The sequence below is a fragment of the Niallia sp. genome (assembly GCF_031978665.1).
GTDB lineage: Bacteria > Bacillota > Bacilli > Bacillales > Cytobacillaceae > Niallia.
Map to the genome: position 1 here is coordinate 44,521 of NZ_DALZDK010000017.1, position 42,340 is coordinate 86,860.

36 protein-coding genes are annotated in these 42,340 nt (G+C 36.4%); 30 read left to right on the forward strand and 6 right to left on the reverse strand.

What is annotated here, in order from left to right:
- Nucleotides 1–129: 129 nt before the first annotated feature.
- The 5 genes from RTL21_RS11050 (at nucleotide 130) to RTL21_RS11070 (ending at nucleotide 4,748) form a co-directional block, all read left to right on the forward strand.
- A complete protein-coding gene (locus RTL21_RS11050) occupies nucleotides 130–1,293 on the forward strand; it encodes a Gfo/Idh/MocA family protein (RefSeq protein WP_312095940.1) in 1,164 nt (387 codons plus the stop codon).
- A 68-nt stretch (nucleotides 1,294–1,361) separates the two neighbouring features.
- Nucleotides 1,362–2,180: a sugar phosphate isomerase/epimerase family protein gene (locus RTL21_RS11055; protein WP_312095941.1), complete on the forward strand. Its 819-nt coding sequence runs from the start codon at nucleotides 1,362–1,364 to the stop codon at nucleotides 2,178–2,180.
- Between the two features lie 14 nt (nucleotides 2,181–2,194).
- The gene (locus RTL21_RS11060; protein WP_312095942.1) at nucleotides 2,195–2,965 is read left to right on the forward strand and encodes a sugar phosphate isomerase/epimerase family protein; all 771 of its coding nucleotides are present in this window, start codon (nucleotides 2,195–2,197) and stop codon (nucleotides 2,963–2,965) included.
- Between the two features lie 301 nt (nucleotides 2,966–3,266).
- Complete coding sequence (locus RTL21_RS11065) at nucleotides 3,267–3,860, forward strand: cell wall hydrolase (RefSeq protein ID WP_312095943.1); 594 nt, start codon at nucleotides 3,267–3,269, stop codon at nucleotides 3,858–3,860.
- Nucleotides 3,861–3,965: 105 nt separating this feature from the next.
- A complete protein-coding gene (locus RTL21_RS11070; protein ID WP_312095944.1) occupies nucleotides 3,966–4,748 on the forward strand; it encodes a serine/threonine protein kinase in 783 nt (260 codons plus the stop codon).
- A 51-nt stretch (nucleotides 4,749–4,799) separates the two neighbouring features.
- On the opposite strand, the gene RTL21_RS11075 is transcribed toward RTL21_RS11070, so the two are convergent.
- Nucleotides 4,800–4,988 (reverse strand): hypothetical protein, encoded by a 189-nt coding sequence (locus tag RTL21_RS11075; RefSeq protein ID WP_312095995.1) that lies wholly within the window; start codon nucleotides 4,986–4,988, stop codon nucleotides 4,800–4,802.
- A 281-nt stretch (nucleotides 4,989–5,269) separates the two neighbouring features.
- On the opposite strand from RTL21_RS11075, the gene RTL21_RS11080 reads away from it, so the two are divergent.
- The 3 genes from RTL21_RS11080 (at nucleotide 5,270) to RTL21_RS11090 (ending at nucleotide 8,965) form a co-directional block, all read left to right on the forward strand.
- Nucleotides 5,270–6,325, forward strand: coding sequence for an LLM class flavin-dependent oxidoreductase (locus tag RTL21_RS11080; RefSeq protein ID WP_312095945.1), 1,056 nt, complete (start codon nucleotides 5,270–5,272; stop codon nucleotides 6,323–6,325).
- A complete protein-coding gene (locus RTL21_RS11085) occupies nucleotides 6,325–7,275 on the forward strand; it encodes an ATP-grasp domain-containing protein (RefSeq protein ID WP_312095946.1) in 951 nt (316 codons plus the stop codon). Before RTL21_RS11080 ends, RTL21_RS11085 begins: the two co-directional genes overlap by 1 nt.
- A gap of 319 nt (nucleotides 7,276–7,594) precedes the next feature.
- Complete coding sequence (locus RTL21_RS11090) at nucleotides 7,595–8,965, forward strand: M20/M25/M40 family metallo-hydrolase (RefSeq protein ID WP_312095947.1); 1,371 nt, start codon at nucleotides 7,595–7,597, stop codon at nucleotides 8,963–8,965.
- 622 nt (nucleotides 8,966–9,587) lie between these two features.
- Here RTL21_RS11090 and RTL21_RS11095 read toward each other — a convergent pair.
- Together RTL21_RS11095 and RTL21_RS11100 are read right to left on the reverse strand one after the other, a co-directional pair.
- Nucleotides 9,588–11,087 (reverse strand): glycine betaine ABC transporter substrate-binding protein, encoded by a 1,500-nt coding sequence (locus RTL21_RS11095; protein ID WP_312095948.1) that lies wholly within the window; start codon nucleotides 11,085–11,087, stop codon nucleotides 9,588–9,590.
- Between the two features lie 96 nt (nucleotides 11,088–11,183).
- Nucleotides 11,184–12,299, reverse strand: coding sequence for an ABC transporter ATP-binding protein (locus tag RTL21_RS11100; protein ID WP_312095949.1), 1,116 nt, complete (start codon nucleotides 12,297–12,299; stop codon nucleotides 11,184–11,186).
- A 169-nt stretch (nucleotides 12,300–12,468) separates the two neighbouring features.
- On the opposite strand from RTL21_RS11100, the gene RTL21_RS11105 reads away from it, so the two are divergent.
- Nucleotides 12,469–12,648 (forward strand): hypothetical protein, encoded by a 180-nt coding sequence (locus RTL21_RS11105; RefSeq protein ID WP_312095950.1) that lies wholly within the window; start codon nucleotides 12,469–12,471, stop codon nucleotides 12,646–12,648.
- 237 nt (nucleotides 12,649–12,885) lie between these two features.
- Here the strand turns inward: RTL21_RS11105 and RTL21_RS11110 are convergent, their stop codons facing one another.
- Complete coding sequence (locus tag RTL21_RS11110) at nucleotides 12,886–14,118, reverse strand: helix-turn-helix domain-containing protein (RefSeq protein WP_312095951.1); 1,233 nt, start codon at nucleotides 14,116–14,118, stop codon at nucleotides 12,886–12,888.
- Between the two features lie 237 nt (nucleotides 14,119–14,355).
- Here RTL21_RS11110 and RTL21_RS11115 point away from each other — a divergent pair, with 237 nt between their 5' ends.
- The 7 genes from RTL21_RS11115 to RTL21_RS11145 all read left to right on the forward strand — a co-directional run bounded on the left by RTL21_RS11115 (nucleotide 14,356) and on the right by RTL21_RS11145 (nucleotide 22,794).
- Entirely contained in the window at nucleotides 14,356–15,669 is a 1,314-nt protein-coding gene (locus tag RTL21_RS11115; protein ID WP_312095952.1) for an ABC transporter substrate-binding protein, read from the forward strand.
- Nucleotides 15,670–15,742: 73 nt separating this feature from the next.
- On the forward strand, nucleotides 15,743–16,660 hold the full coding sequence (locus RTL21_RS11120; RefSeq protein WP_312095953.1) for a carbohydrate ABC transporter permease: 918 nt from the start codon (nucleotides 15,743–15,745) through the stop codon (nucleotides 16,658–16,660).
- Nucleotides 16,660–17,487: a carbohydrate ABC transporter permease gene (locus RTL21_RS11125; protein WP_312095954.1), complete on the forward strand. Its 828-nt coding sequence runs from the start codon at nucleotides 16,660–16,662 to the stop codon at nucleotides 17,485–17,487. Before RTL21_RS11120 ends, RTL21_RS11125 begins: the two co-directional genes overlap by 1 nt.
- A gap of 22 nt (nucleotides 17,488–17,509) precedes the next feature.
- Complete coding sequence (locus RTL21_RS11130; protein WP_312095955.1) at nucleotides 17,510–19,549, forward strand: beta-galactosidase; 2,040 nt, start codon at nucleotides 17,510–17,512, stop codon at nucleotides 19,547–19,549.
- A gap of 251 nt (nucleotides 19,550–19,800) precedes the next feature.
- Nucleotides 19,801–21,171, forward strand: a complete 1,371-nt coding sequence (gene rlmD, locus RTL21_RS11135; RefSeq protein WP_396954440.1) for a 23S rRNA (uracil(1939)-C(5))-methyltransferase RlmD — start codon at nucleotides 19,801–19,803, stop codon at nucleotides 21,169–21,171.
- Nucleotides 21,172–21,541: 370 nt separating this feature from the next.
- On the forward strand, nucleotides 21,542–22,075 hold the full coding sequence (locus RTL21_RS11140; protein ID WP_312095957.1) for a cell wall hydrolase: 534 nt from the start codon (nucleotides 21,542–21,544) through the stop codon (nucleotides 22,073–22,075).
- A 188-nt stretch (nucleotides 22,076–22,263) separates the two neighbouring features.
- Nucleotides 22,264–22,794 (forward strand): hypothetical protein, encoded by a 531-nt coding sequence (locus RTL21_RS11145; RefSeq protein ID WP_312095958.1) that lies wholly within the window; start codon nucleotides 22,264–22,266, stop codon nucleotides 22,792–22,794.
- Nucleotides 22,795–23,332: 538 nt separating this feature from the next.
- Here RTL21_RS11145 and RTL21_RS11150 read toward each other — a convergent pair.
- Nucleotides 23,333–24,100: an IclR family transcriptional regulator gene (locus RTL21_RS11150; protein ID WP_312095959.1), complete on the reverse strand. Its 768-nt coding sequence runs from the start codon at nucleotides 24,098–24,100 to the stop codon at nucleotides 23,333–23,335.
- A 279-nt stretch (nucleotides 24,101–24,379) separates the two neighbouring features.
- Between RTL21_RS11150 and RTL21_RS11155 the strand changes: the two genes are divergently transcribed.
- The 12 genes from RTL21_RS11155 to RTL21_RS11210 all read left to right on the forward strand — a co-directional run bounded on the left by RTL21_RS11155 (nucleotide 24,380) and on the right by RTL21_RS11210 (nucleotide 37,479).
- Nucleotides 24,380–25,288 carry a dihydrodipicolinate synthase family protein gene (locus RTL21_RS11155; protein WP_312095960.1) on the forward strand — a complete coding sequence of 303 codons (909 nt, stop codon included), beginning with the start codon at nucleotides 24,380–24,382 and terminating at the stop codon, nucleotides 25,286–25,288.
- 85 nt (nucleotides 25,289–25,373) lie between these two features.
- Nucleotides 25,374–27,362, forward strand: a complete 1,989-nt coding sequence (locus tag RTL21_RS11160) for a YjhG/YagF family D-xylonate dehydratase (protein WP_312095961.1) — start codon at nucleotides 25,374–25,376, stop codon at nucleotides 27,360–27,362.
- Nucleotides 27,363–27,495: 133 nt separating this feature from the next.
- Nucleotides 27,496–29,067: a glycoside hydrolase family 43 protein gene (locus RTL21_RS11165; protein ID WP_312095962.1), complete on the forward strand. Its 1,572-nt coding sequence runs from the start codon at nucleotides 27,496–27,498 to the stop codon at nucleotides 29,065–29,067.
- A gap of 302 nt (nucleotides 29,068–29,369) precedes the next feature.
- A complete protein-coding gene (locus RTL21_RS11170) occupies nucleotides 29,370–29,885 on the forward strand; it encodes a DoxX family protein (RefSeq protein ID WP_312095963.1) in 516 nt (171 codons plus the stop codon).
- A gap of 220 nt (nucleotides 29,886–30,105) precedes the next feature.
- A complete protein-coding gene (locus tag RTL21_RS11175; protein WP_312095964.1) occupies nucleotides 30,106–30,783 on the forward strand; it encodes a DUF554 domain-containing protein in 678 nt (225 codons plus the stop codon).
- 69 nt (nucleotides 30,784–30,852) lie between these two features.
- Entirely contained in the window at nucleotides 30,853–31,326 is a 474-nt protein-coding gene (locus tag RTL21_RS11180; protein ID WP_312095965.1) for a pyridoxamine 5'-phosphate oxidase family protein, read from the forward strand.
- A 216-nt stretch (nucleotides 31,327–31,542) separates the two neighbouring features.
- Nucleotides 31,543–32,655 (forward strand): ABC transporter ATP-binding protein, encoded by a 1,113-nt coding sequence (locus tag RTL21_RS11185; protein ID WP_312095966.1) that lies wholly within the window; start codon nucleotides 31,543–31,545, stop codon nucleotides 32,653–32,655.
- A complete protein-coding gene (locus RTL21_RS11190) occupies nucleotides 32,652–33,590 on the forward strand; it encodes a carbohydrate ABC transporter permease (protein WP_312095967.1) in 939 nt (312 codons plus the stop codon). Before RTL21_RS11185 ends, RTL21_RS11190 begins: the two co-directional genes overlap by 4 nt.
- Nucleotides 33,587–34,405: a carbohydrate ABC transporter permease gene (locus RTL21_RS11195; RefSeq protein WP_312095968.1), complete on the forward strand. Its 819-nt coding sequence runs from the start codon at nucleotides 33,587–33,589 to the stop codon at nucleotides 34,403–34,405. The genes RTL21_RS11190 and RTL21_RS11195 overlap by 4 nt, the downstream gene beginning before the upstream one ends.
- A 54-nt stretch (nucleotides 34,406–34,459) precedes the next feature.
- Entirely contained in the window at nucleotides 34,460–35,800 is a 1,341-nt protein-coding gene (locus tag RTL21_RS11200) for an ABC transporter substrate-binding protein (RefSeq protein ID WP_312095969.1), read from the forward strand.
- An 82-nt stretch (nucleotides 35,801–35,882) separates the two neighbouring features.
- Nucleotides 35,883–36,644 (forward strand): glycerophosphodiester phosphodiesterase, encoded by a 762-nt coding sequence (locus RTL21_RS11205; protein WP_312095970.1) that lies wholly within the window; start codon nucleotides 35,883–35,885, stop codon nucleotides 36,642–36,644.
- Complete coding sequence (locus RTL21_RS11210) at nucleotides 36,637–37,479, forward strand: glycerophosphodiester phosphodiesterase (RefSeq protein ID WP_312095971.1); 843 nt, start codon at nucleotides 36,637–36,639, stop codon at nucleotides 37,477–37,479. Before RTL21_RS11205 ends, RTL21_RS11210 begins: the two co-directional genes overlap by 8 nt.
- Before the next feature lie 86 nt (nucleotides 37,480–37,565).
- Here RTL21_RS11210 and RTL21_RS11215 read toward each other — a convergent pair whose 3' ends face one another.
- Complete coding sequence (locus tag RTL21_RS11215; RefSeq protein WP_312095972.1) at nucleotides 37,566–38,804, reverse strand: helix-turn-helix domain-containing protein; 1,239 nt, start codon at nucleotides 38,802–38,804, stop codon at nucleotides 37,566–37,568.
- Nucleotides 38,805–38,924: 120 nt separating this feature from the next.
- Here RTL21_RS11215 and RTL21_RS11220 point away from each other — a divergent pair, with 120 nt between their 5' ends.
- Both RTL21_RS11220 and RTL21_RS11225 read left to right on the forward strand, forming a co-directional pair.
- Nucleotides 38,925–40,217 (forward strand): MFS transporter, encoded by a 1,293-nt coding sequence (locus tag RTL21_RS11220; protein ID WP_312095973.1) that lies wholly within the window; start codon nucleotides 38,925–38,927, stop codon nucleotides 40,215–40,217.
- Between the two features lie 308 nt (nucleotides 40,218–40,525).
- On the forward strand, nucleotides 40,526–42,340 hold a 1,815-nt coding region (locus RTL21_RS11225; RefSeq protein ID WP_312095974.1), incomplete at its 3' end, for a polyprenyl synthetase family protein.

Sequence of the window (42,340 nt, forward strand, 5' to 3'; positions counted from 1 at the left end):
AATAAGTTTAGGAAATCTTAACCGATTAACAAGGGAAATACAGGCGTAAAAATAGGACTTTTCACTTCCATTTTTTTAAAAGAAAATAGCGTATAAAGATAAGGATGAAAATGAAGGAGATGGAGTAGGTTGGGGAATATTAAAATCGGAATTATCGGTATTGGCAATATGGGAAGTTCCCACGCAATATATTTAAATAATGGAGAGATTAAAGGTGCAGAATTAGCTGCTGTATGTGACAGCAATCCAGAAAGATTACAATGGGCAAAGGAAACGTTAGGAGAGCATATTCAAAGATTTGATAATGTGGATCATTTTTTTGAATTTGGCGATATGGACGGCGTCATTATTGCAACTCCTCATTATGATCATCCGCCTTTAGCAATTAAGGCACTAGAAAAAGGGTACCATGTATTAGTAGAAAAGCCAGTTGGCGTCTATACAAAAAATGTACGTGAATTAAATGAGATTGCTAGAAATAGTGATAAGGTATTTGGAATTATGTTTAATCAACGAACGAATCCTTTATATCAAAAGCTTAGAGATCTTGTGCAAAGTGGAGAAGTGGGTGAAATTAAACGAACGAATTGGATTATCACTGATTGGTATCGATCACAGAGCTATTATGATTCAGGTGGATGGAGAGCGACATGGGCTGGAGAAGGAGGAGGAGTTCTCTTAAATCAAGATCCCCATCAGCTTGATTTATGGCAATGGACGAGTGGATTGATGCCTAAACGAGTGCGGGCATTTTGTGGCTTTGGAAAGTTCCACGATATTGAGGTGGAAGATGATGTAACCGCTTATGTGGAATATGAAAATGGAGCAACAGGGGTGTTTGTTACATCAACAGGTGACTCTCCTGGCACCAATCGCTACGAAATTTCGGGAGATCGCGGAAAAGTAGTGGTCGAGGATGGAAAACTAACCTTTTGGAGACTAAGACAATCGGAAAGGGAATTCAATAAAGAATATAAAGGTGGATTCGGCGAACCGGAATGCTGGAAAATCGATATCCCGATTAATGGGGAAGCAACACAGCATAAAGGGATTACAGCAAACTGGGTAAATGCCATTCGCAATGGAACAGCATTACTTGGACCTGGTGAAGAAGGCATAAAAGGATTAGAAATCTCTAACGCGATGCATTTATCTGCATGGCTGGATGATTGGGTAGAGCTACCAATCAATGAAGATCTTTTCTATTCTAAATTACAAGAAAGAATTAAGGCGTCTACTTTTAAAAAGAAAGATAATGCAAATATCACGTTAAATGTGGAGGGGTCACATTAGTTAGTAGGGTGGATTAATTCTACCCTTTTTTGTAAGAATACTAATTTGATAGTAGCTGAGGTGAAAGAATGAAATTAGCATTTACAACATTAGGCTGTCCCAATTGGGATTTAGAGAGGGTTATTAACAATGCAGTCGAAAACGACTACGATGGTGTTGATTTTCGCGGACTTTTAGGAGAACTTGATATTTACAAGCTCCCAGAATTTTCGTCAAATATAAAAGAAACGGTTCGCCGATTTAAGGAAGCTTCCTTAGAAGTCCCTTGTTTTTCAAGCTCGGTAAAACTGGTTACTCATTCACAGGAGGAATATGAAACGTTTGTAGAAGAATTAAGACAGTATGCATGGCTATGCAAAGAATTCAATACCTCATATATTCGTGTATTTGGTGGAGCAATTGGTGAGTTAAAGAGAGAAAAGGCAATGGAAATTGCAGAGAAAAATGCTCGCCAATATCTTGCTATTGCAGAAGAAGCTAATGTCAAACTTCTATTAGAAACACATGATGATTGGACAGATAGTAGATATGTAAAAGAACTGGTTCATCGAATTTCATCTGATCAATTCCAAGTATTATGGGATGTCCATCATCCTTATCGAACAATTGGAGAAGAACCTGAGTCCACATGGGAAACTCTAGGTGAAAGAATTAAATATACACATTGGAAGGATTCCTATGTAAAGAAAGAGACGAAAAGAGGCTATCAACTTTGTCTTTTAGGGGAAGGGGATATACCTCTACAAGAAATATTAAGCCTATTAAAGAAAAATGGCTATGATGGCTACTGTACACTAGAATGGGAAAAAAAGTGGTGTCCTGAATTGGAAGAGCCAGAAATTGCATTTAAGCAGTATAGTAAGTATATGAAAAATATTCTTCGATAAAGGTGTTGATTCGAATGAAGTTTGGCTGTTGTGCTGCTATTGATAAGGCAGAGGTACTCTATAAAGCGGGTTATGATTTTATTGAATGTACCGTTGTTTCTCTCATGCCAGAAGAAAGCGAAGGTGTATTTAAAAACATCTTAAAGCAATATAAAGATTCCCCCATACCGATTGAAGCGTGTAATATTCTCCTTCCAAGCGATTTGAAAATTGTTGGAGAAAATGTGAATAATCAGCGAGTGGAAAGTTATCTGTCAACGGCATTAGAACGTGTACACCGAATTGGCGCAGATACTATTGTATTCGGGAGTGGTGGTGCTAGAAGTTTGCCTGAAGGCTTTCCGATAGAAAAAGGGGAAGAACAAATAGCAGCCTTTTTATCGAAGGCAACGGATATTGCCGAACAGTTCAACCTAACAATTGTTATTGAACCGCTAAACAAAAAGGAATCGAATGTGATTAATAGTGTTCCTGAGGCGGTTGAATGGACAAAGAAGCTAAATCGAAAATCATTAAAAGCTTTAGCGGATTTCTATCATATGGAAGAAGAAAATGAACCACTTACTAACTTATATGAACATAAAGACTTTATTTCTCATATACATGTTGCCGATTCTAATAGGTTTTCTCCAGGTACTGGCACGTATCCATATTCAGAGTTTGCTAGCTACATACAAAAAGCAAACTATGATGGCAGAATTTCCATCGAGTGTAATTGGCGAAACTTCGAAGAAGAAATTGGGCATTCCCTTGATTATTTAAAACAGCAGTTTTCTTCATTGTAAGGAAGGTAAAACATACATTATCTTTTTAGCGCCCTTTAATCTGGATGTCAGGGCGCTAAATTTCTCCCTTCTAATGTTACAAATAAATATCGTATCGTAACAAACCTACCTAAATTCCCCACATAAGGATATTCTTAGCTAACTAACTCAATTGGTTAACAATTCCACAAAAATTTTTATGCCTTTCCTAGCAAGGCAGAGGCCTAGTAATCTCCTACTTACCACTTTTTGGACGATGAATAGAAATATTACATCTGCTAGCCTAGTAATAGACACAGAGACTACTAGGAGGTAATAAAATTTGAAAAATTTAAAGAAGCTAATAGTAGCCGCTGGATTAGTGTTATCTATTTCAGCATTTACATTTATAGATCAAGCAGAGGCAGCAACGAATCGTACAGTCCAGTCTGGAGACACTTATTGGAAAGTGGCAAAAGGATTTGGGATTCCTGTCAGTGATTTAATGAAGGCAAACAAAAGTAAAGCATTAATTACAGGTCAAAATATGGTTCTTCCATATGCAACGGTTTCTCCAGCAGATAAAGATTTATTGGCGCGCTTAGTTCGAGCGGAGGCGGTTGGTGAACCTTATGCTGGGAAGGTTGCGGTGGCAGTTGTTGTACTGAATCGTGTGAAAAGCAACCAATTTCCTAATAGCATTCGCAATGTAATCTATGAAAAAGTAAATGGATATTATGCATTTACACCAGTTCAAAATGGAGAAATTAATGAGGCTGCTGATACAGAGTCAAAAAGAGCGGTTAATGAAGCAATCGCTTTAGGTGGACAAGGAAATGGTTCGCTTTATTTCTTCAATCCAAGAACATCCACAAGTGACTGGGTTTTTTCACGTGAAGTAACCGTTACAATTGGAAATCATCGTTTCGCTAGATAAATAGTTAATGAGCGCCAGTCTTAGTAGATTGGTGCTTTTTTAATTAGTTCACTATTTTTGATACAATATAATGAAAGAAACTTAGTATAGAAGGAGCAAAATGGATTGAAATGGAGTTATGTAACTCGTTGGATTTTTGATAAGCCCTTAAAGATTAGAACCATCTTACATACATATGAAGTCGAAAAATGCCTTGGCTTAGGTGCATATGGAATGATTTATCTGTGCTCAGATACTTGGTCAGGAAAAAAATACGTGGTTAAACAATTGAGACCAAGCAAAGGGAAAAAACAAAGGGAGCGCGAACGATTTAAGGAGGAAATTCAGTTATTGAGACAACTAGATAATCGTTCGATTCCGGCACTAATAGATGAGTTTATTTTCGAAAAACAACCTTATTACGTGATGGAATATATACCTGGAGATAATATTGAAGATTTATTATTTTTTCAAAATCAAAGGTTTACGGAATTAGATGCATTAAAAAGGATGGGACAACTTCTTTCCATTATAAAATATCTCCATCAACACCATATCTTTCACACTGATATTAGACCACCCAATGTTATTGTCAGTGAAGGAAAAGTGCACTTAATAGACTTTGGTCTTGCAAAGAAAGTACCGGAGGACAATGACAAAGCAGTAAGCAATTATCGTCAAGATGATTACTATGACTTTGGTCAGATGATTTTGTTTTTACTGTATTCTAACTTTAAAGGGAAGAAAAGCAAGAAACGTACATGGTTAGAAGAATTAACATTGCATCCTGAAACAGTAAAGCTACTCAAAAAATTGTTAGGGATTTCTGATCCTTATAAAAAGGTGGACGAGATTGAAAATGATTTATTAGTTGCGATGGATGCTCTAAAAGAAAACGAAAATGTATAGACGAAAAAATCTTGTACCCAGTTGTACAAGATTTTTTCATAATAACATTTTTTAACTACTACTATGTTTGCGGCGTTTATAATAATGACTGCCTCCGTATGGATTACGTTTTCGGTAATCGGAACTACTGTAGCTTTTAGATTTTCGATAACCCCTTCGGTCACTGCTACTATATCTTTTATAGCTTTTATGACGACGGCTATTACTGTAACTGCCTGAAATTTGCTGTATTTTCTTCATGATTTTTCTAAACATTTTATCACCTCTTTTGAGATTCGATTAAACATAATTTTAGCAAACACCCCATAAATATAACGGAAATTTACAAAAAAATTACATGATTGTAATATAAATGATTGATTAGAAGGAAATCTTTGCTTACAAAAATTCCGGGTGGTTAATCACACTAAGTTTATCGGCTTTAAATATTGCCTTCTAGTATAAAATGTTGTAACATTATTAATATTCTAAACAATTCGTTTTATTCAAAAGATAGCTTCTTGAGAAAAGGGGTAAGGAAGATGAAATATGGATTTTGGCTACCTATTTTTGGGGGATGGCTAAGAAATGTAGAAAATGAACAGATGCCACCGACGTTTGAATATGCAAAAGAAGTGATTCAAAGTGGGGAGAAATGGGGTTATGACACCACTTTAATTGCGGAATTATATTTAAACGATATTAAAGGACCTGAAAAAGATTCTCTAGAAGCATGGTCAACAGCGGCCGCTTTAGCTGCTGTTACAGAAAAAATAGAAATTATGACAGCGATTAGACCAGGTTTTCATAATCCTGCTGTGGCAGCAAAAATGGCTGCAAACATCGATCATATAAGCAATGGTAGATTTACTCTAAATGTTGTTTCCGCATGGTGGGAGCAAGAAGCTAAACAATATGGTGGAATATTCACAGAGCATGATGATCGCTATGAAAGAACACAAGAATTTATTGATATATTAAAAGGCTTATGGTCAGAAGATACCTTTAGCTATAAAGGGAAATACTATGAGATTTCCAATACAAAACTATCACCAAAACCTGTTCAAAAACCAAATCCAATCCTATATGCAGGTGGAGAAAGTCCAAAAGGGAAAGAGATTATTGCCAAAAACTGCGATGCCTATGTCATGCATGGTGGAACAGTGGAAGAAATCGCCGTAAAAATTAAAGGAATGCAGGAAGAAAGACAGAAATATGGAAATGAACCATTCTCTTCTTTTGGAATGGCTGCCTATGTTATTTGCCGGGATACAGAAGTGGAAGCACAAGAAGAGTTAGACAGAATTACAGATGTTAAAGAGTCATCAGCATATGCAGGCTTTGATGATTTTGTTAATAAGTCACAATTAGAACAGAAAATTAAATTATATGATTACTCTGTTTCTAATCGTGGCTTGCGTCCTAATCTAATCGGAACACCAGAACAAATTGCGAAAAAAATCCTAGCATATGAGGAAGCTGGAGTCGATTTATTGTTATTACAATTTTCCCCTCAGCTTGAGGAAATGAAAAACTTTTCCGAAAAAGTTATGCCATTAGTAGAAACATTACGTAAAGAAAGAGAAGTGACTGGCTGATGAGTAAGATTTATGTTATTCATGAAAATAATGAGTGGACAGTCCATTTAACGAAAAGATTAGATGAATTAAATTTGCCCTATGAAGAATGGGATTTATCAGAAGGAAGCTTTGATTTACTTCAGGAGCCACCGGAAGGAATCTTTTATAGCAGAATGAGCGCTTCTTCCCATACACGTAATCACCGTTATGCTGCTGAATATACGGCTGCGGTATTGGAATGGCTAGAATCGAATGGAAGAACGGTAGTAAATGGCAGTAGTGCCTTAAAGTTAGAGGTGAGTAAAGCGGCTCAATATGCAGCATTGCAAAAGCATGGCATTACTACGCCAAGAACATTGGTGGCAACTGGTAAAGACCATATTATTGCAGCTGCAAAACAGCTTGGCGATCCATCCTTTATAACAAAGCATAATCGTGCAGGAAAAGGATTGGGCGTTCGTTTATTCCATTCTATTAAAGAATTGGAAGCATACGTCGAGGGACCAGAATTTGAAGAACCTGTCGATGGCATTACCTTAATCCAACAATATATCGAAACACCCGATCAATCGATTACAAGATGTGAATTTGTTGGCGGAAAATTTGTTTACGCGGTTAAGGTAGATACAGCAGGTGGCTTTGAGCTTTGTCCAGCAGATGCGTGCCAAATAAACGATTTATTCTGCCCAGTCGGCGAACAAGTGGAGGAAAAGCCAAGCTTTACGATCCAGCAAGGCTTCAATGAACCAATTATTGAAAAATACGAGCAATTCTTAGCTTCACAAGGAATCTTAGTTGCCGGGATTGAATTCATGAAAGATCAAAATGGTACAATCTATACGTATGATATCAATACAAATACAAACTACAATGCTGATGCTGAAAAAGAAGCTGGCATATTTGGAATGCTTCAACTCGCTACCTATTTAGGGAATGAATTGAATAGTAGATATGGAGTTTCGAAGTAAATAGGAACAAAGGGATTATGTACTTGTATGTCCCTTTGTTTTTTAGCATTTATTATTATAAAAACCCCCTCACGATATTCACAAGTACTCCTTGCAACAGTTCCTAATTCTATTAATCTTCCATCAGGCTGCAGATTTCATCCAAGATGTAATTATGTAAAACAGTTGACCCAAAACTAAATAATGTTAATGGTAGGCTAGCTGTGTGTCATTTAACTAAAAATATAGCACTTTTAACTTTTATAACAGAAGCTAGTGATATATGTAAATAGCATTTTTTAAATGCATAACATTATAAAAAAATAGGAGAGTGAAGTAGATGAGTTTAGCAGAAATGAAAGCAATGGTAGAGAAAAATAAAGGGGCATATTTAGAGTGTTTGTTCAGAATATTGAGACAGAAGAGTATTAGTGCACAAAACATAGGAATAGAAGAATGCTGTCTTTTAGTAAAAAATTTCATGGAAGAAATAGGTGCTAAAACTACAGTAATCCCTACTGATGGACATCCAGTTGTTTACGGAGAAATAATAAATAACCCTGATAATTTTACTCTATTAATTTATGGACATTATGATGTTCAGCCAGCTGAACTTTCTGATGGCTGGAATACGCCACCGTTTGAGCCAACCATCATAGACGGGAAAATCTACTGCCGCGGAGCAGGAGATAATAAAGGTCAATTTATGGCACAATTGTTGGCATTGAAGACTTATCAAGAAGTAGTAGGAGAACTACCTATCAATGTAAAAATCGTGATTGAAGGGGAAGAAGAAAGCGGAAGTCCTAACTTAGCAAAATTTGTAGAAGAACATAGAGACTTACTAAAAGCAGATTTAGTCTATACTTCCGATGGTCCGATGCATGAAAGTGGAGCACCAGTTGTCTTATTAGGTGTTAGAGGAATGCTTTATGTAGAACTTACTGCCAAGGGTGCTGAATGGGATAATCATTCTGGAAATAAAGGGAATATTGTACCCAATCCAGCCTGGAAATTAGTGGAGCTATTAAATACAATGAAAGATAAAGATGGAAAGGTATTGATAGAAGGATTTTATGACGATCTACGTAAACCTACTGAAAAGGAATTAGAGTTAATCGCAACTCTACCATTTGATGCAGCTGATTTAAAGAATCAAATTGGTTATAAAGGTTTTGATATGACTGGAGATGAATATTATCGAAAATTAACACTGGAGCCAACCTTTAATATTGCTGGATTCCATAGCGGGTATGGCGGTGAAGGGTCTAAAACCATTATTCCTGCTACAGCCACGGTCAAGATGGATACTCGCCTTGTTGTAGATCAAGATCCAGATGATATCTATGAAAAAATTAAATTGCATGTAGCAAAACATGCTCCAGATGTGGAAGTAAAAAGACATGGTTCCATGAAACCATCCCGTACTTCTCCAGAATTAAAAGTAGTTCAAATCGTGAAACAAGCTGTAGAGAAATCCTATCAACAAAGCCCAGTGTTACAGCCGAGTCTTGGAGGAAGTCTTCCAGATTATGTTTGGACACAAATATTAGGTGTTCCATCTGTTGTAGTACCTTATGCTAATTACGATGAAGCAAACCATTCTCCAAATGAAAATATGGGGGTGGGAAATTTCTTTAACGGAATATTGTGTACATGTCAGGTTATTGATGAACTATCAAAGGTATATGTGAGCACACTTGCTGAATAAATAATAGTTGATTTTTGTTTTGTTGTTGATATTCAATGAATTTATAGAGCTAACATAACATGGACAGAGTAAAAAAGAGGCTGGGGCAAAACTAAATAGCCAATCTGTAAAGACGAACAATCTATTTTTCATACTAGTTATTTATGATTTTAAATATACTCAAGTGTAAAAAAACAATTCGTTCCATTGCGCTACAGACACACGATGCGTCGGGGAGGAACCTGAGCCTCCTCGCTGCGCTGCGGGGTCTCAGCCTTTCCTCTACTTCCCGCAGGAGTCGAGTGTCTTCCGCTCCATTTCACTCCGTTTTTAAAGCCTATTTCCTAAAAAAACATTGTTTTTCCAAGAAAAAATGAATTAGTAGGAAATATGGAGCAGCCTGAATACACGGAGACTCCTGTGGGATTAGCGAGACAGCCTGAGACCCTGCAGGCCAAGGGCCGAAGCGGCTCAGCGCGAGCCCCACGGAAAGCGGAGTGTATTCAGGCTGCGGAAAATACAACTAAAACTGCTTTTTACAAGCTAATTAAAAAGCCAAACAATCATACGAAATATTCGTAAAATTGTTTGGCTTTAACTTGGGCTGGAATACTTATGTCCCAGCCTTTTTTTAGCTTGCAAATTATTCAATTAGCCCTTCCTCTTTCAGAAAATCTACCGCAACATCTTCATATTGTTCTTTATCAATATCTACACGTGCATTTAGTTCTTGCATTTTTTCGTTATCAATTTTTCCAACAAGCATGGCTAATACTTCTTCTAATTCTGGATGCTCTTCTAATGTTTCTGCTCTAATTACAGGTGTGGCGTAGTAAGGAGGGAAGAAGTTTTGATCATCTTCTAGAACCTGTAGATCAAATGCAGGGATGCGTCCATCTGTTGAAAATGCATCAATAACATCGACATCTCCGTTTTTAATCGCACTATACATAATGCCAGAGTCCATTGCTTGCGTATTTTTAAATTCGATTCCATAAGTATCAATGAGACCAGGATAACCATCCTCTCTTTCAAGGAATTCTGGTTCAGATCCTAAGGTAAGTTCTGGTGCCATCTTTTTCAAGTCAGAAATCGTTTTTATGTTATACTTTTCGGCATCTTCTTTGCGTAGCGTCAAGGTGTATGTGTTGTTAAAACCGAATGGTTCTAGCCAAACTAAATTGTAATCTTCTTTAAATTTCTTCTTTACAATGTCATAGGCTTCGTCAGGATCACTAACCATATCTTCCTTTAAAATGCTGAGTAGCCCTGTTCCTGTATATTCCATGTACATATCATAATTGCCGGTGTTTACTCCTTCAAATGCTGGAGCTGTCCCGCCAAGAAAAGATTCATAGTTTACTTGTAAATCTGTATGCTCTTCTATCAGATGCCCCATGATGTAAACCATAATTTCTTGTTCAGTGAAATTTTTACCAGTGATGGTGATGGTGTCTTTTCCACTTTTTCCGTCGCTGAAATTTGCAATGACTGTTGATAGAGGGACTAGGACAATTATTCCTGCGATAATCCATATTCGAATGCGACTTTTATTTTTATTGCCTTTCTTATTATGATGAAGACCCTGAGGCGTTACATCAGCTTCTAAAAGCTTCAATAAATAATCAAATATAATCGCCAAGAGTGCAGAAGGAATAGCACCAGCAAGTATAAGACCAGTATTATATGTTTGTAAACCACGGAAGATCAAATCTCCTAGTCCGCCTGCTCCAATTAGTCCAGCTATTGTTGCCACACCAATAATTAAGACAGTTGCGGTCCGGATTCCTCCCATGATTACCCTTAAGGATAATGGTAATTCAACCATCCAAAGCACTTGGCGATTGGTCATACCCATGCCAACACCAGCTTCTATTGCGGAGCGTTCTACCCCTACAATCCCTAAATATGTATTGCGTAAAATCGGCAATAAACCATAAACCGTTAAAGCAATAATTGCTGGAAGCTTACCAGTGCCTATGAATGGGACTAAAAACACCAGTAACGCAAGACTTGGTATGGTTTGGAATACACCTGCTATTCCAATGATGGAATCAGCTATTTTGCGATGGCGAGTTAAATAAATTCCGAGGGGAACAGATATTAATATTGCAATTGCAATGGATAGAAGAGAAAGATACATATGCTCTAAGATTAAATTCCATATTGTTGGCCAACGGTTGATAAAAACATCTAATGTCTCTGTGATGATATTAGGAATGGGTCATACCTCCTTTTTTTATTCGCCGATTTTATCGGCAATGTACTCAACAAGGCTTGCACGGTTGACAATCCCAATAATTTTGGATTGCTCATCTGTTACTGGAACAAAGCCGTAAGTGGATTCACTAACAAGCTGAAAAGCCATTTCTGTTGGATCCTCCATTTTAAGTGTTGGTACATTGGTATCGATTATATCTTTTAAGGTTAATTCTTCTTCATTGTAATGCTTTTGCACATCCCAAACGGATGCTATTCCAAGAAAGGTATTAGCATTGTCTAACACGACAAGACTATCTACCCGTTTTCTTCTCATTAATTTTAATGATTCCGCAAGACCACGGGATTGGCTTGCAGTAACAGGTGAAATCATTAACTTTTTTAATGATGGTAAGGAAATATTTTCTTGTAATCGGTCTTCGCCAATAAAACTTCGAACAAATTCATTAGCCGGTCTCCGTAAAATGTTTTCTGGACTATCGATTTGTACGATTTCTCCGTCTTTCATGATACAAATGCGGTCCGCTATTTTGAGCGCTTCATCCATATCATGTGTAACAAATACAATCGTTTTTTTGATATCCTGTTGTAATCGAACTAATTCATCTTGAAGCTGCTCTCGACTGATAGGATCCAAGGCGCTGAATGGTTCATCCATCAGAATTATTTTCGGTTCAGCAGCAAGTGCCCTGATAACACCAATTCTTTGTTGCTGCCCGCCGCTTAATTCAGAAGGATAACGGTCACCGAAGATTTCTGGATCTAATCCAACCATTTTCATTAATTCATTGATTTTGTCCACGTATTGTTCTTTTTTCCATTTTTGAAGTCGCGGAACGAGTGAGACGTTTTCTTTAATCGTCATATGGGGCAACAAACCTATTTGCTGGATGACATAGCCAATAGTTCTGCGGAGCTTTACTGGATCCTCAGTGGAGATATCTTTTTCTTCGATGGTAATTGTACCACTCGAAGGTTCTATGAGCCGATTGATCATCCTCATAGTAGTTGTTTTACCAGAACCACTTGGTCCAATGAGAACAAGCAATTCCCCTTCGTTCACCTGAAATGAAATGTTTTTAAGTGCTTTAAATCCATCTTGAAACGTTTTAGTTACTTCATTAAATTGAATCAATTTCTACGAACACCTCCAGACCTTTCTATAAAACTTATTACCCGATTTTGCTAACTAACTAACCTCCTATTTTTTATGAGTATATTACTGTCATTAACTATTATATCATTATTTTCGGAAAAATGGGTCCAAAAAGGGAAAGTTATGGGAAGGGGAGTGTTCGTATAAGGTGGTACTCCGTGTTATTAATAATTGGAGGGAATTATTATTAAAAATAGATGAGCGATATATCATTTACATTAGTAGTTATTTATATGGGACGATTCCTACTGGTGATAAACAGATTTACGATACCGAAACAGAACAGACAGAACCACTTGAGATGCGGTCTTACAGCTTACACGTGTAAGTAATGTAGAAAATCCATACATTGTTATAAGTGGTATTAAGTTTACAGATGAAATGTTAAATGATAGTGAAGCATATGTGGAGAATCATGATATAGAAATGATTCTTGAGATAATTGAATAGTTGGAACCGAAAGAAGAGACGTTTAAATAAGTGCTTTTTTGGACCATTTTAATCTGCTGGGCTTGTCCAAACACAGTAACCTACTAGTAACCTACTGTTGGATAAGCCCTATTTTCTATAAAAAACTAACAGGTTTCTTCATAAATTGTTTAGGTGTAATCCCTGTATATTTTTTAAATACCTTTGTGAAATAACTTTGATCGGTAAAATTTAAGAGGGCATGAATTTCAGATAATGAGTGTTCGGCGAAAGTCATTAGCTTTTTTGCTTCTTCAATTTTGGTTTGTTGTATATATTCACTAATCGGTATTCCTACTTCTTTTTTAAATAGATTGGACAAATATTTTGGACTAATGGACAAATGCTCTGCGATTGATTGTAAGGTTAGATGTTCATAGATATGTTTGTAAATATAATTTCTACATTGAAAGATAGGTCTAGAGTAATTTTCCCTTTTTGTTTTTTCTACTTTATCTGCAAACTCATATAAAATATTTTCTGTGAAAAGATGAATGTCCTTTATCTCTTGTAATTCTTCCAAATCTTGAATAAACCGGTCTCCTAACGTATAAGCAATCTCAGGATGTAGTCCACCTGTAATGGCTGCGCGAGTTGCAAGGGTAATGATTGCAATCGTTAAGTTTTTTTGATTTCTCACCTCATTTTTTTTAGACAGCTTTCCAAAATCAAAAGAGGTATTTTCTTTAAAGGCTTTCCAATATGTAAGAAGATTTTCCTTTTGGCCATCTATAATAAATTGATAGATTTTTTTCTCAGCAATAGGATCATGGTGGAAAGAGGAGTTTTGGTGTGCTTCTAGGATATATTGGGTCGAGATTTTTACTTCTTTTAAATGATTGTAAGGTTGTATATTTTGGATAAGAATGTCTCTATCCTCCAATTTCTTTTGAAAAATAAAGTAAAATAGCTTGCAAGTTTTTACTAATTTCGTGGCGCTAACGACAGGAAGAGAATAATAATATTCGTTTAATGTCTCTTCCATCTCTTTTTTCCCATAGGTAGTAGCCAATTCATCTAGTAACATTCTTGTTGGATTAGAAGATAGAACAGGACCTATAATAACCGTTCCAATATTATTAATGGGAATCACTATGACATTTTCATAGTAAGATGTACTTTTAATAAGAGGGAAATGAAGCTTTTTTGCACTAATTACCTCCTTGAAAAATGCCTGTTTAGAGGTATAAAGTGGATTGAATAAATCATTTGGTGACATTTCATTGGTTAGGTTACCCTCATTATCTATTATATAGGTAGGGACATTTAATAAATCCTTTATTAAGCTACATCCGTACTCCAAATTCTCCATATTTGGACTAAATTCCACTAGATTCCCTCCGTTAAATAAAATGTTGTCAAAATTTAGAGAGTAATTAGGTAGTTAAATTACCAAAATTATAGTAATTTTACCATAACCAAGCTTGATATCGTTATATACTTTTATCACGTAAGTAAGCGCTTACTATCAATCTAGCTAAATTTCATTAAATTCATCATTCAGTATACAAAAAACATGGATGGTCCTGCTAGATTGTAAAAAAATTTTTATGGGGAGTGGGCTTTTATGAGGAAAAAATTTGGTTTCATTTTATTATTTATACTTACGATTGTGTTAGGGGCTTGTAGTAATAGTTCTTCATCGAGTACAGAGGATTTAACTATTCCAGAGAATCCAGAAGATATAAAAGGGGATGTGACTGTTTGGGCATGGGCATTGGAAGCCAACTATTTAGAAAAGGATGTATTACCAGCATTTAATGAGAAATATCCTAATGTAAATGTAAAGGTGGAGCACATCGGAGTTGATCAAGTATATCAAAAAGTTAGTGCAGGTCTGTCAGCAGGCGGGAGTGGCTTACCAGATGTAGTACAAGTGGAAAATAACCGGATTCATTCGTTTACAGATGATTTTCCTGATGCATTTACGAATTTAAGCTCTCTTGGCTTTGATAAACATGAAAATGAATTCTCTAAATCAAAAATAGATGGGCTAAAGGATAAGGATGGAAATATTATTGCAGCACCAAGGGATTTAGGACCAGTTGGTGTTATTTACCGGACAGATATTTTTGAGGAGGCTGGAGTGGATCCAGCGAGCATTCAGACATGGGATGATTATATAGAAGCAGGGAAAAAGGTTGTTGCACAAACTGGCAAAGCGTTTTTAGGAACAGATAGTGATGGACTGCTTAGAATCATGCTTCAACAGCAAGGAAGCTATTATTTTACAGAAGATGATAAATTAGATCTTACTTCTGATGCAGCTAAAAAGGCTGTTGATATTTTACAAAAGATGAAAGAAGCAGGGTTAATTATCTATACGAATAACTGGGATGGGCAAGTAGCTGCAATGAAAAACGGAGAGGTTGCGACACAGCCTGGTGCTGTTTGGTGGAGTGGAACGATGATTGAACAAATGCCTGAATTGTCCGGGAAGTGGGGCATGTTCCAATTGCCTGCTTTTGAAGAAGGTGGAGGAAGAGCTTCCAATGACGGAGGATCTGCATTAGCGATTCCAAGCAAGTCTGATAATAAAGTTGCAGCATATGTGTTTGCAGAATTTGCATCAACAGATGTAGATTCACAAATTAAAGCACTAACGAATAGAGGGTTATTCCCAGCGTTATTATCGGCATATGAAGAGCCTGTTTTCAACGAAGAACAAGAATACTTTAGTAACCAAACATTCTTTAAAGATTTTGCTGATACCGTAACAGATATCCCTTCCGTTAACCACAGCAGTGCCGAGTTAGAGCTTCGATCCATCATGACAAGTCAAATGGAAGCTTTCTTACTTGAAGGTAAACCAGCAGCGCAAATATTGGAAGATGGGAAAAAACAAGCAGAGCAGCAAACTGGATTAGAATCGTCTAATTAAAAACCAATAGAGGCTAGCTCAGAAAATAGAACCTATTTTTTGAGACAGCCTCTAAAGAAGGAGGGGAAGAAGTATGGCGGATAATAAAATGCTGGAAACAGGAACGAATCCTATAACCATAAAAAAGAAAAAACAATTCATTACTCCTAAGACGGTTCCATATATTTTTGTTGGTCCTGCCCTTTTGTTGTTTATTGCTTTTACTGTTTATCCTATTATTGCTTCTTTTCTATTAAGCTTTCAAACAAAGGTTGCAGGTGTTTATACTTTCTCAGGATTTGCAAATTATACGCGGCTTTTCAGTGACCCGCTCTTTTACAAGGCACTGGGCAACACATTTATTATTTTAATAGTGCAGGTTCCTATTATGTTATTTCTGGCCGTTATTTTAGCTAGTGTATTGAATTCTGGATTATTAAGAATGAAAGGTTTTTACCGCGTAGCGTTTTTTACACCTGCTGTTACTTCATTAGTTGCAGCTTCTATTATCTTTGTACTATTACTAAATACAGATTACGGATTAATCAATTACTTATTAACCTCAATCGGTCTAGAGAAGGTTCGCTGGCTAACAGATCCTTTCTGGGCGAAGGTGTCTCTTATTCTTGTAACAACATGGAGATGGACTGGCTATAATATGGTTATCTTATTAGCTGGTCTACAAAACATCCCAAATAGTTTGTATGAAGCAGCTAGTATTGATGGTGCGAGTACGATAAAGAAATTCTTTTATATCACGATTCCACAGCTAAAGCCTGTACTTTTATTTACTTTTGTTATGTCAACGATTGGGTCCTTTCAATTATTTGATGAGCCGTATAATTTAACAAATGGAGGTCCAAATAATGCGACAATAACGATTACGTATTATCTCTATAATCAAGGCTTCAGTTTCTTTAATTTTGGCTATGCATCTGCCATTGCTTATGTAATTGTACTCTTTATCGCAGTTCTATCATGGCTTCAATTTAAGGTGGTGAGGAATGACTAATGGCTAAACAGAAACGTATTCAAAAAATATTTATGCATCTATTTTTACTAATTGGTGTTGTCATTTCGATTGGTCCTTTTTATTGGATGGTTGTAGGTGCAACCAATCCTTCAGGCGATGTGTTGTCCTTTCCTCCTAAGTTGATTCCAGGTGATTATTTCATGGAGAACTTACGGAACTTAAGTAATTCGATTGATATTGTCAAAGCAGTAACTAATTCATCTGTGATTGCGATTGTGTTTGTCGTAGTAAGTTTATTCATATGCTCCGCAGCAGGTTATGCTTTTGCGAAATTTAAATTTAAAGGTAGCAATCTGATCTTTGCATCCTTTTTATTGGCGATGATGATTCCATATCAGGCTACAATTATACCGCTATTTCAAATTTTTGGAGCAATAGACTGGATTAATACGTATCAGGCGATTATATTGCCGCAAATATGCTATCCATTTGCTATCTTTCTGATTAGGCAAAATATGCAAGGGATACCGGATTCCTTAATTGAAGCAGCAAGAATAGATGGAGCGGGAGAATTTTTTATCTTTTTCAAAATTGCTTTGCCAACCATGAAGCCTGCCTTGGCAGCTGTTGGGATTTTCTTATTTACCCATCAATGGAATAATTTTATGTGGCCATTAATCGTGATGACAACACAGGAAAATTATACTTTACCAGTAGCTTTATCCACTTTAGCTGGTCTAAATTCTATCGATTACGGACAATTGATGCTAGGGACAGCTATTTCGGTAATCCCAGTGATGGCCGTTTTTCTCATCCTGCAAAAGCATTTTATTTCCGGTATATTAGGTGGTTCGATAAAAGAATAAATTTTTGTGAGGGGACTAAATAATGACAAAAAAATGGACAGCAGAAAAATTAACACTCGGTGTTTGTTATTATCCAGAGCACTGGCCAGAGGAACTGTGGGAAGATGATTTTCAACGAATGAAAGATTTAGGATTTACCTATGTTCGCATGGGGGAATTTGCCTGGACGATATTTGAACCAGAAGAAGGAGTATATTCCTTTGATTTATTCGATCGGGCAATTGAAAAGGCACATAGATTAGGTTTAAAAACAGTGCTTGGAACTCCGACAGCAACGCCACCAGCATGGCTAACACATAAATATCCTGATGTATTGAATGTGTCACAAGCAGGTATTCTATACCAGCATGGAGCACGCCGACATTATAATTATAATTCGGAAAACTACCGCCGATTAAGTTCGGCTATCGTTACAGAAATGGCAAAACACTATCATAATCACCCAGGTATTGCGGGTTGGCAGATTGATAATGAATTAAATTGTGAAATAGATGTTTTTTATTCGGAAGCAGATCATCTTGCTTTTAGAAATTGGGCGAAGGAAAAGTATAAAACGTTAGATCAATTAAATGAGGCGTGGGGTACCGTTTTTTGGAATCAGACGTATACAAGCTGGGATCAAGTCTATTTAACGCGCACAACGGTTCCAAATTCACCGAATCCACATCATATGTTAGATGAAAAGAGATTCATTTCTGATAGCGCCATTTCCTATGCAAAAATGCAAGGAGATATCATTCGAAAATATACTTCTAATCAATGGGTTACAACAAATGGAATGTTTAAGCATCTCGATAACCATAAACTAACGAACGAAGTGCTGGACTTCTATGCTTATGATTCTTATCCGAATTTTGGAAGAGTATTAGAAGATAAAAGCGAGAAGCCTTTACGTGACCGAAAATGGAGCTGGAACTTAAGTGTGGTTCGCAGTATTTCCCCTAATTTTGCTATTTTTGAACAGCAGTCTGGTCCTGGTGGATGGGTAACACGACTAGAACAGCCGTCGCCTAATCCAGGACAGCTTCGCCTCTGGACCTATCAATCGATCGCTCACGGAGCAGATTTAGTTATGTATTTCCGCTGGAGAACAGCAACTAAAGGAACAGAAATTTATTGGCATGGCATTAATGACTATCATAATTTGCCTAACCGTCGTATAAAAGAAGTGGAGCAAGTAAGCAAGGAAATACAACTACTAGGAGAGAAGATAGTAGGCGCAAGCTATCAGGCAGAGATAGCGATTGTCACCAATTATGATAATGAGTGGGACGGGGAATTTGATAAGTGGTCTGGACCTTTTGCTTCGATAAGCAAAGACGCATGGTTTAAAGCGCTTCAGTATAATCATGTTCCTGTGGATGCTTATAATTTAAATAGAAACTCAAATGTGGAGGAGTTAAAAAAATACAAAGTACTAGTATATCCACATGCAGCGATTGTGTCAGAGCAAACGGCAGACTTGCTGAAAGCGTATGTAAATCAAGGAGGCAAATTAATATTAGGATGCCGAACGGGCTATAAGGATGAAACTGGTCAAACTTATATGAAAGCATTTCCTGGCTATTTAGCAGAGCTTACAGGCATTACTGTAGAGGATTTTACGAGGGAAGCACCATTTGAAGCCACTCCAAAGGTAATTTATAAAGAAACAGCAGCGATTGAAACTACTAATTTTTATGAGGTCTTGAAAGTAGAAGCAGGAGCTACCGAAGTGATTGGGAAGTTTTCAGATTGCTATTTTGAAGGGAAGCCTGGCCTAGTAAAGCACCAATATGGAGAGGGAACTTGTTATTATTTTGGTGGTGTTTTTAATATCGAGCTTGCCGAGAAACTCATCGAGGAAACACAAATGAATGATTACAAACATAAATTTGATTTACCTGAAAGTGTAGAGATATCTATTCGCAAGAAAGAGGGGAAGGAATTTGTTTTCTTGTTAAATTATTCTAACAGCTCGCAAGAAATCATGATAAAACAAGAAATGATAAATATTTTAACAGGAGAGAAGGTTTATCAGAAGGTAAGGATGAATGCTTATGATGTGTTAGTATTAGAGTAAAGTAAAAATAGCAAATCGACTTAGAGGTTTATTGATTGGGACGTTGGAAATAGCAACGTCCTTTTTAAATTGCTAATATCTGCAAAATAAAAATTATTATTTTCATATTGTATGAATGTCCTTTATACTAGGGAAGTATGTTAAAAACATAATAGCTAGATATCGATCAAAGAAATAGTTCTTTTTAAAATAAATTAGCTAGTGAAAAATTTTTAAGGAGGAAAAAACGTTTGACGACTATTGAAAAAGAAATGATGATTGTTGAAATTAAGAATGTGGATGAAAAAGGAGCTGGACAGGCTGTTGTTTGGCGTGAAAATGAATTAGGAAACAAAAAGAAATTAAAGCTAACGATTCCTCAAACATTACCAGGTGAAACGGTAAGGGTAACGGTTGATCAGCCACAAAGAAGACACAGAAAGGCATTGCCGGAAGAAATTTTAAATGCCCATGCGGAAAGAATCGGACCTGAGTGCCCTCATTTTGAGAAATGTGGAGGTTGTGTGTGGCAGCATTGGGAATATAATGGGCAATTACAACAAAAAACGAATCATGTAAAGCGTGTGATCGAAGAACAAGGATTTGATCCTAACTTAGTGAAAGATACGATTGGAATGGATGAGCCATGGAGATACCGCAATAAAATGGAATTTACGTTTGCGACAGATGGTTCTCTTGGTTTACATGAACAAGGCAATTTTAGAAAAATCATTTCTTTAGAGACTTGTCTAATCGCAGGAAAAGAAATGGTGGAAGCAGCGATTGAAGTAGCAACTTGGGTGAAAGAGCATGAATTAAAGGGCTATAATAAAGACACACACGAAGGGCTTCTTCGTCATTTAATGGTGAGACAGTCTTTTGCTACAGGTGAAATGATGCTAGCTTTATTTGCGACAGAAGCTCCAGATGGTTCTTTGAAAAATGCAGTGGACACTTTAGTTGCTCGCATTACAGAAAAGTTCCCACAAGTAAAAAGCCTTATGTGGTTAGAAAATACGGATTGGGCAGATCGTACACAATCAGAGAAAAGCCATACATTAGCAGGCAGAGACTTCATTTATGACGAAATGGATGGCTATCGTTTCCGAGTTTGGTTTGATACTTTCTTCCAAACAAACCCGACACAAGCACAAAAATTGGTTGATTTAGCTGTAGAAATGGCAGAACCAAAAAAATCAGAGAATATGATTGACCTTTTCTGCGGCGTTGGAACATTCTCGCTTCCTTTTGCAAGCAGAGTGGGCAAGCTTGTTGGAATTGAAATTGTGGAAAGCTCGATTGAATCAGCTAAACGTAATGCCGGCGATAACGGCATCGATAATGCTACCTTCTTAGCACAAGATGCAAGAACTGGGTTAGCACAGGTTTTAGAAACATTCGGCAGACCAGAGTTACTATTACTAGATCCACCTCGTTCTGGAGCAGGCGGAAAGGTCATGAGACGTATTGGACGCTCTCAACCAGAACGAATCGTTTATGTATCTTGTAATCCTGATACATTTGCAACAGACATCAAGCAGCTTGAGCCATTTGGCTACACATTAAAAGTAGTTCAACCAGTGGACTTATTCCCACATACGGTTCATGTAGAGTGTTGTGCATTATTAGTTCGAAATAGTTAAGATAGTGAGCTGATATCAGAATTTGTCTGGTATCAGCTTTTCTTTTTGTTAGGCTGTTCTCAAAAAAGATAGAAGCTTTTTTATAGGAGAAATTAATTATCTTGGTTATGCTAATAGCAACAAATACTTTTACGAAAACAGCCTTTTATAATGAGTTGTACTAGTCATTTAACCTTTCCTATTTACACAATTTTATCCATGAAAATTAGAGGGAACTAACTTATAGAGAAACATCTAATTGTAAATATATAGTTATTTCTTCCAAAATCCCCATGAAAACTTACAGTTTTACCAACAATTATGTAATGAGTTTTGCTTGCAAACCTGTTAGCCTTGTATATGGGCCTGTTAAAACAGGAGGTATACAAAAATGAAACAGTTAATATTTTTAGCAATTACAATCACTTTAGTTATTGGTTCCTATATATATGTTCCACCCGTTGCAAAAGCAGCAACAACTAATACAGAAGAAACAAAAAATGTATCAACAAGAAAATTTGCGGTTGATAAGAAGCAAAATCTAAATGCTGCTAAAGAATCAGCAAAGTTAACAAATAACGAAAAAAAATTACTGGCCCGTCTTGTTCATGCAGAAGCGAAGGGTGAGCCGTTTGCCGGTAAAGTGGCAGTAGCTGATGTAGTATTAAATCGCCTGGAAAATGAGCAGTTTCCTGACTCGTTAGAAAGTGTAATCTATGAGAAGAATGCCTTTGAGCCTGTTCAGAACGGTTCTATCGATAAAAAAGCTGATAAAGAGGCACATAAAGCTGTACAAGAAGCATTAAATAATGGGAGAGAGAATGAAGAGCTTCTTTATTTCTACAACCCAGATACAGCAACAAGTGATTGGATTTTCTCAAGAAAAGTAGTTAAAGAAATAGGAAACCATGCATTTTCTATTTAATAATAAGTAATAAGTAGCTGATATTTCGTTTTGCGAAAATATACAAATCAATGTAATTAGAGGGGTATTTCAAATGTGAATGCTCCTCTTTTTAATTTTAAAATCTTATAAAAGGATACCTTAAAGGAAAATATATGAAACCTTATAACTTCATAATTCGTATACTTTATAATTATGGAGGGGATGAGATGAAGAGAATGAGTTACAAAGCAGTCAGTATCACTTTATTTCCTTTTCTTTTCTTATTAATTGGTTGTACAGAAAAAGTGGATAAGAATACAGATAACTATATACAGACAGTAGAAGCTGTTTTACATAATGCCTTAACAGGACCAAATGATCAGCTGAAAGATATATTGGAAAAAACAGATTCAGAGGAAAAAAATGCAGCTTTGGCTAAATACGAAGCAGATACATATAAAGAGTATTTTGCAAAAGAAACGTCATACAATGATTTCATATCAAGGTATGGAACAGTATTAATGACGGAACCATATAAAAATAACTACACACTCCAGGTTAAAAATATAGATTATGAAAGAACCGATTCGAAAGAGAGTATTTATAACTTTTCCATCCAATTACAGTATCAAAAAGAGGGAAAGGAATCATCAGAAGTCAAAAAAATAACGGGGCAAGCAAATTTAAATGAGGATTTTAAGATCGAAAGAATATTAATACGAGTAAATGATTTATGGGGTTCCTTTGAAAATAAATAAGGAAGCCAATAGATAACATTGCTCTGTAAAGAATAAAATTTCTAAATGGTGATTACTGTCCTCCCAGAATTATTGCTACCTCGGTAGCAAATAATCTTTAACTGGCTAATTTTCTCAAGTCTTTGTACATTGGTTGCTTTACTTTCTGCTCAAAGCTTAATTTGGACTAGGAGATATAAATAAAATTTTTTGCAGGCATAATTGTAGGAACAGAAATTTGAAAAAAGGAAATAGTTTTTGGCTGAAATGAGCTGGGACAAAACAAAATAGTTAATCTTTAAAGGCTATTTCCTAAAAACTGATTGTTTTTTCAAGAAAAAAATAACATTAGTAGAAAAATCGAACAGCTTGAATACACTTCGCTTTCCTGTGGGCTTAGCGCAAGCCCCACGGAAAGCGAAGTGTATTCAGGCTTCGGTAATAACAACTAAAACAGCTTTTTTAAAAGCTAATTAAAAAGCCAAACAATCACTATCGTGTAATTGTTTGGCTTTAACTTGGGCTGGAATACTAATGTCTCATTTCGTTAAATGGATTCTTATTTTATAGGTACTCCATATCGCATTTCCTCAGATAGCTCTTTTCCCGTTTGTTTCAGCAGCTGAATATAATCAGCAAGGGTTGCATCATTTACTGTGGAAACTAGGGTAGAGATGCTAAGTGCTGCTAGTATTTGCTGATGCTGATTAATGATTGGCACAGCAATACAGCGGACACCTAATTCATTTTCTTGATCATCCACAGCGTATTCATTTTGACGCACCTTTTCCAATTCATGAAGGAAATCTTCTTTATTTGTAATGGTGCGGTTTGTCGCCTGTGTAAAATGATATCCATCAAGTAGTGCATCTATTATTTCTGGATTTTGGTAGGATAACAGTAACTTTCCGATCGCTGTACAATGAAGGGGAATTCTCCGACCTATCCGTGAGTAGCGAATAACCGAATTAGCTCCTTCTTCTTTGTCAATGTACACACCGGCATTTCCATCTAGAATACCGAGATGGCATGTTTGACCAGTTTTAAGTGCTAGCTCAACTAGATATTTATTGGCAATTTGCCTGATGTTTAATGTATTAATAACTAAGTTGCCTCTTTCTACTAGCTTTAAGCCTAACCGATACTTTCCGTTTTCTGGGTTTTGATCTATATATCGCGATTGTTGAAGGGTCTTCAATAAAGAATGCACGGTACTTTTATGTAGTCCCATTTGTTCACTAATTTCCGTGATTTTTAATTCTATTGTGTGATCGTTAAATAAATCTAGTATATGAAGGGCACGTTCCACAGATTGAATGATTGGCATAATATCTTCTCCGTATTCGTTTTATAATATTTAACCGCTTGCTATGATAACAAACATAGTTGAGTACTTTTACATTAATATAGCCATATAAAAATAGCAATGGTCTTTTTGAAAAAATCAAAAATTCGAAATTTGTTTTATGTAAGTGTTTACTTTTTGGAGGCATATGTTATAATCAACTCAAATAATCTAAATAATAGAATTTGGTTTTATAATATAAAACAAATAGAGTTTAAAGGTAATGGGACCGTAAATAAAAAGGGAAGAGGAGAGGGAAAAATGACCGAACTAAATCGCTTTAAAGGAATTATTCCGCCAGTTTCAAGCATTGTTGATAAAGAAGGAAATTTGAAAGAAGCGGAAATGGCGTCATTAATTGACAAACTAATAGAGGATAAAGTAAACGGTTTATTCTTTTTAGGTACTGGTGGAGAATTTTCTCAAATGTTTGTGAATGAAAGAAAGGCAATAGCTGAGTTTGCTGTCAAGTATGTAGGAAAAAGAGTTCCCGTATTAATAGGTATTGGCAGTACGAATACAAGGGAAGCAATTTTGCTTAGTCAACATGCGGAGGAAATAGGGGCAGATGGTATTGTTGCCATTAATCCGTATTATTGGAGTTTGACAGAAGAGAATTTATATGATTACTTCAGTGAAATTGCGAAATCAGTTAAGCTTCCAGTTCTTCTCTATAATTTTCCAACACTTACGGGACAGGATTTAACACCTGATTTTGTTAAAGAACTGGTTATAAATCATCAAAATATAGTGGGGATTAAAGAAACGATTGATTCTATCGGACATATTCGTGAAATGATTGATAAGGTGAAAAAGGTTAATCCAAATTTTTCTGTGTTTTGCGGGTTTGATGATCATTTATTTAATACCTTACTACTAGGTGGAGATGGAGCAATATCAGCCAGTGCAAATTTTGCTCCACAATTGTCGGTTGGCATATACAATGGCTTTTTAGCTGGAGATTTAGAAAAGGCAGTCTCCCTACAAAAGCAATTATCGATTTTGCCACAGCTGTATAAAATTGATAGCCCGTTTGTAAATGTGGTTAAAGAAGCATCCAAATTATGTGGTATTAATATTTCTACCGAGGTTTTGCCTCCTACTAAGACGCTTACCGAAGAGAAGAATCAGCAAGTGAAAGAAATTTTACAGCAGGCAAAAGTACTATGATGGACAGCTGTAAAAAGAAAAAGTAATTATTTTTTTAGATAGATTATTCGTTTGTTAAACAAACATAAGGTGGAGGGATAGCGTTATGACATTACCATTTATTTTCGAAAACGAGAATGAATCCCTTTATGAAGTAAGAACAAATGCGAAGGGACCAACTGGAACACTTCCGCTTACTGCACAAATGCTAGAGGATTCACCAAGTGGGGATTTATTTGGACTTAGTCAAAATGTAGGAATGGGATGGAAACCGAAAGATCTTTTAGGAACGGAAGTCCTTATTCTAGGGACAAAAGGCGGTATAAGAGACCATAATGGAGAGCCAATCGCATTAGGCTATCATACAGGGCATTGGGAAGTGGATATATTAATGGCAGAAGCAGCAGAAGAAATTAGGCAGCATAAAGGAGTGCCGTTTGCTGGATTTGTTAGTGATCCTTGTGATGGTCGTTCTCAAGGAACGAAAGGTATGTTTGATTCCTTTCCCTATCGAAATGATGCTGCAATCGTTTATCGTCGTTTGATCCGTTCATTACCGACTCGGGAAGCAGTAATCGGAGTCGCTACCTGTGATAAGGGACTTCCTGCCATGATGATTGCGCTTAGCGCTATGCATGATTTACCAACCATAATTGTGCCAGGTGGCGTAACATTACCTCCAACAATGGGGGAAGATGCAGGGAAAATTCAAACAATTGGTGCACGATTTGCTAATAAAGAAATTACATTAAAAGAAGCGGCAGAGCTTGGTTGTGTAGCATGTGCAACACCAGGAGGCGGCTGTCAATTTCTTGGTACGGCTGCAACCTCTCAAGTTGTTGCAGAAGCACTAGGAATTGCAATCACTCATTCTGCGCTTGCTCCTTCTGGACAAAAGATTTGGGCAGAAATGGCAAGACAATCAGCAAGAGCTGTATTAGAAATGGAAAAGAACCATATTACGACAAAAGATATTATTACAGATAAAGCGATAGAAAATGCAATGGTCCTTCATGCTGCCTTTGGCGGTTCAACGAATCTTTTATTACATATTCCAGCCCTTGCACATGCTGCCAAATGTAAAATACCTACAGTGGATGATTGGGCAAGAATTAATCGCAAAACCCCTCGTCTAGTGAGTGTTTTGCCTAATGGGCCAGATCATCATCCGACTGTACGTGTTTTTCTTGCTGGTGGTGTACCAGAAGTAATGCTTCATTTGCGGAAATTAGGGCTTTTACATGAAGATGTTCTTACTGTTACTGGTCACACTTTAGGAGAAAACCTAGATTGGTGGGAAAAATCAGAACGAAGAGTGCAATTAAGAAAACGCTTATTAGAAGCGGATGGAGTCGATCCAGACCAAGTGATTATGGATCCAGACACAGCAAAAAGAAGAGGGCTAACTTCAACAATTACTTTTCCAAAAGGGAATATTGCTCCTGAGGGCTCTGTTATTAAATCAACATCTATCGATCGATCTGTAGTAGGAGAAGATGGCATTTATAGACATACTGGAGTAGCAAAGGTATTTACCTCAGAGAAAGCTGCAATTACTGCGATAAAAACGGGTGGGATAAAAGCAGGTGATGTAATGGTTGTAATAGGTGGTGGACCATCTGGAACAGGGATGGAAGAAACGTATCAATTAACGTCTGCGTTGAAATATTTACCTTTTGGCAAGTATGTGTCCTTAATTACTGACGCTCGTTTTTCAGGTGTGTCGACTGGAGCCTGTATCGGTCACATCGGACCAGAAGCATTGAGTGATGGGCCAATCGGTAAGCTTAGGGATGGAGATTTAATCGAAATAATTGTTGATTGTGAAAACTTGATAGGATCTGTTGATTTTATTGGCACAGAAAATCAGCGAATATCGAAAGAAGAAGCTATCCAGGTTTTAGAAACAAGGGAAGCTCATCCAGACCTTAAACCAGACCCTGATTTACCGGATGATACTAGGCTTTGGGCTGCGCTACAAGCAGTTAGCGGCGGTACTTGGCGCGGAAGTGTGTATGATGTCGACCGTATCATTGAGGTATTGGAAGCAGGGAAAAAGGCATTAGCGAAAGAAGAAGGTTCCTTTCCTAGATAGGTTTAGTAAGAGCAGAAAATAATCTTTGAAATATACATTTAATGGGGAAGAGAATCTACAAGATACTAGTTTTATAGATTCTCTTTCAAAGTGGTTAGTGGAAATTATTAATTTAAGGAAAAGGGGATACACAATGAGTAAAATAATCAATCCAGTCTTACCAGGCTACCATCCGGATCCTTCTATTTTGCGTGTAGAAGATGACTATTATCTTGCTGTTTCTACTTTTGAATGGTTTCCAGGTGTTCAAATTCATCATTCGAAAGATATGGTTAATTGGAGATTGTTAACATATCCATTAACAAGTGAATCCCAATTAAATATGATTGGGAATGTCAATTCAGGTGGAGTGTGGGCTCCGTGTCTAAGCTATTCGGATGGTATGTTTTATTTAATCTATACAGATGTAAAAAGTAGAGTTGGAGCGTTTAAGGATACACACAACTATTTAGTAACAGCTGAAAATATAGAAGGACCATGGTCTGAGCCAGTTTATCTTAATAGCAGTGGTTTTGACCCTTCCATGTTCCATGATGAGGATGGACGGAAATGGTTGGTGAATATGATTTGGGATTTTCGTAAAGGAACAAATTCGTTTGCAGGAATCGCTCTTCAAGAATATTCAGTGGAAGAAAAAAAGCTAGTTGGGCCTATTCAAAATATCTTTAAAGGATCAGAAATTGGTTTAACAGAGGCACCACATTTGTACAAGCGCAATGGCTACTATTATCTTGTGACAGCAGAGGGAGGCACTTGGTATACACATGCGGTAACGGTGGCTAGGTCTACTTCTTTATTTGGTCCATATGAAATAGATCCAACAAATCCAATCTTGACTTCAGACGAAAACGATACAGACCAACTACAAAAAGCAGGTCATGGAAGCTTGGTGGAAACACAAAATGGTGAGTGGTATATGGCACATCTATGCGGCAGACCAGTAGTGGATAAAAAATGTATTTTAGGGAGAGAAACGGCCATCCAAAAATGCTATTGGACAGAAGATAATTGGTTGCGCATTGAAGGAGGACCTAATCCATCGACCGTTGTCGAGGCTCCAGATTTAGAACCACATCCTTTTGAACAAGAGAGTGACCATGATGATTTCCAAGGCAATACTTTAAAAAAATACTGGAACTCTTTAAGAAGAATATTTAGTGAAGAATGGATTTCACTAACGGAACGACCAGGATATTTAACATTAAAAGGTGAGGAGTCGATGAGTTCTCTTCATCGCCAAAGCCTGTTAGCGCGGAGATTAGAGAGCTTCACAGCTGAATTAGAAACTGCGGTTGAATATGTACCAGAAACTTTTCAACAAATGGCTGGATTAATTTTTTATTATGATACGGATGATTATGTGTACCTGCGAATTACGACACATGAAACATTAGGGAAATGTATCGGTATTATTGAATCCAAACATGGTGTATATGATGAATTACTCAATCAAGATATCCCGTTAAATTCCGAGGGATTGATTAAGCTAAAGGCGAAAGTTGATCATCAATGGCTCCAGTTTGCTTATGCAGAAGGAGAAGATGAGTGGAAGGATATCGGCAGCAAAATTGATATTGGTCATTTATCGGATGATGATGCAGATTATATCCGCTTTACAGGAACCTTTGTGGGTGTATGTGCACAAGATTTAAGTGGTCAAAAGAAGCCAAGCTATTTTCCATATTTTAAGTATGATGAATTGTAAAAAAATAAAGGAGAAAGAGTGCTGATATGCTTACAGTGCTCTTTTTTATTGTTTGGGAAAAGGAATGATGTAAATCGCTATTTCCTTATAGAAAGTGATATTTGTTAAGTGAGTTCACAACTCAGACATAACTTTATGTACAAAATGTGAATTGCATCACAAAAACCTTTCTTACGGTGAGAATAGTGCTATTATATAAGTGTAGTAAGAAACAAACAAGATCTTGTAAAAATTAATGTGAAACAATGAACAAACTTACTGAATAAATAAACTAAAAATTAAACTTAGGGAGATGGAGTAAGATGTTAGATTTATTAAGAAATAATAAAGTGGTGGCAGGAATATTAGCGGTGATTAGAATTTACCTTGGATATCAATTTATCCATGCAGGCTATGGAAAGATAACAAGTGGCGGCTTTGACGCAAGTGGATTTTTACAGGGGGCAATCGCAAGTAGCACAGGTGATCACCCAGCAGTACAGGGCTGGTGGGCAACATTTCTAGAGCATGTAGCACTACCTAATGCAGATTTATTCACATTTTTAGTTCAATGGGGAGAATTACTAGTAGGGATTGCATTAATTCTAGGTCTATTCACAAGCTTTGCAACATTAATGGGAATGGTAATGAACTTCGCCTTCTTATTCAGTGGAACAGTAAGCACAAATGGACAAATGATTCTATTAGCAATATTCGTAATCGTAGCAGGTGCAAACGCTGGTAAATTCGGTCTTGACCGATATGCAATGCCATATATCAAAAATCAATTTAACAATAGAAGAAATAATAAACATAAAAAAGAAACAGCAATTGCTTAATAATTTAAGTAGTTTACTAAAAAAATGGCTTGCTAACAGTTATAGCAAGCCATTTTTTTGTTTACAAGGAAGAAATAGCATGAAAGAAAAACTATATGTCCGTTATTTTGGAAAAGGGAACATGATTTGAGGATTTGTTGATTTAATAAAAAAATTCCCAAAATGTAGGCGAATAGGATAAAATGACTTTATATTATTATAAAGTCGAGGAGAAGAGAAATTGATTGGAACACTATTTAACTGCTTCATGATTCTTGCAGGTAGTACGATTGGCAGCTTTTTGAAAAAAGGGATTAAAGAGGAGTATCAGGATATTCTGATGCAGGCGATGGGGCTTGCTGCAACGGCACTTGGGATTCATTCCATTGTTCAATATATGCCAGATAGCAAGTATCCGGTTCTTTTTATTGTTAGTCTTGCAATCGGTGGCTTAATTGGAGAAAAACTGGATATCGAAAATGGTTTTAAACGAATCGTCGCAAGATTTTCAAAAGGTAATTTAGCAGAAGGATTATCGACGGCAATTTTGCTATTTTGTGCTGGGACCTTGTCCATATTAGGTCCGATTGAAAGTGCCTTAAGAGGAAATCATACATATCTTTTTACAAATGCCATTTTAGATGGGGTAACTTCGATTGTATTAGCGTCTACCTTTGGCTTCGGGATTGCTGCTTCTGCGCTTGTTTTATTTTTGTGGCAAGGCTTTTTTTATGTCACAGCAGGATTACTTACAAACTTTCTAACACCAGGTTTATTAGCGGAAATATCGATTATTGGTGGAATCCTTATTTTAAGCTCTGGACTCAGTATATTGGGCATTAAAAAATTTAAGACATTAAATCTCTTACCATCTCTTTTAATACCAGCGATTTGGTTCATTATACTCAAACTAGTATAGTTAGATTGATATAATCGCCTTTGATTAAAAGTCCTAAATAAGGGGAATATATTTTTTAGAGGTGATAATATGGTAAAACAAGAAGACTTAGAAACGTTAAGAGACTTAATAAAAGATGTTGATACCGCCATGCTCACAACTGTATCAGAAGAAGGACTTGTATCCCGTCCAATGAAAACGCAAGAAGTAGAATTTGATGGAGACTTATGGTTTCTAACAAAGAAGGACACTGAAAAGTACGAAGAGATTTTGCATGAAAATGAAGTTAATGTCGCTTATGCAGGAAAATCCTATGTTTCTATTAGGGGAAGAGCTGAACTCGTTGATGATCTTGCAAAGAAAAAAGAGCTTTGGAGTAAAGGCTATGAAAAAATCCTGCAGACTTCATACGATGATCCTAATATCGTATTAATTAAAGTGAAAGCCGAATCAGCTGAATATTGGGATACAGGAAGCTTTACAAAAAATATCGTCTTTTTTTATAAGCGGATGACTGGTCAAGAAGCAGAAGACACAGATATAAATGAAACATTAGAATTATAATAAGCACGAAAAAAGCTTAGAGTTTGCTCTAAGCTTTTTTCGTGTTCTCTTTTCGAGGCCGATTTAAGAATATTTAAAAAAATGTAAACTTTGTAAAGAGAAATTGAAGTTTGTCAAACAGTCATTATGTGTTTGTTAATCCTTGGTAAATTCGGTTTTTAACATGAAATTGTATGGTTAAATAGGGGTGTAATTCAAATGGGGAGGGGTTTGTTAGTGGTAGCAGTAGAAATGAAGGACATTTCTAAATCATACGATAAACAAAAATCGGTTATTGATCAGATTAGTCTTTCGATAGAAGAAGGAGAGTTTTTTGTCCTTGTTGGACCATCTGGGTCAGGAAAAAGTACATTACTGCGAATGATTGCTGGTCTTGAAGATATTTCGGGTGGGGTATTGAAGATGAATAATCAAGTCGTAAATCACTTGCCGCCAAAGGATCGCAATCTATCAATGGTCTTTCAAAATTATGCATTATATCCTCACTTAACGGTAGAACAAAATATCCTTTTCGGTTTACGTGCCAAAAAAGTAGACAAGGTTGAACAACAAAGAAGATTGCAAGAAACCGCTGGGATGATGGGATTAACGGGGTTATTAAAACGAAAGCCTAAGGAATTGTCAGGTGGACAAAGACAGCGGGTTGCATTAGCTAGGTCTGTTGTCAGTGAAGCTCCTATTTGTTTAATGGATGAGCCGCTTTCTAATTTGGATGCAAAGCTTCGTGCCCATATGAGAATAGAAATTCGCCGCCTACAAAAAAAGCTTGGTTTAACAATGATTTATGTGACCCATGACCAAGTAGAGGCAATGACAATGGGAGATCGCATTATGGTTTTAAATGACGGGAAAATCCAACAAGTCGGCGAACCGATTACTTTATATAATCAGCCTGCTAATTTATTTGTCGCATCCTTTATTGGTTCACCGAAAATTAATTTAAGTGCGGCAAAACTGGTTGATCATAAATTGGTACTTGAGAGTGGTCTACAAATTGTGATGGATAAAGAAGATATTCTCCCATTACAGTCTTATGCAAACCTTACGATGGGAATCAGAGCAGAGCATATTTTCCCAGGAACAAATGAACATACGAGCCATACTTTAGAAGTAGTCAATGTAGAACAGTTAGGGAATGAAACATTGTTAACCTTTGAATTAGGAAAAGAGCTTTGGACGGCAAAATGGCTAGGACAATGGCGAATTCAAGCAGGAGATCGCGTTCCTGTTCAGCTGTCTTCCAAGAATATATGCTTTTTTGATTCTGAATCAGGAGCATTAATTCGCCCTGCAGTTGCTATGGAAGAACAAGAGGTCGTTGGATTATGAATGAAATTGTCTATCAACAAGAATTACAGCATTCCGTCGATTTTCTAAAAGAAAAAAAGAAGCAGCGGCTACAGCATTTGCTGAAAGGGATGCTATTCTTATTACCATCTATTCTATTATTTAGTGTCTTTTTATTTTACCCATTGGGGAGAACCATCTATTTAAGTTTTTTCTTAACAGATAATCGAGGAGACCCAACGGTATTTGTAGGTTTGGAAAATTATCTCGAAATTTTTAAATCGCCAATTTTTTTACAAAGTTTAAAGTCGACTTTGCTCTTTGCTTTGTATACAGTCCCAGGAACGATTATCGTAAGTTTATTTCTAGCAATTCTGGCGAATGAGAAGCTGCGTGGAATCGGAGTGTTTCGAACAGTCTTTTCCTCTTCAATGGGGATTTCTGTTGCAGCTGCTTCCGTATTTTGGATGTTCTTATTTCATCCTACGATTGGTTGGCTTAATCGTATCGTGAAAGCATTCGGAATGGAGCCGATTGGTTGGCTGACAGATCCAAATTGGGCGTTATTTTCCGTATCTGTTTCCACTATTTGGATGAATGTGGGATTTACCTTCTTGATTTTATTGGGAGGACTTCAATCGATAGATTCCTATTTATATGAAAGTGCAGATATAGATGGCGCGGGCTATTTTTACAAGCTGAGACGAATTACAATTCCGATGCTGTCTCCAACCTTATTTTTTGTGTTAACAGTTACGTTGATTAATGCCTTTCAAACATTTGGCCAAGTAGATATGTTAACGAGAGGTGGACCGCAGAATGAGACTAATTTAATCGTTTATTCCATTTACCAGGAGGCGTTTATGAACTACCAATATGGTACTGCGAGCGCTCAAGCGATTATTCTGTTTGTGATTATTCTTGTTCTAACCATCATTCAATTTAAGCTTGGAGAAAGGAAGGTTCATTATCAGTGACATTGCCCATTCATAGAAAAGTTATCTTTTATTTATTACTAATTGTTGCCGCACTGCTTATTTTTTCGCCAGCGATTATTGCATTTCTGATGAGCTTTATGTCATCACAGGATATTATGACTGGAAAAATAATACCGACAGGATTAACATTTGACAATTATTTAAAAGTATTTGAGCGATTTCCATTAATGCAGTACTTATTAAATAGTTTCGTCGTTTCGATTGTCATTATGGTAGGACAATTAATTCTTGCTAGTTTAGCAGCATATGCGTTTGTATTTTTAGAATTTAAAGGAAGAGATTTTATTTTCTTTGTTTTTATTGCAACCATGATGGTCCCGTTTGAAGCATCAATCATTCCTAACTTTCAAACGATACGAAATCTTAACTGGCTAGATCATTATAATGGATTGACAATTCCTTTTTTTGCAACAGCCTTTGGAACCTTTCTCTTGCGCCAGAATTTCAAGCAAATTCCTAAAGAGTTAAAGGAAGCGAGCGAAATTGCGGGAATCGGTGATTTTCAATTTTATTTAACCGTTGTTTTACCAATGGCAAAAACAAGTTTGATCACACTTGGCGTGTATGGGTTTGTAACGTCATGGAATATGTATTTATGGCCATTACTTGCTACAACGAATGATAGTGTGCGCACTGTACAAATCGGCTTAAGACAGCTTCAGTCACAGGAACAGTTAAATGAATGGGGCGTCATCATGGCAGGGGCAATTATAGTTGTTTTACCAACGTTAATTCTATTATTTTTGGGACAGAAAAAACTCCAGAAAGGATTAACAGAAGGAGCCTTAAAATAATCTTTTTGCAAAGAATAAATATTACTAATAGATAAGTTAGGGAGTGTACGACGAATGAGGAAATCGAAGCAGTTACTAAGCATGTTTATCCTATCACTGGTTTTATTAATTGTTGGATGTAGCAATAATACAGAATCATCTACTACAAGTGGAGAAGAGAAGGAAGGTCCTACTACTGTTACTTTCTGGCATTCTATGGGAGGAGCAGCACAAGAAGCATTGAATACTATTGTCGAAGAATACAATAGCTCCCAAGATAAGGTGAAAATAAATGCAGAATATCAAGGTACATATGATGAAGCTTTAACAAAATTTCATACAGTTGCAGGGACAGAAAGTGCTCCAACGATGATGCAGGTTTTCGAAATTGGTACAAAATCTATGATTAATAGTGGATTTGTGGAGCCGATTCAAACACTTATTGATGAAGATGGCTATGATATGAGTGGCTTAGAAGAAAACATTACGAACTATTATAAAATTGACGACACTTTTTATTCGATGCCATTTAACTCTTCTACACCAGTTATGTACTACAATAAAGATGCCTTTAAGGCTGCAGGATTAGATCCGGAGAAAGCACCAGCAACATTTGAAGAGGTAGAGGAAACTGGCAAGGCTATTGCAAAAGCAAACCCAGAAATGAAAGGATTTGCACTCCAGGCCTATGGTTGGTTATATGAGCAATTATTAGCGAACCAAGGTGCTTTATTAATGAACAATGATAATGGCCGAACAGAAACACCAACCGAGATTGGATTCACCGATGAACAAGGCAAATCCGTTTTTCAATGGGTAAAACAAATGATTGATGATAAGACCTTTGCTAACTACGGTACAAACGGTGATAACATGGTTGCTGGGTTCCTTGCAGGCGATGTAGCGATGTTTATGCAATCTTCTGCTAGTGCTAGAGACGTAATTGATAATGCACCATTTGAAGTCGGCGTTGCTTTTATTCCCCATCCAGAAGCAGTTGAAAGACAAGGGGTTGTTATTGGTGGAGCAAGTCTTTGGATGATGAAAGATAAGAGTGACGATGAGAAAAAGGCTGCTTGGGAATTTATGAAATACTTACAAACTCCAGAAGTGCAGGCAAAATGGCATGTTGGAACAGGATATTTTGCAGTTAATCCGAAAGCTTATGATGAACAAACAGTAAAAGATGCTTATAAAGAAATGCCACAACTACAAGTAACAGTGGAGCAACTTCAATCTACTAAAGCTTCCTATGCTACTCAAGGGGCGTTAATGGATATGATTCCGGAAGGTCGTCGCATTAGCGAAACAGCACTTGAAACGGTTTATAATGGTGGAGATGTCGATGAAACATATAGTACGATGGTTAAACAGTTGAACGAAGCAATTGAAAAAGCAAATCGAGCTAGAAAATAAGATATAGGGGATTGACCAACATGATTAAAGAAACTTAATACTTGTTGGTCTGTTTCTTTCCATTAAAAAGGAGGAGAAGAACATGAATCAAACGAAAATCTATGGACATAGAGGAGCAAAAGGAAGATATCCAGAAAATACACTTCTGAGTTTTCAACAAGCAATTTTACAAGGGGTAGATGGAATTGAATTAGATGTTCATTTGTCGAAGGATGGGGAAGTTGTTGTAATACATGATGAATTTTTAAACCGTACAACAGATGGAACTGGCTTTGTAAGAGCATGCACACTAGAGGAAATAAAAAAGTTTAGTGCAGGTAGTAAGTTTTCCTCCCTTCCTGATTATGAAGAAAGCTGGATTTTAGAAAAAGTACCAACCTTAAAAGAAGTTTTACAATTACTAGCGCCATACCCAATAGAATTAAATATCGAACTTAAAACTTATACATTCGAATACGAGGGGATAGAAGAAAAGACGATTGCGCTAGTGAATGAATATGGGAATGGTCGTAAGGTGGTTTATTCATCATTTCATTTGCCGACTTTATTAAGAATAAAGGGGATTGATCCAGCTGCTTCGATTGCATGGTTGTTAAATCACGTAATCTCGCATCCTCTTGACTACATAAAAAGCTTAGGATTGGAGTCGTTACATCTTCATAAAGACATGGTAATCGATAACTTAAAAGACTGGCAGGAATTAAAAACTCTAGTTAGGGTATGGACTGTAAATCAAAAGGAAGAGCTGGTTCAACTTATGGATGCAGAAGTGGAATCCATTATCACGGACTATCCGGAATTAGCAATAGCGATTAGGCAGGAAAGAGCAGTTCCGATTGACTAAATACTGGATTGGATGCTTGCTCATTCCTTTCTTAACTCTTTCTCTTACTTCCTGTGGGGACATGTCGGTATCTGAAGGAAGCCAACCTAGAATAGAAAAAGAGCACGCTCCAAGAGTCATTGCACACAGAGGAGCTAATGAATGGTATAACGAAAGTACCATCACGGCTTATCAAATAGCAGCGGAAACAGGAGTAGATTCTCTAGAAATAGATTTAAGGATGACAAAGGATGGCGAATTGATTGCCATGCATGATGAAACCATTGACCGGACGACAAATGGGAAGGGAAAAGTCTCAGATTATACATTAAAAGAAATAAAGAGTTTTCGAACGTTGGAATTGGATAATAGCAAAGTGATAACGGAAGAAATCCCAACTTTAAGAGAAATAATGGAAACCTTCCGTGATACACAAAGCTATTATATTGAAACAAGACTCGTTAATGGGGAATTAGCAATGGAAGAGAAGCTGATTCGGTTGTTAGAGGAATATCAATTACTCAACGAAAATTTGGTAACTATTCAGTCCTTTTCAGAAGAGAGTCTCTTGAAAATAAAAGCATTAGCTCCATATACGGAATTAGCGCTCCTTTTTCGAAAGGGCTCTTTTTCTCTGGAAAAAGCAAGGGAAGTTGACTTTCCTGTTATTGGTATCGAATCTACAGATGTTACCCAGAAAATTGTAAATGAATTACATAAAAAGGGGAAAGAAGTCCACGTATATTTTATTGATAAGCAAACACAAAAAGAGGAACAACAAAGAGTTATGGAGTATCAAGTGGATGGCTATTTCACGGATTATATTCATTTTACGAAAGAGATTTTAGCTATTTAGAAAAAACGGGTGTGAATATGCTATTTTCATACCCGTTTCTTTTTCATGTTAAAAAATTATAGGGAGTTTATTTTGAAATTTAGTGTTTAAAGCATACTTTCATACGTTTCGATACTAAGTTTCCGAAAAATCGAATGTGGCAAAGGCAAGAAATTATCATAAGCGATTTTAGCATAATAACGGGCTTTTTTTTCATTATGGAGCTCTTTAAAGCACAAGGCAATAAACGTATCTTTCATATAATTTAGAGCTAAATCAATTGGATGACTGATATACTCAGGGATATAAATAGTTTGTAAAATAGCTAGTGCAGCTTCATATTCTTTGGTAAAATATAATGCTTTTCCCTTTAGAAGCATATTCCAGTTGTCCCCTGAATATATTTGTGTATTTTCATCAAATGTTAAATAGCGATCAATTAGAGGCATTGCTTCCTCATATTCTCCTTTTACATGAAGTAAATATTCGGCACGAAGAATATCACAAAGCTCTGCAAACAGTGGATCCTCCACAAATTCTCCGTATTGCTGTAATTTCTTTAAATAGTAATGGAATTTTTCTTCGTCTTCCACTGAAAGTGCTACTACTGCTGCAAGCTGATATATATCACTGGTTTTATAATAAAGCTTTTCTTTGCGAGAGTATTCTAATGCTCTTTCCACTGCTTCGGAGGTTGTTTTTATGTCACCTAAAGCTGAATAAACTGCTGCTATATTATAGTCTATACTTACTTGGGTCATCGGATCAATTTTAATGTGATTGGTCTCAATATGTTTTATTTCTATTAAATAGGCTTGTAAAGCCTCTTCATAACGTCGTTCTACGAACAAAGTCATACACTTGAAAATTCCAATTTCTGACCGGTTTGCAGTTAGATTAAGTGAATCATAAAGAGATGCTGCTTTATCACAATATATTTTCCATTCTTCTTGATCTAGGCAAAATAGAGCTTTACTATAAATCTCCATCAATCGTGCTGATTCATAGCTTTCATTTAAATTTGAAATGTAAGGTTCGATTAGCTTGACTAGCTTTTTACATTTCTGAATTGTATCATCGAGCTTTCTCCTGTAGAGAAGAAAATCCTCATGAAGATGTTCTGCTTCTTCTAACACCTTTCGCATTTCTGAGGAACTAACTTTTTCTAATAGCTCTGTTACTTCCACTCCAAGCCTTTCAGCAATATATTCTAGACTTTCCATAGAGGGTTTTGCTTTATTATTCTCAATCTGGCTGAGCATGCCTTTTGTTAGCTTTTCACCAGCTAATGCCTCCAGTGTCATTTTTCTTTGTTTTCGCAAACTGCGAATTCGTTCTCCTAGCATAATGGTACACTCCTTACTTCGATAGTTTAATTATATTAAACTTTTTCTTGAAAGGAAAGTGGGTATATGATATGATTTGTTTAATTTAATTAAACTTTATTGGAAAAGGATGGGATTTTGTTGGATGAATATCAGTTGCAAAGGAGAGCCACTTACCATTTGTGGACATTTGTAAGTAGTAAATTAATTGCAACAGCTGGATCACAAATTTACACGTTTGCCATTAGTCTGTATATTTTGCAGGTGACTGGTTCTTCGATGAGTTTTGCTGTAAATATGCTATGTAATATCTTGCCTAGAACAATTGTTGCCCCATTTGCTGGGTCTATCATTGACAAGTATCCCCGAAAAATAATTGCTATTACGGCTCAAACGATTACTACTATTTCAATAGGTGGATTATTGCTTTATAGCATAACAATGGGATTGTCTTTACCTGCGATTTATGCAACATCCTGTATTTTATCGATAACTTCTATGTTTGCAAGCAATGCCTTTACTTCATCATTAACAGGATTAATTGATGAAACGCGCATCCAGAAAGCATCCTCCTTAAATCAAATTGCTATTTCCATTGCGCAAATTGCAAGTCCTGCGATAGGTGGGATATTATTCGGTCTTGTTTCCATGTCTGTGTTTTTAACCATCTATTTAATCGCTTCATTGATTGCCGTTTTACTTGATTCTACGATGAATTTTACATTGTTTGAAAAAGAACGAGAAAAAACAGAAACGAAAGAATCTGTTTTTGAAAGCTTAAAAGAAGGCTTAAACTATGTTAGGCTTCAACCATTATTGATGGCGATCATTAGCATTAGCTTGATTGTCAACTTTATTTTTACAGCATTTAATGTTGGTTTTCCCTTTATTGTTAATACGAAATTACAAATGCCATCTGTACAATTTGGGATCGTAGAAGGAGCTTTTGCAGTCGGAACACTGCTTCTTTCTATCTATCTTTCGTTTGGAAAGGAATTTAAACAGCCATTATCAGTCAGTAAAATGGGAATTCTTTCTTTAGGATTATTAGTAATTGCTGCAGCTGTTCCTATTCTTATTACCTTTTCGGCCTTTTCCGTTTTTATCTATTATTTTGTACTTATGTTTATATTTGGAGCGGTCAATATTTTGGTAAATATTCCGATTATGGTGCTTATGCAAAAGAAAATTGCGAATGAATATAAAGGAAGAGTGTTTACGATTTTAGAGACATTTGCGATGGGGATGATGCCAGTAGGTACCTTATTATTTGGCGTTCTTTATGATTACATTCCTGCTCAATGGATACTCATTGTGGCAGGATGTATGCTAATTCTTTCCGTCCTAATTTTTGCAAGACCTTCTATAATGGAAAAAGCAAATGAGTCGAAGTCACCGACAGCTCTTTCTAAACAAAAGGTTACTTCTGTTTGATGAAATCTAGAGGAGTGCTAACTGTTACTTTGAAGAAGGAAATCAACGGGAAAAGGTAACAGAGAAAAACGTTCTGTTACCATAAATTTAATCTGGACATCTCCCTCACTTGCAACACTTAACCCAAATTAAACTTAGTAGACAAGAAAATACATTTAATCCAAAACTCTCCTCCCAAAAAGGAGAGTTTTTTAATGGAAAATATAGATTAATAGGAGATAATGAATATTCTAGTAATAATAAAGAGGATAAACGATTATATTAGACTAGTAAAACGAACTTAAAGTTAAAGCAGAGGTAATGTTCTTATGAATAAAAAGTTAAAAGATAAAATAAATGAGGAATATCGATCGGCAGAGCACAAAGCTTCCCGTTATTTTCATTCCCTTCAAACTCAGTTAACGGATCAGTCTTATGTGTCGCGCTTAACGAAAGACTTTCAAACTTGGAAGATAAACCATATACATTCTCCTTCCATCCTTACTTATTTTTCCCGAAAAAAAAGAAAACCGATTGTAAGAGGATATCGACCTTATATAGAGTGGCTGAACTATGCAGGTAAATTAGATGATTATTTGAATCGAAGTATTGCTTATTTATATATGCGTGATTTAGGAAAGACGCTTTCATCACAACCAACCATAGATAGAATAGAGGAAGTAGTCAACAATGTGAAAACTCACCTTTTAAAGAAAGATGCAAAGGAAGACGCTTTTAGCGTAGCTAGTATATACAAATTGGCTAAACAAGAAGCAGTCGAACATACGATGATTTGGGTGCTAGAAAAATTGAAAAAAGTGACAGCACATATACCGAGCGGGATGAGTGTGGAGCATGCTCAGCGGAAAATACTGAAAATCCTTGCAGGGGTCTTAATGCATGAATTGGAAGAAAGAAGAGGCATTGAACTATCAGAAGAAGAACGCAAGTCCCGATTAGAAAAAGCCTTAAAATTAGGTTTCTATTATGGGCTAACCTATCCTTTAATTGATGATTTACTGGATGCAAAAATTTTATCCATGGAAGAGGAAAAGCATTATTCCACTTTAATTCGAACGACATTAGAAACGGGGGAAGTCCCAGATTTAGGTAGCTGGCATGGAGAAAATAAAGAACTTATTGTATTCATTCATGGCGAGCTAAAAGAAGCGTTCGAATACATGAGGCTACAGCATGATCCGATAACGTGGGAATTGTTTTTAAAACAATCCTATATCTTCTTTCATTCACAAGAAGTAGATAGGGAAAAGAAATTAACTACTAGCACCTATTCGAATGAAGACCTTTATATACCAGTAATTCTTAAATCCTCTGCTTCCAGACAGATTGTCCGGTCGTTAATGAATGCTCCTGAGGATGAAGGCTATGATAAAAGAACCTTTTATTATGGTATTTATAATCAGCTAGCGGATGATTTAGCGGATATGTTTGATGATAAAAAGGATGGGGCAGTAACACCTTATACGTATTATCTAACCTATCATCAAACGAGAAAGGATTTAATAAATCCTTTTGAAATGTATTGGACAGTCATTTCTTATTTAATGCATGAAGTCTATCAATCAGATTCCAAAACACAGGAAGTTATCTTGGATCGAGCGATTAATGGATTGAAGCGGTTAAAGGAAAAAATGGGTGAACAGAAGTATAGTGATTTAATGGGGATATTGACAAAGGGAATTCCTACTTTTAATCGAGTACTTCAACAGATGGTTGATAAGGCAGATGACGTTGACTTTTTTGATAAACTGCTTCGTGACCATATGATTACTGCTTTAAAGGAAAATCGAAGAGAGCAGGAAGAGTTTTCCGATATGATTCGATCCATCCGTTCACCTATTGATAAGATGCTACCAATTACAGAAAATACAAAGCTTGAGAAGGATATTGTGGTAGAAGCGGCAAATTATAGCCTTGCAGGGGATGGGAAAAGAATTAGACCGATTATCACATGGTTCATCGGGGTAAAGGAATTTGAGCTGGATAATGCCCAAATTGTCCCGTTATTACGGTCAGTAGAGTACATGCATACAGCTTCTCTTATATTTGATGATTTGCCTTCACAGGATAATGCTGCTATGAGAAGAGGACGACCAACTTTGCATGAAGTGTACAGTACCGCA

Excerpts from the sequence above, each read along its gene's own strand:
- RTL21_RS11055 (WP_312095941.1), top strand. The coding sequence starts at position 1,362 with ATGAAATTAGCATTTACAACATTAGGCTGTCCCAATTGGGATTTAGAG.
- RTL21_RS11060 (WP_312095942.1), top strand. The coding sequence starts at position 2,195 with ATGAAGTTTGGCTGTTGTGCTGCTATTGATAAGGCAGAGGTACTCTAT.
- RTL21_RS11075 (WP_312095995.1), bottom strand. The coding sequence starts at position 4,988 with ATGAAGAAAATACAGCAAATTTCAGGCAGTTACAGTAATAGCCGTCGT.
- RTL21_RS11080 (WP_312095945.1), top strand. The coding sequence starts at position 5,270 with ATGAAATATGGATTTTGGCTACCTATTTTTGGGGGATGGCTAAGAAAT.
- RTL21_RS11085 (WP_312095946.1), top strand. The coding sequence starts at position 6,325 with ATGAGTAAGATTTATGTTATTCATGAAAATAATGAGTGGACAGTCCAT.
- RTL21_RS11090 (WP_312095947.1), top strand. The coding sequence starts at position 7,595 with ATGAGTTTAGCAGAAATGAAAGCAATGGTAGAGAAAAATAAAGGGGCA.
- RTL21_RS11095 (WP_312095948.1), bottom strand. The coding sequence starts at position 11,087 with ATGTATCTTTCTCTTCTATCCATTGCAATTGCAATATTAATATCTGTT.
- RTL21_RS11115 (WP_312095952.1), top strand. The coding sequence starts at position 14,356 with ATGAGGAAAAAATTTGGTTTCATTTTATTATTTATACTTACGATTGTG.
- RTL21_RS11120 (WP_312095953.1), top strand. The coding sequence starts at position 15,743 with ATGGCGGATAATAAAATGCTGGAAACAGGAACGAATCCTATAACCATA.
- RTL21_RS11125 (WP_312095954.1), top strand. The coding sequence starts at position 16,660 with ATGGCTAAACAGAAACGTATTCAAAAAATATTTATGCATCTATTTTTA.
- RTL21_RS11130 (WP_312095955.1), top strand. The coding sequence starts at position 17,510 with ATGACAAAAAAATGGACAGCAGAAAAATTAACACTCGGTGTTTGTTAT.
- rlmD (WP_396954440.1), top strand. The coding sequence starts at position 19,801 with ATGATGATTGTTGAAATTAAGAATGTGGATGAAAAAGGAGCTGGACAG.
- RTL21_RS11140 (WP_312095957.1), top strand. The coding sequence starts at position 21,542 with ATGAAACAGTTAATATTTTTAGCAATTACAATCACTTTAGTTATTGGT.
- RTL21_RS11145 (WP_312095958.1), top strand. The coding sequence starts at position 22,264 with ATGAAGAGAATGAGTTACAAAGCAGTCAGTATCACTTTATTTCCTTTT.
- RTL21_RS11150 (WP_312095959.1), bottom strand. The coding sequence starts at position 24,100 with ATGCCAATCATTCAATCTGTGGAACGTGCCCTTCATATACTAGATTTA.
- RTL21_RS11155 (WP_312095960.1), top strand. The coding sequence starts at position 24,380 with ATGACCGAACTAAATCGCTTTAAAGGAATTATTCCGCCAGTTTCAAGC.
- RTL21_RS11160 (WP_312095961.1), top strand. The coding sequence starts at position 25,374 with ATGACATTACCATTTATTTTCGAAAACGAGAATGAATCCCTTTATGAA.
- RTL21_RS11165 (WP_312095962.1), top strand. The coding sequence starts at position 27,496 with ATGAGTAAAATAATCAATCCAGTCTTACCAGGCTACCATCCGGATCCT.
- RTL21_RS11170 (WP_312095963.1), top strand. The coding sequence starts at position 29,370 with ATGTTAGATTTATTAAGAAATAATAAAGTGGTGGCAGGAATATTAGCG.
- RTL21_RS11180 (WP_312095965.1), top strand. The coding sequence starts at position 30,853 with ATGGTAAAACAAGAAGACTTAGAAACGTTAAGAGACTTAATAAAAGAT.
- RTL21_RS11190 (WP_312095967.1), top strand. The coding sequence starts at position 32,652 with ATGAATGAAATTGTCTATCAACAAGAATTACAGCATTCCGTCGATTTT.
- RTL21_RS11200 (WP_312095969.1), top strand. The coding sequence starts at position 34,460 with ATGAGGAAATCGAAGCAGTTACTAAGCATGTTTATCCTATCACTGGTT.
- RTL21_RS11205 (WP_312095970.1), top strand. The coding sequence starts at position 35,883 with ATGAATCAAACGAAAATCTATGGACATAGAGGAGCAAAAGGAAGATAT.
- RTL21_RS11215 (WP_312095972.1), bottom strand. The coding sequence starts at position 38,804 with ATGCTAGGAGAACGAATTCGCAGTTTGCGAAAACAAAGAAAAATGACA.